Here is a 57,671-nt window from a genome sequence, read left to right on the forward strand (position 1 = left end):
TGCAATGAGTGCCGCTACCGCAGCAAATACCCAGGTTGTGGTAAGTATTCCCCTGGCGTCTCTCACCAGTTCAGATACAGGCACTACACCCACGAGAATCCATTTGGAAGTTCCCAGTGTATTATGAACCGCAAGCACACTTTGCTCTTTTCCGTCTGCTACCTGCTCCATAATTTGATTCCCTTCGATCCCTTCAAGCTTGGAAACGTAATCCAGCTTTGTCTTTCCTCCTGCCAAACTCTCATTGTTAGAGCCAACAAACTCACCCTTATCTGTCACAAGGCTAATCATACTGCCTGAGCCCAAATTAACACCTTTCAACTCGTCCTCCACCGCACTGGCCTTTAAATCCATAACCAGAACATAAGTCCCTCCCAACCCGGACATGCTGTTCATGGAGCGTGCCAGACGAAAGGTCTTGCTGCCATTGTCATTCACCTGCGTAGGTAGCCAAACCATTCCCTTGTTTTTCAAAATATCCTTAAACCATGCTTCCTGCCGTACATCCTTTTGTGTTCCGGTACCCATTGCAGCTAAACTGGTTTCTTCCGGGTACAGGTACAATGAATCAATCGCTTTATTTGTAAAAGCAATATTCGTTAATTTCTTGTTTACTTCGCCCATAGCAACAAAAGATGCAAAGGGATTTTTATCTTGCTTTACAGCCTTTTGCAACTGATCACTTAATTCAGTATCGAAAAATACCTGTGTCGATGTGTCTTGAAAGCGCTCTAAAATAATATCAAGCTTTTCCGAAGTTTGCTGAACTGTTTGTTGATACGCTGTAGCTGCATTTTGTTCAATCGTACTTTTAGCTTTGTAGTACGAGAGCATCCCCAGGCTGACCACGAATAACATAATGGCTGCAAAAAAGATCAGAAACAACTTCATTCCAACCGAACGGATCGGATTATAGTTTTTGACCAAATGCATAAAATCCTTACTGTATCTTTCAGGCTTAAGTAAACGCTTTAAATTGTATGTGCATTTACGTAAGGCCTTAGCTACCCAGGGAGTATCTTTCGAAGACATCACAACCGTCTCCTCCCCTTTATCCGTTGTTACTTTACTTCCTTTCAAGCCTTTCATTGGATCCGTTTTCTTAGGTTGCCTTTTTGCTGCATTTCTCTCTTTTTTCCGAAAACCCATTCCTCTCACCTACCACCATATAATTAGTTTCTTATTCCACGTCATCCTTTATGTATCTATTATCTATATAATCTCTATCGGAACTATTCGACAAGGAATGTAGCTTTCCTTTGAGTATCAACTAAATTTTGTGAAACTTTTTTCCTAGAAAACTATTCAAAAAAAAGCCTCTCCAACCGATAGGAGAGGCTTTTGAATCTTTTCACCTGTGACTTAAGGCTTATTTACTTCTTTTTACGCATCATATCAAAATACGATACAGGCTGATCTACCTTCATTTTGATTCGTTGAAGCGGATGACGTGCAGCATCTAATTCGTTGCCTTCCTCATCCCAGATCGTTCCGACCGTTTGCTTGAAAAACGTTCCGTTCGGCCCGAAAAATTCAATTTCATGCCCTGGTTTAAAATGGTTACGTTGTTGAATCGTTGCGATGCCACTTGCGGCATCGTAATCCATGACTAGTCCGGCAAAATCATAAGGGACTGCTTTTTCTTCCGGCTCATAAATATGATCCTCATGATCCGGTGTATCATAGAAGAATCCTGTATTTAACGGACGATTGGCTGCCTTGTTAATTTCTTCAATCCATTCTGGTTTGAGTACATAATTTTCCGGATCAGCCATATAAGAATCAATCGCTTGACGGTAGACATTCACGACCGTAGCTACATAGTGGATGGACTTCATACGTCCCTCCACTTTAAAGCTGTCTACACCCACATCAATCAGATCAGGAATATTTTCAATCATACACAGATCCTTGGAACCCATAGAAAAAGCATTATCGCTTTCTTCAAACAATGGAAGTTGGTTAACGCCAAGCTGGAACTGTTTTAGTACATTGTTATCCTGTGCCTCTTCCTCAGATATCCAAACCTCACCTGGACGGGCATCCTCAAACAAATCATATTTCCAGCGGCAAGACTGACAACATCCTCCACGATTAGAATCGCGGTCTGTAAAGTGATTGGATAACACGCAGCGACCGGAAAATGAAGAGCACATCGCACCATGGACAAAAGCTTCGATTTCGATGTCCACATGCTTTTTAATTTCTTCGATTTCCTCCAAGCTGGTTTCACGTCCAAGTACCACACGCGGCAGTCCCTCGTCTTTCCAGAACTTTACCGCTTGCCAATTCAGCGTGGACTGCTGTGTGCTCAAATGCACTTCCAATCCGGGAACTACCCGCAATGCCACGGATACAATGGCCGGATCAGCGACGATAACGGCATGAATTCCTACTTCATACAGATTGCGCAAGTATTCCTCAATTCCGGCAATATCTTCATTGTGAGCATAGATATTAGTCGCCACAAGCACCTTAGCACCGTACTTGTTGGCGAATTCCACACCTTCACGCATTTCTTCAAAACTGAAATTATCGGCGTTAGAACGCAGACCGTATTTTTGTCCACCAATATATACAGCATCTGCGCCATAGTGAACGGCAAACTTCAGCTTTTCTAGATTTCCGGCAGGAGCCAACAGCTCTGGCTTATCCAGACGATTCCGTTTACCTGTATATTTTCTCGTTTTGGTGATCGTTCCCATGACGTTCCCCCCTCTGTAAATTCATTTTGTAATTAATAAACCTGCTCTTTGTAGAAAAATCCGAAGGAGAGTTCCCGTTCAGGGTCTTGAAGACGGCGAACCTCATCCAGCCAGCTTTCATCATAAACATAAGCATCCGGGTCGGCTGTATAGCTGTCTATTGCTTTGCGATAAGCACGGACAACTGCCTCATTGTAAGCGGTGGGTTTCAACAAGCCCTCGATCTTAAAGCTGTGCACACCCGCCTCCATCAGAATTTGCAGGTCCTCCATGATACAAAAATCATCCGAACTCATAATATGTGTCCCGTTGATATCTTCGTAAATGGGGAACTTCTCTTCCTTCCGCTCTGCTTCAATCAGAAACAAGCCACGCCCTCTGCCGAGATCGCCTTCTACCGTGCGACCTTGGTGCAGCATATAGCTTTGAACAAGCTTACGCTTGGAGTGATAAATATTGGTCATTCCATGTACCTGAACCTGTGCTTCTATATTCAACTTTGGAATCATTTCCGTAATTTCATCCATACTGAGCTCACGAGCCAAGATGACACGTGATGCCCCTTTTTCGCCCCAATAGTTGGCGGTTGCGAAGTTGGTAGAAATCATCTCTCCGTTCCAGAAAAGTTTCAGATGAGGAGCATGTTCCTTCACCGCCATGAGCACTGCTGGATCGTTAAACTCAATGGCGTCTATGCCGCATTCAGCTATGGTTTGCACATACTTCGGAAGAAGTGGCAATAGCTCGTTCGTCATCAAATTCGTCATAGATACATATACCTGTGCGGCATGCTTCCGTGCTTCTTCCACAACCTCACGGATTTGGTCCGGTGTAAAATTTCCTGGCAACCGCATGCCAAAGCGGTCATCTCCAATCAGCAATGCATTAGCTCCAGCCTCCAGCATATGGCGGGCATCCTCCGGAGAGCTGGCAGTTGCCAGCAGTTCGGGTTTGTAAGCCATAGGCTCACCTCCTAATTTGTCTTACGGTTACTTACCTGAATGTTATGCAAATGATCTTTATACGTTTTGGCAAACAAATGTTTATGTGTTCCATCTTTTTTGGTCACATAAAATAAATAATCTGTAGATTTCGGCTGTAGAGCCGCCACTACTGATTTCAGACTGGGACTTGCAATCGGTCCTGGTGGAAGTCCTTGATGTATATACGTATTATAAGGACTTTCTACAGCCAAATCCTTGTAATACAGTCGTTCCTTTTGCTTGTCCAGCATATATTGAACTGTAGCATCAATTTCCAGCTTTTTATCCTGTTGAAGACGGTTATAAATAACGCCAGCTACGATAGGCCGCTCATCGTCTACAACCACCTCACGCTCTACCAGAGAGGCAACTGTCAGCAGCTGATGCAGTGTTTCACTGCGTTGCTGCAGCCCGGCATCCAGGTCAGAAATGGTATCCAGACGTTTTTGCGTCTGCTCCAGCATCGTCTGAATGATATCCTTGGTTGTGCTTCCCTTTTTCAGTTCATAAGTTTCCGGGAAAAGATAGCCTTCCAGCGCATAGCGAAGCCCCGCCTGCTTTGGTATGTCCCGTACCAGCGGGACGTCAAAAGCGGACGGATCGTTGGCTAGCTGCAAAAATTGCTGCCGGTCTGCCAGTCCTTCCTTTTGCAGCTTCTCAGCCATCTGTCTAATCGTAAAACCCTCCGGGATTGTAAAACGGATCATTTCCTCTTTGACTACGTCCCCAGCCGATAGCTTGGCAATCAGCTGATCAAAGGTTGCGCCAGGCTGCGCTTCATATTTTCCAGCCTGAAATGCGTTTCCTTGCTGTTTGAATTTTACATAAGCCTTAAACACGAGCGCATTACGTATAAGTCCCTTTTGCTCCAGCGTATCTGCAATAGCCGATGTTCCCGTACCCCTTACCACCGTAAAAGCAACGGGTTGTGTTTTCGGCTGAACAGGCTGCATGGCATTCCATATATAGAGGATTGCACCTCCCGCTATACAAACAAGCACGAGAAGCAACGTAAGCATCCTTGTCCTTCGCTTCACATCCACCCAACTCCTTCACAGCCAAAAAGGGCGGACTGGTCCGCCCTTTCAGGTTTGATCTGCTCGTTATCCAGACTTACAGCTCTTCCGGCAACGTACATTCGTCGTACAGCTCAGAAATATCTTCCCACTCATCATCATCTTCAATGGTGGTGATGGAGATTTCGCCGTCTGTGGATGAGCTTACATGATATAATTCATGTTCGCCAGCAGCAGCACCAGGTCTACGCAATACGGCGTACCGTTGCTCGCCTACCTTGAACTCTGCTTCCAACTCCATGCGTATTGCATGACCCTGTTCATCCTGCAACTCTACATCGCCGTCAAATGCTTCCTTCAAATCAGAGGTCCAGCTCAGGTCTTCACGTGAATAGCTCGTCATTTCCCGTCTTCCTCTTCTTCTTCCTCTACAAATGTATTAAAGGTCTCTTCGACGATTTCCCATTCGGCATCGTCTTGGATCACAAACAATTTAATATCATCGCCTTCTTCTTCGTAGCGGAAGGCGTACACATCGGACTCATCAGCTTCAGGGTCCACTGGCGCAACCATCATGTACTTTGCTTCGGAACCATCTACCTCAAACTTCATAATGACCTCGAACTCTTCCTCGTTGCCCTCGTCATCGGCAATATAAATAATTTCCGGCTCTTCTTCCATACCCAATTGATTTTCAGCCATTACGAAATCCCCCTCACCTTGTACTGTGTGCGTCCAAATAATTTTGCAAGATCAGGCTTGCGGCCAGTTTATCTACCACCTGCTTGCGTTTTTTGCGGCTGACGTCGGCCTCCAGAAGCGCACGCTCTGCCGAACGCGTCGTCAGCCGTTCATCCCAAAGGTGAACGGGTAAACCCAGTAACTCCTTGAGCCGGTTCGCAAACTCAATGCAAATCTCACCGCGTGGACCCACGGTTCCGTTCATATTTTTCGGCAAGCCTACAACAACCTCACCAATTTCATGTTCACGAACCAAATTTGCAATTTTACCGAACTCGCTGTCGTCACCGCGTCGTTCTATGACTACCAATCCTTGGGCGGTCCAGCCGAAGGCATCACTTACGGCGACCCCAATTCGGCGATCCCCGTAATCCAATCCCATTACTTTCATGCCTGTCTCCTAACGATGCTTAGCGAGATAGAAACGAACCAGCTCTTCAATCAATTCATCGCGTTCTTTTTTACGCACCAGGCTTCTAGCATTATTATGCCGCGGCACATAAGCCGGATCACCGGATAGCAAATACCCGACGATTTGATTGATCGGATTGTATTCTTTTTCTACCAACGCATCATATACGGTCAACAAAATCTCCTGAGCAGAAGCTTCCTTCTCATCCGCCTTGACATTAAATTTGACCGTTTTGTCCATGGAATCCATTGTTGACACCTCGCTTCCACAAAACATGTGTACATGTTTATGCCAGCTTATTCTTTTATATCATACCATAAGCAAAGCCCTTCAAGGAAATGTCTAAGTCCGTTTTTTTCCAAAAACCCGCAAAAATTATCGAACTTTATCCTTGTGAGGCTGCTGACACCAATTCATGCGCACGTTGAAGTGCTTCGTCCAGCTTGCTGGCATCCTTACCCCCGGCTTGCGCCATGTCAGGTCGTCCGCCGCCACCGCCGCCGCATACGGCCGCAATTTCTTTCACGAGCTTACCTGCATGAAGTCCCGTCTTGGTATGCTCAGCCGGGACAACAACGACAAAATTAACTTTGTCGTCCATTGCAGCGCCTAGCGCCAGCACAGCTGCAGGGAGCTTACTTTTCAGCTCATCAGCAATTGCACGCAGCGCATCCATGCTGGAGGCCTGCACGCGTGCAGCCAACAACTGCACTCCGCCAGCTTGCACGACTTGATCAGTCAGCTGACCCGCCTCAATAGCGCTCAACTTGCTTTGCAGTGATTCATTTTCACGACTGAGGTCTTTAATTTGTTGCTGCAAAGATTCGATGCGTTTTGGCACCTCGGACAGCTTGGATTTAACAAGCCCAGCCGACACCTTCAACAGCTCTAATTGACCTTCCATATACTCAAAACCAAAACGTCCGGTCACTGCTTCAATACGACGTACACCTGACCCGATGCCGCTCTCGCTGACAAGCTTGAACAAACCAATTTGCGAAGTATTGCTGACATGACATCCTCCGCACAGTTCGATACTGTAATCGCCAACCTTAACGACCCGTACGATATCACCATATTTCTCACCAAACAGTGCCATCGCTCCAAGAGCTTTGGCTTCGTCAATCGGTTTCAGTTCAATCGTCACATTCAGTTGGCTCCAGATGGCACGGTTAACCCGCAGTTCAATATCCGCCAGCTCTTCTGGAGTAATGCTACCAAAATGGGAGAAGTCAAAACGCAGACGCCCAGGTTCTACCAAGGAACCCGCCTGATTGACATGGTCACCCAGCACTTCTTTAAGCGCTTTGTGAAGCAAATGCGTAGCCGTATGGTTTTTCTCAATTTCTCCACGTGAAGCTTGATCTACTTCAGCTTTTACCGTATCGCCTACGTTCAGCTCACCAGCCTCTACAACGACTTGATGCACATGCTGACCTTGCGGCGCCTTGAACAGCCCTTCAACCTTCGCGGTTACCGTTCCGCCACGCAGTAAGCCATGGTCACTCACTTGCCCGCCGCTTTCGGCATAGAAAGGAGTCACATCCAGCACGACCTGACAGGACTGTCCTTCACTAACACTCTCCACCAGCATATCATCATATACAATTGCCACAATTTTGGACTCAGTTACGAGGTCATTATATCCAACAAAATCACTTTTAACCGCCAGATCAGACAAAGCTCCGCCCTGAATCTTCATGCTGGCATTATCTTGATGAGCATCGCGCGCACGTTGACGCTGTTCCTGCATCGCTTCATCAAAGCCTTCACGGTCTACTTTCAAGCCCTGCTCGTCCGCATAATCCTCTGTGAGGTCGAATGGGAACCCGTACGTATCATATAGCTTGAAAGCATCTGCTCCGCTAATGACGTTGCGGCCTTCGGCCTTTGCCTGAGCACTGATATCAGCCAAAATAGCTAATCCGTCTGTCAATGTTTCATGGAAACGCTCTTCTTCTGTTTTAATCACTTTGATGATGAAATCCCGCTTGTCCACGACCTCAGGGTAGTATACGCCCATGATATCCCCAACGGTTTCCACCAGTTCAAACATAAATGGACGATTCATGCCCAACATTTTTCCATAGCGAACAGCCCGGCGCAGCAAACGGCGAATGACGTAACCTCGTCCTTCATTAGAAGGAAGTACACCGTCACCAATCGCGAAAGTCACGGTACGAACATGGTCAGCAATGACCTTGAGAGCCACATCACTGTCCACATTGTCGTTATATTTAACTCCTGCCATGGCAGCCGTTTTCTGGATTAGTGGCTGGAAGATATCCGTATCGAAGTTGGAATCCACATTTTGCAAAATGGATGCAAAACGCTCCAAACCAGCTCCTGTATCTATATTTTTATTGGGAAGCGGCGTGTAGCTGCCATCTTTGTTATGGTTGAATTGTGAGAATACGAGGTTCCACACTTCCAGATAACGCTCATTTTCTCCCCCTGGATACATTTCAGGGTCCGTCATGTCGCTGCCGTAGGCTTCGCCACGATCATAAAAAATTTCCGTACAAGGTCCGCAAGGGCCTTCACCGATATCCCAGAAATTGTCTTCCAGTTTGATGATACGTTCAGCCGGAAGTCCAACTTTTTCATTCCACAGCTTGTACGCTTCTTCATCCTCAGGATATACCGTTACAGCCAGACGTTCTGGATCAAAGCCGATCCATTTCGGGTCTGTCAGAAACTCCCACGCCCATGTGATGACTTCTTCCTTGAAATAGTCGCCAATAGAAAAGTTCCCAAGCATTTCGAAAAACGTATGATGACGGCGCGTTTTACCGACATTTTCAATGTCGTTCGTCCGAATACATTTTTGCGAATTGGCGATACGTGGATTTTCTGGTTTTACGCGTCCGTCAAAATAAGGCTTAAGCGGCGCCATACCCGCATTAATCCATAGCAGGGAAGGATCTTTGTGTGGAACAAGCGGTGCGCTTGGTTCAATCACATGTCCCTTACTTTCAAAAAACTCCAGCCATTTGGAGCGGATTTCACTAGCTTTCATATAAGTAGCCTCCTAATTATGGTGTCACTGGTTTCTGGCACAGGCCATAAAAAATAGAAAAACGCCCCTGAACGGATCAGGGACGATTGTATCGCGGTACCACCCTGGTTATCGCCGTCCCCTCTGTACGAAATGCCACATGTGCAAGCGCACACCAACATCTGCTTAACGGACGATCGATCGCCTTGTTTTCACTGGTAACGGGAGCATCCCGGCGGGTTCAGCCCGCACTCCGAAATGAGCTTTCCCTACTGGATAAACACATTTAAACATACTCAATTCAGTATATCCGTGTCATTTAGCCGTGTCAACGCGATTTCAGACAGCATGCATCCGGGATATAGACGAAATTAGATTGTTTTTCGCTTCACGTAATATGCAAAAAAATGCTGAAGCCCTACCTTCAAAACAGCCATCACTGGAACTGCCAAGATCAAGCCAGCAATTCCCGCAATTTCCCCACCGACTAGCAGAGCGAAAATAATGGCTAGCGGATGCAGATGCAGCGTTCGTCCCACCACCTGAGGAGAGATTACATTACTTTCTAACACTTGAATACAGGCATTAACGACTACCACTAAAAGCACCATTTTTAAAGAAACCGTAGAAGCCATAATTACTGCCGGTGCAGCGCCCAAAAAGGGGCCCAAATATGGAACAATATTAAAAAGAGCCACAACTCCGGCCAGCAACAGCGCATAAGGCATGCCAATCAGCATATATCCAATATACGCCATTACGCCAATAATGACGCACACCAGCAATTGGCCCCTGACATAGTTGCCAAGCGCCTGATCAATTTCCTTAAGCACCGATACAATCGCCTTACGACGAGAACGCGGGAGATAAGAAACAATCGTCCGTTCAAACACGTCAAAATCCTTTAAAATATAAAAAATGAGAAAAGGTACGATGAACACATTAAACAACATGTTGATCATCCCACCGATGTTGTCCATAAAGGTAGAAATCCCAGTAGCCATCCGATTCTCCAGTTGGAAAAACCATTGATTCATCCCCGTACGCACCCCTTGGGGTAAAATACCGCTGTCCATATTCGTCATTAGTCCCTGTGCATGCATGGTCAGCTCTGGCAGATGCTCATTCAGCTCATCCAGTTGTTCAATGAACATCGGAATCAGATTCATCAGGATCACAATAAGACTGGCCAAAAACACAGCGTAAATAAGCAGTACAGCTACACTACGAGGCACCTTTCGACCGCCCAGCATACTCACTACAGGATTAAGTACATAGGAGATGATCATCGCTACCGCAAACGGAGCAATGATTGTTTTCAGAAATTCATACAAATGCAAAAACAAAGGTCTCAGCAGCCAGATAAAATATAGAATGACAAGTCCCAGCAGCGTCCATATGCCGTACCGGAACAGTCTACTTTTCGTTAATTGGTCCATTTTGTGCCCCCTTACCGGACTAGCCTCCTTTAAGTATATGCCTGTACCTCTAGTTTAATCCTTCCCGCCAGTCTAAGGTGTTCCATAAATAACCATTGTGAAAAATTGATGAAAATGGATGAAAACAATAAACAAAGTCATTCGATCTGACGATATAAGTACAAAGCACTATCCTAAGCTTTCACATTTCTGAAACATCGGGGGTCGTTACATGAACTTAAAAATGAAGCTTATTCTTCTTTTCACTTGCATTGTAATCGTTGCAGCCGGGCCTTTATCCGTCATTAGCATGACAAGCGTTAAAAATCAGGCCAATCATGATATCCAAGAGCTTATGAACAGCAAAGCTTCCGAAACCGTGAATCAGCTCAACGGATGGACAGGCGGCAAAGCTGAAATTATCGAAACATTAGCTGCGAGTCTGGAATCCAGTGATATTTCATCAGATGCCAAAATAGCATCTCTGAAAGCAGCTTTCCAAAACTATAAGGATCAAAATATTTCCAACATTTATGCAGGCTATGAGGATGGTTCTTACTGGGATGGATCTGGCTGGTTTGAAGCAAATTATGATCCTCGCGCTCGCCCGTGGTACAAGGATGCCAAAACCAAGGGAGAAATGTATTATTCATCACCTTACACTGACGCAGGCAGTAATGACTTCACCATTTCCATCGCTAAACCGCTCAAGGATGCGAACGGCTCTATCACCGGGGTAGTCAGCGAAGATATTATGCTCAACGATATGACAAGAATGATTCAAAGCATAAATCTGAACGGATTGGGCTACGCATTTCTGATTGACCAAAAGGGAGTCGTAATCGCGCATCCAGATAACAAGCTGGCTGGCAAAAACCTCAAGGAAACCCCCGAGTTAGGATCATCGACCGCGACCCTGCTCAGCGCAGCTTCGGGAAAAACAGACTATAGCTACAATGGCAGTGACCGTCAGCTTTATTTTAAAAAAATGCCTAGCACAGGCTGGATTGTAGGCCTGTCTATTTCCAAAGATATAGCTTTTCAGGAGTATTACTCCACTCGTAATCAGTTGATTATTACTGTTGCTATCATTTTAGTCGTTGCTATGCTGCTGGCGACCTGGGCGGCAAACAACTTTATCAAGCCGATTCGCAGACTCCAAGCTAATGTCAAACGGATAGCTGAAGGCGATATGACCGCCCGTGTGGATATTAAGGGTAAAGATGAAATTGCCAGCCTGGGGACAGATTTTAACCTCATGTCAGACAATCTCACTCACCTGTTGCGTAAGGTATCAGATACAGCTAGCGATGTCAGTTCCGCTTCCCATGATATGCATCAACACGCCAAAGATACGGGAACTATTGCCTCACAAATTTCCAGTGCAGTACAGGAGCTGGCTCAAGGAGCAAGCGACCAAGCTGAGGCCGTATATTCCGGTTCTGAAAAGCTGACACACATGACAGGCTCCATCAACCAGATTGGCGAAAGTGTCAAACGGACCCAAACTGCTGTATTCGAAACAGATTCTGCTGTACTGGCCGGATATGAAACGGCAGAGCGCCAAGCGAAACTGGCAGCCGAGTCCAGACAAACGACCACTGCGGCAGGAGAGGCGGTAGATTCACTCACGTTGAAAACTCAGGATATTGAGCGGCTGGCCGGAGCCATCCACGATATCGCCGCACAAACAAACCTGCTGGCCCTCAATGCATCCATCGAAGCGGCACGGGCCGGGGAACACGGACGGGGTTTTGCCGTCGTCGCGGGCGAAGTGAGAAAGCTAGCCGAACAAGCGGGCAATTCCAGTGACAATATCATGAGTAAGCTGGAAGAAATTAAAATTGCGGGAGTACAAAGCGCAGAGGAAATGAAGAAGGCTCTTGCTGTAACTGTAGAACAGGAGCATGCTGCCATTGCAACGAGACAGGCGTTTGAATCCATACGTGGCGCTTCTCAACACATGCTTGCCCAAATTGAAGACGTTTCTGCTGCAGCAGATCATCTCCGTGTGAATGCCGGACATATTTCCGATGTCATCTCCAGCGTTGTTGCTGTCTCTGAGCAAAGTGCAGCATCTACTGAGGAAGTAGCTTCTTCAGTACAAGAACAAGGTCATGCTATGAACAATATTGCCGACCTTTCTGCCAAACTTGATTCTCATGCAGATCTTCTATTGGAAGAGGTCAAACGCTTTAAATTGTAGAACTAGCCATCTTCGCAAAATAGGATATACAAAAGAGGGTGCCCCCAGGCCAAAAGGCCTTTCGGGACACCCTCTCCATTTTTTATTAAGCATGATCCAACCCACTAAGCTGTATTTTAAGCAATAGGTGGGAGATCACACCTCTTCATAAACAGCCTGTCCACTTTCCGAATCAAGCTTAGGAAGAAGCGTGAATTTGCGGCAAGTCCTGTTGTGCCATCTCATCTCCAAAGAATAAGTCGTCCAGCGAACTGAGCGTTCCATCCTCTTCCACTTGGTAGACAGACATTTTTTCACCATTCACTTGAAGTTCAATAAAGCATCCCCAGCAATAAAATTGATGGGAGCCAATTTTTCCGATATCTTTGGAATTACAATTCGGACATCTCAATAAACTCACCCTATCCATTAACAGAATATATGGCTTTTTCCAGACGCTGCTCGCTTAACGGGGGAACCATAACAGCATTTTCCCCGATGGACATATCTTCGGTGCAGGGCAGCCATTTCCGCCCTTCTATAATATCCGATACAAAACCATCGCTGATTTCCAAGCCTATTATGTTATTGCCCATTTCCTGGTCAAAATAAACATCCGAGATGTGCCCGAGCATAAGCCCTTCCTCTGTTAGCACGGATAAATCCTTCAGTTTACCGGGTCCAAGCAAGTACGTATGTTGTATATCATGGGCCTCTGTTTTACGGACGGCCTGCTGATTGCGAATCATGATCGCATCCTCACCATAGGCAACGATGTCATCCCAAGCCACCATTTTGACATGAGATGAAAAAAGACCTTTACCTTCTAGCTCAATCCCTGTAATTCGCCAATCAGCTGTCAACATAAAGTCATGTATTTTACCAATCTGCTTCCCGTCCTCGACATTGAAAACAGCAAGTCCGATCATGTCTTGAAGCTTCATATATCGGGTCCCTCCTCATTCTGCAATCCGAACGAAGGTGCGGTCCTTTTCCTACATGCCTGTCAGACCTTGCTTTTCGTTCATGCAATGAAATGGAAAACCGCCCCTCCCTTCTTACTAAAATGCGGAGAAATCCCTAGTTCCTAGTACGCAGCCGCTTCCATATGGTTTCAATTTTCTTGGCCGTGTATTCCATTTCTTCCGTAGTATTACCCAAACCGAAGCTAAACCGAATCGCTGAATTCAAAACATCTTCAGGAAGATCCATCGCCTGCAATACATGCGATAGCTCTAGAGACCCCGAAGTGCAGGCTGATCCACTGGCCGCTGCGATTCCTTCCATATCGAGATTCATCAGCATGGTCTCTGTACCAATGGCCGGAAAGCTAATATTTAGCACATTAGGCACAAAATATTCAGGATCACCGTTAATTATAAACTCATGGCTACCCAGAGAGCCTTCCAACGCTTTTAGCAACGTTTGGCGAAGAGCCATATCGTGTGCTCCTCGCTCCTCAATAGAAGCATTGGCAAGAGTTGCGGCTTTAGCCAGCCCAGCAATGCCGGCGATATTTTCTGTTCCGGCACGGCGCTTCTTCTCCTGAAGTCCCCCATGCATTAGCGGCTGAATGCGTGTACCCCGACGGATATACAATGCACCCACCCCTTGCGGTCCGTTAATCTTATGGCCAGACACACTAAGTAAGTCAATCGGGAGGTTCCCGCAGTCGATGGATATATGCCCGAAGGCTTGAACTGCATCTACATGAAATATAATTCCATGCTCTCTCGCAATCTGTCCTACTTCTTGAACCGGCTGAATGACGCCCACCTCATTGTTGGCATACATCATGCTGATCAAAAAAGTATCCGGGCGAATAGCTGCCTCAATATCCACAGGATTCACACGCCCAAAACCATTGACCGGGACATAGGTTACCTGGTATCCCGCTTTTTCCAGCTCATCGCAAGCATGAAGCACGGCGTGATGTTCAATCGCGGTTGTAATAATATGGCCGGAAGTACGACCATCTGCCGTAGCCGTCCCAAACAGGGCCAGATTATCACTCTCTGTCCCTCCGCTCGTAAATATAATTTCTTCAGGCTTGCAGCCCAAAGAGGCCGCAACGGCATCCCGCGCTGCGCTGACGGTGCGCTTGGCATCACGGCCAAAGGCATGAACGCTCGAAGCGTTGCCGAATTGACCGGTCATGATGTCCATCATAGTCTGCGCAACCTCAGGATGCATAGGAGTCGATGCGGCATGATCCAGATAAATTCTGTTCATGTTATCCACCTCAAATGTAGAACATGTAATTATCCAATTCATCATGTTCTTGGTATGTGATCAAGTCCTTAAGTGTTGTAGAATCCAGCACTTCAGCAATGCTGTCACGAATTCGCAGCCAGAGCTGGCGTTTAGCCGGATCGTCTTCTTCCGTAAAATCGACCGGAGAAATCGGACCTTCCAGCACACGAATGATGTCTCCTGCTGTTACGCCTGACGGTTCATTCGCCAAAATATAACCGCCGTAAGCACCACGGATACTTTTTACCAAACCTGCATTACGCAAAGGCGCAATGAGCTGTTCCAGATAATGCTCTGATAGCTGATTTTTTTCGGCAATACTTTTCAAAGAAGTTGGACCTTCGCCAAACCTGGCTGCAAGCTCCATCATAATGGTCAGACCGTAACGGCCTTTCGTTGATATTTTCAATTGTGGCACCTCGCTTATAGTAACAATTCCGTTAAACACGCGGAATAATTGGAGTTGTAAACCTCTCTATTCCGATCCTAACCCTCAGCTTATGTTAACATATTAGGGCAGGTAAAGGGAAACATTACGGTAACAATCTTAAAAAAAGTTGCTTTCGAGCGATTAGGAACAGATTTAGCCCGTTTTATGTAGCTTTCTTGCATCGTTCGCCGTGTCATTTGTTCGTCCAAACATCGTAACTTATTATCGTTTATGTTACAATAGGTGGGTTCTACAACAATATTGAAAGAATTGGGTGATGACCATGGCTAAAGCCAATCATGAAACCCGTGTCGTCGTCGGCATGTCCGGTGGCGTCGACTCATCCGTTACCGCGCTGCTGCTAAAGGAGCAGGGCTATGACGTAATCGGCATCTTCATGAAAAATTGGGATGACACGGATGAATTTGGCCGTTGTACGGCTGAAGAGGATGCGGAGGATGTGCGCCGCGTCTGTGAACAGATCGACATTCCTTACTATACAGTCAATTTTGAAAAAGAATACTTCGATAAAGTATTCTCCTATTTTCTTGATGAATATAAAGCTGGACGCACACCCAATCCGGATGTCATGTGCAACCGTGAAATTAAATTCGGCGAGTTTCTGAACAAAGCGCTGGATTTGGGAGCAGATTATGTTGCTACTGGACATTATGCACGGGTTGTGGAAGAAGACGGCCGCTTTACTTTGCTGAGAGGTGTGGATAGCAACAAGGATCAGACTTATTTCCTGAATGCATTAAGCCAAGCACAGTTGTCGCGCACCATGTTCCCGATCGGCCATCTGCCGAAACCAGAAGTACGCAGAATTGCAGAAGCTGCGGGACTTTATACAGCCAAGAAAAAAGACAGCACAGGTGTATGTTTTATCGGCGAACGCAATTTCAAGGAGTTTCTGAGTGGGTATCTGCCTGCAAAAGGTGGAGATATGGTGGATATCGCTACGGGTGAAGTCAAAGGACGTCACGATGGTCTGATGTACTATACACTGGGCCAAAGACAAGGCTTGGGCATTGGCGGCTCAGGTTCAGGCGAACCATGGTTCGTAGCAGATAAAGATTTGGAGAAGAATATCCTGTATGTGGTACAAGGTGATCGTCACCACAGCCTGTATTCTACCAGCCTGATTGCCACGGATGTAAACTGGATTGAAGGCGCAGATGCACGTCCATCCGGCGAATTCCGCTGCACAGCCAAGTTCCGCTACCGCCAGCCTGATCAGCAAGTAACTTTACAATGGCTTCCGGATGGAACCGTGCATGTCGTATTCGATATACATCAAAAGGCCATTACCCCTGGACAAGCTGTTGTATTTTATGACGGGGAACGTTGTCTGGGTGGCGGAACCATTGATAAGGTTGAAAAACTTCAGCCTGAAACAGTTTAAATGAATGACTATTTTGCATTGATATAGCAGGAATTAAAAAAGTCGTCTCTCCAGATTTATGGAGGGCGACTTTTTTTATAAAAGATGTTTTTAGTTTATAACTTGTAAAGAATTCATAATCTGCTCTTTATGATGTCTGTCATGCTGGACAAACATCTCTTGTAAAAAGGTTTCCAAAGTGTACAGACTATTAGGAACTGGACGCATAAAATCCGATTCTGATACCATTTGGAGTTTGGCAATCATTTGCTTACGCTGAGCAATAGCTTCATTTAGCAAATCATGTGGTTTCATAGTTCTACCGAACGCTACAGATGAATCATTGAATGTATGTACATCAGGATGCTCCTTGAGCATGACTTGTCCCTTATCGATAATCTGTATAAGCGCCTTAGTGAAGTTATTATCCCAGCCCATAATATGACTGACCACATCTTGAATCGACCATTTACCTGCTATAGGTTCACAAGTTAACTCATCTGAGTACAGCAAGAAATGCAATCCATCCTTCTAAATCTTCAGAAATCTTAGCTATCGTCGCCAAGTGAATTCCTCCTATTGGATAGGATTAGCATGGATACTTAAGTACTACCAACACTTCTTTTTAACTTCATGCAAATAGTAGCTTCATTAAATACAACAATCAATAGCTTTTTTATTTTCATCATTTATTTTCCATTATCAAGTAGAACTCCTCATACAAAAAAAAGCCCAACTTTGGACTTCTAAAATAAACACTAACTTACTCCCTCTGTAATTCTTTCAACTATTCCTTTATCAAAATCGTCGAGTTCAGACATTAACAGCTCGTACTGTTTTATAGATTCAGAAGTGTTCAATACTCGAAGTACAGCAATACTATAGTGTCCAAGCGTATCAATACCAAAAAGCTTATTTACCTTAGGGTCTCTGAACTGGCTAATATGTTTCAATTTTTCAATTATTTTCTCATTGCATAGTTTCTTTTTAGCGATCTGACTCATTGCATTCAACTGTACCTGATTATGCTGGATATCCAAACATTCCACCAATTGATCGTCGCCTATTTTCCCCTCTCGTATTTCCTTTGATAAAGTAAGTAGCTTCATTTTGTTATCTCCCATCAATCTAGTTTAACTGGCCCATAATTCTCTAAAAGATACTGCCGTTCATCCCTGTAATTGTTCCAAAGGTGTTCTGCAAGGTCCTTATTTCCAATCCTCTCTGCTTCTTTTATCTCGACCATATAGGCTCTAAGTTCCATGATAATCCTATTTTTGAATTCATATGTTACATCCAAACTAGGAAAACCCTTAGCTTTATCATCAAGAAAATGTTGATACTCATGCCGCAGTGCACTAATTGAAGCATCCTCATATATATTCAATTGCCCAGGCTTTCCTGATCCTTTGGGTGCATACGCCATAATATCTCTATCTAGAATTCTAACTTCAACCCCGGCTCCTTGCGTATTCTTAATAATGGTACTCCACTCTTCTGGATGAGAAAGTCGTCCAGGACCATATATATCCCTAAATGGATCAGCATCATTCTTACCTAACATCGTATCAGATAATCGATTCGAAGCCCCTTTAACTTCAAGACTAGCCCCAGATTTCACCTCATTTCATTGACGAGCCCAATCCAATCTTAGGCTTAATTACTGAACTGACTCCCCCAAAGATTCCCGCTGTACCGATCATGTTAGCCCAATGTTCCTTTGACCATGCATTTGTAGGAAACATTGCTTCTCTGATTGTTCCATGTACACCAAAAGTCCAGAAGTTAAAAAAATCATTCCCTGAATCAAACTGCTTGGATGCACGCTCTGCATATCCTTGATACAAACCTTTCGGAATTCCAAACGTCCAATAGTCTAAAAATCCGCCTACAGAGTCATAGCGTTTTTCGTACCTGTCCTCCGCAGCAGACAAAAAATCGTCACCAAGTTCTACCAAACTATCTGCTGATTTTTCCAAAGCATTTCTAGTATCTGGAGCAGGGGGAGCACATGAATTAGGTGGAGGTGGTAAGCAGCTTGAATCAATATTACCTGCTTCCAGCAAATCAGCTAACCTGAATTTATCCGCATGACGACGCAATTCTTTTGCAACAGAATCTGTCAGTGCAACAAAGCCATTCATATTCTTCTGAGATGTTTGGAAACTATAATAGAATTGCTCTTTGGTCACTCCATCCCAGAATCGTTCCATAGATGAAATTTGTTGAATTAAAATGCTGTTCATTTGGGTCACTTTTTGCTGTGCAAGTTCAAATTGCTTGGAGATAGTCATAAGCTGCTCAGGTGTTACTTTAATAGTTGTCATATTATACCTCTGTTGAGAGTTCGTCATGACATAATAACACTCTTAAACTTTATGGAGAACCATCTTAATTCCTAATTGTTATAAGAAAGATTAACCTTACTTCCTATGTCTAAAGACTTAAAACTTAACTTTTTAATTGTTGAACCTGAAGAAAATTTCGTGACCAGAGGCATCCCCAGTAGAAAAACCGCTAATAAAGACCATACATACGAGATTTTTGATAACGTCCCCATTTGGGTATATGATGTAGACAAGATCAACTTCAATTGAAAAGGAGCGTGCCTTTATGTCTGATTCATTAGGAATGCTGACACCGGGTAAAAAAGTTTCTTTGAAAGAATGGGACCCCAAGGATACGAAGAATATCAAAAACAAAGAAGAAATCCGACAGGAAACAGATCAATTGAAGGAACGCTTCGCGGAATTACAAAGCAAATTATTTACAGAGAAAAAACAAGCCGTTTTGTTTGTATTTCAGGGTATGGATTGCAGCGGAAAAGATGGCGTGATCAAGCAGGTGTTTTCTAATCTTAACCCTGCGGGAGTGACTGTACACAGCTTTAAATCACCTACGACGGAGGAATTAAGCCATGATTTCTTGTGGCGCGCCCATAGCGTAACTCCAGGACGCGGATATATTGCAGCGTTCAACCGTTCTTACTACGAAGATGTGCTGATCACACGTGTCCACGGGCAGGTATCCGATAAACAGGCCAAACGGAATATAAAGCATATCAAGCATTTTGAACAGTTGTTGCTGGATAGTGGTGTAAAGGTGGTTAAAATCTTTTTACATATTTCGAAGCAATTCCAGTTGGAAAAGCTGATTGACCGGATTGAGAAGCCTCGCAAAAACTGGAAGCTTGATCCGAGTGATTTGCAGGAACGAAAATTTTGGAAGCAATATACCCAATACTATGAGGAAGTACTAGAGCTAAGTGCAACCAAGCAAGCTCCATGGTATGTTGTTCCTTCAGACAATCGTTGGTATAGAGATTATACTGTACTGCGGATTGCTGTCCAAACGCTAGAGGAAATGAAGCTATCTGACCCTGATCCACGACCTGAACTCAAAGCACTTTTACCTGAATTATACAAAGAACGAGATAAAAAATAGTTAAATAGGCACAGCACTAAGCTTCCACCCTCCTATTTACGGCTGATAACGCCTTAATTTTGGGTTTGGAAGCTTTTATTGTGTGCTCACATGTCATTTTGAAAATTTATAAGATATAACTGACCCTGTACCCGATAGCTGCAGCTATAACTCCTACTATTACAGAAGACAATACATATACAGCCATACGTCGGTATTTTTTATGTTCCATCAGTTGAATAGATTCATAGCCGAATGTGGAAAAGGTGGTGTAGCCGCCACAAAAACCTGTTCCCAGCAGCATCCAGAGTACAGGCGACAGATTGTGTTGCGTAAACTCGCCATACAGCCACCCTAACAGTAATGAACCGCTGATATTAATGATCCAGGTCCCCCACGGGAATACAGTACCCAACCTTTTTCCGGCCCACATGCCAAGCCCGTATCTTGCTATTGTACCCACCATTCCGCCTGCCGCCGCCCACCAGATCATAAGCGTCCCCCCTTGGGGGCAGTCTGCGTCATTTTTGTGCCTAGACGGATACCTGCCCACGTTAAAAGTAAGCCTACGCCTACGCTCAGCAGCAGATACAACACAGCCGTCAGCATGCGATCGTGAACCGTGAGGCGTACAGCATCCACTGCAAAGGTGGAAAAGGTGGTAAATCCCCCTGTAAAGCCTGTTCCGATGGCAAGTCGCAAATGTGGTTTGATCCGCCACGATCGCAAGGTTACCGTAAAGAACCAGCCTAGGAACAGACAGCCGAGCCAATTCATTAGCAGCACGCCAAGCGGAAAATCCGCCCCAGCCGCAGGCAACAGTAATTGCAGGCTGTAGCGAGCAGAGGTTCCGATCGCTCCACCCGCGGCGACGAATAGTACGTCTTTCATTTTTTATCCCCTTCTTCGCTCTTACCGGATCATGGTGTACATGACAACAAATCGTACACATTCCGTATATTAAAGTCACCCATATTATTAAGATTGTGAATCCCGCCAACGCTGATTTTGCCTGATTTTAGACTCATTTCCCTGCTCAGTGGCCTGGTAAAAGGTCTGATCTGCTATCGAATTGGGCAAATATTGCTGCCTTACATAGTGATTCGGAAAATTATGCGGATATTGATAGCCAACATGGCCGAGTTTTTCCGAGCCTTTGTAGTGTGCATCGCGCAGATGCAGCGGCACCTCGGCCGATTTCATATCGTCCATGGCCGACATGGCCCGTGAAATCGCCGTGTATACGGCATTCGACTTGGGACTTTCCACAGCGAATAAAATGGCCTGGGCAATGTTCAGTTTGGCCTCAGGCCAACCGTTATTGCGGTAGGCTTCAAGCGCACTCACTGCTTGGACCATCGCCTGCGGGTTCGCCAGGCCAATGTCCTCGCTGCTTGCTGCGATAAGGCGGCGAATAAAGGTCATCGGGTCCATACCGAGCTTCTCTACGGCATACAGGAACCAGAATAGCGCCGCGTCGCTGGAACCGCGAATGCTTTTGTGAAAGGCAGACAGCACGTCATACTGTGTAGACTCGTCTGCCTTGACAATCGGGCGGCGGATGGATTCCTCTGCCACTTCCAGCGTCACATGAATTGTGCCATCTGCTAGTGGAGGTGTCGTGAGCGCCGCTAGTTCCAGCGCGTTCAAAGCACGGCGGATATCGCCATTCGCCATGGACGCGATGTGATCCAGTGCAGCTTCGTCTACCTGAAGCTGCATATAGCCGAGCCCCTTGTCCGCATCGCTCAAGGCGCGGCGCATAGCGGCCAGCGAATGCTCCTGGGTTAGCGCTTCAAGCTGGAACAGTGTAGAACGGCTCATTAAAGCGCCGTTGACGTAATGAAAAGGGTTTTCCGTCGTGGCGCCAATAAACACGATCGTCCCCTTTTCCACCGCAGGCAGCAATGCATCCTGGCGTGAACTGTTAAATCGATGTACCTCGTCAAGAAACAGAATGGTCTTTTTGCCATACATCGATTTATTCGTCTGTGCACGGTCAATGACTTCTCTTACATCCTTCACAGAGGCTTCTACTGCATTTAGACGGACGAAATCGCCTTGTGTGTGTTGAGAAATGATATGTGCCAGTGTCGTTTTACCGCAGCCCGGTGGCCCGTAGAGCAATATAGAAGAAACCTGATCAGCCTCTATAGCTCTTCGCAGCAGCTTACCCGGACCTACAACATGCTCCTGTCCAATATATTCATCCAGCGAAGTCGGACGCAGGCGGTCTGCAAGCAACCGATTGTTTGGCGTTGATTCCTGGGAATATGAAAATAAGTCCATTTCATTCACTTCCTTATCATTTATGAACGAACACTTTCTTTTTTCATTGAAAACAAGTTCGCCCATACAGCTAAAAGACATGAAAATTCAATTTATCTACTGCATTAAAACGATGATAAACCGCCTCTTATTCTACCATATCGGTTAACAAGTTGCAGATAGCCTGGTCACGGTATAACTGTAGCCCTACACGTGATTCAACTAAAAAGAAAGAACAGCCTGGGACGAAAAATGAATTTCGTGGCTGTTCTTTGGTTGGCATGACATACAGCGTTCTAATTACTCCGTTTGCGCCTGTACGTAACTTGGAAGTGGACCGTCATGCAATAACCACAGCTCATGCAGCGCACGCGTACATCCTACATATAACAGCTTGGCATCCCATGTCCGTTCTCCATAATGATCCTGGTCGGCATCGGCCACAATAACTGCATCAAATTCCAGACCTTTGGACAGATATACAGGCAGCACAGACAAGCCGCCTTCATATTGCTTTTTACCACCGTCAATCAAATGGACATCCAATCCCGCACTTGTGAAAACCTCATGCAGCTCTACAGCTTCTTTTAAGGTACGTGTCAGCACAGAAACAGTACGATACTCCTTGGAGGAAAGCTCTTTTAAAGCGGTGAGCAAACTCTCCTCACGTACAGAGGAGTCGTAAGACACGGTACGCACCGGATCGCCGCTACGAAATACCGGAACCGCTGTAATGCCGCCACGTACTCCCTGCTCCAAAATTGTATTTGCAAATTCTATAATTTCCAAAGTTGATCTATAACTCCGTGTAAGTGCAAAATACCCCGTTTGTTCAGGTGCAAAAAGAGAACTCATTTCCTCCCATGCATGTACACCACGATATTCATGAATCCCCTGCGATAAATCGCCCAGTATCGTAAAGGAATGCCCTTTTACGAACAAATCCAGCAAGGCGATATGAAAAGGTGAAAAATCCTGCGCTTCATCAATGACTACATGGTCAAAACGTTGAGATGATTCTACCTCATGAATCAGCACGTGAAGATATACTAACGCAGTTAGATCCTCTTCACGAATGATCTGACTTCGCAGGTCCGACTGTGTGGCCTTAAAGATGGAAGCCGGCAAAGAAGCCTTCATTTCCGCAGCGGCCTCTGCGGGTAACCCTTTAGCTGCCTGAAAAAGCTGCTTGTAGAGCGTCAGTGCGTCGTATTGGGGCCATTTTTTGGCATACGCCTTTTCCCGAGATCCGGCTTTTTTCTTCCGTTCCTTGAGCGCAGCCGCCGAAGGTGACTTTTTCAGTTCCATTTCAATCCAGCGATGGACTCTTGCCAGCACACGCTCCTTCCGCTTCGCGAGCGGATAGGGCTTATATTCCTCATTGAACCAATTCAAAATCTCAGTTCGGGGAAGCACCGCACCATCCCAAGGGGAAAAGTCGCCCTCAGGCACTGAGATAGGCTCCAGTCGTTCCACAAAATCCTGAAGCAGCTTCATAAAATGAACCGACCCCTTAAATCTACCCGGCGCCTCATCCATAGATTCCGTTCTTAAGCCGCCACTTTCAAACCAATAAGATAACGTTTCGGTAGGATCTGCCAAAGGTAAATCCAGCCCCAGTAAACCTAGCGCCCAATCTGCAAATGTACTTTGCTGAATATTTCCGACCCCCAGCTCTGGAAGTACATCTGAAATATAATCGAGAAACATATGGTTGGGTGCGAAAATAACCATTTTGTCTGCCGATACCTGATCCTTGTATTGATATAGCAAAAATGCGAGTCGATGGAGCGCTACGGTCGTCTTGCCACTACCCGCTACCCCCTGAATAACGAGGGCTGTATTTTTAGCCGCGCGGATGATCTGATCTTGCTCCGCTTGAATGGTAGATACGATATCCCGTAAACGGTTATCCTTGTTCTCTCCCAAACGATAAACGAGAAACTCATCGGAAACGGCAGGCTCGTCACTTTCACGATTGTACGTATCCGCTACCCGTTCCAGGATCCTTTTACGAATGACAACGTTACGTTTCAGATACACCAAGCCTTCGACAGTTCCCTCAGGAGCTTCATAAGACGCCGTTTCTTCACCACCTGTAAACGAATAAAACAAGCTAGCAATCGGTGCACGCCAATCAATCACCAGCGGATACGCTGACGTTTCTTCACGCTCCACACCGATTTTACCGATATAAAGCGGCTTCCGCTGCCCTCTACCGCGCTCGTCAAAATCCATACGCCCAAAGTAAGGCTCTTGCGAGCTTTTGGCCAAAGCCTGGCGTTTTTCCTCCCGTGCCGATTCCAGTACTTGCTCTGTAAAGTCATGCCCGGTGTAAACCGGTGTATTGCGAAGCCGTTCCAATCTCCGATCAATTTCCTCCATAGCAAGCGACAGCCTATGCTGTTCTTCTTGATAGGCACTTTGAAACTTATTCTCCATTTCAGTTACCTCCTAAGAATATCAAGTCTCGATTTCTGCATCTTATCCCTTGCTCCGACACAAAAAAAGGAAAGTAAGCGTAACACATTTGACCACAAAAATCCAACCTTATTTCCTAATGCGCCCATTTCCCTGCCCTTTCACAAAGTATGGAGCTTTTCTCCCATCTCCACAAACTGCTTTTGAGCCAGCTCGCGGTACACCTGATGCGTCTCTAATAACTCGGTATGGGTCCCTGCACCAGTTACATTGCCCTTGTCCAACACAATAATTTGATCGGAGTGGACCACTGTAGACAATCGGTGTGCAATGACAATTGTCGTACGTCCTTCCATCAAGTTCGCTAAGGCCTTCTGCACCTCATGCTCGGATGAGCTGTCCAGGCTAGAAGTAGCCTCATCCAGCATGAGGATGTCAGGGCTGCGAAGAAGCGCACGTGCAATGGCGATCCGTTGACGCTGCCCGCCGGAGAGCTTCATTCCCCGCTCCCCTACCTCCGTATCATAGCCTTGAGGTAGATCCATAATAAATGTATCCGCATACGCCATCATGGCAGCTCGTCTCACTTCTTCCAAATCAGCTTCGCGCCCTAAACCATACGTTATATTATCTTTGACCGTTCCGGTCATCATTGAGCTTTCCTGTGATACATAACCAATTTTGGAGCGCCAGGAGGAAAGTGTATATGAAGATATCGATTCGTCTCCGTAACGAATTTCCCCTGTATCTGGCACATAAAAGCGTTCCAACAATGAAAACAAGGTGGACTTCCCACTTCCGCTCGGCCCCACGAATGCTGTCGTCCGGTTAGCCGGTATGACCAGGTTTGCATGATGAAGAACCTCCTCACCTTCGGTATAGGAAAAAGCAACATCACGAAATACAATGTCTCTGCTCTCTTTTGCCGCTTCCTGTTTCAATTCAAGTGGTTCCTCTTCATGATCTAAAATAGTCTGAATCCGTTCAGTGGCCCCAACCACCTTTTGCAGACGTGAATACAAGGTCGTGAATTGGGCCATCGGCGTAATCACCTGAAATAGTAGCAAAATAAAAGCCACCAAATCCCCTGCGGTCAGTACACCCGATGCGACGCGAACACCGCCAACACCCAATATAATAACCAGCACCGCAGTTAGCAAAAAGGTAGAAATAGGACCCACAAGGGCCAATATACGTGACTCCTGCAACCCGAAGCGGAACATACGGTAAATGCGATCCTCCCCGGCCTGTGCCTCTCTGCTTTCCGTTCCGTAGGCCTTAACCAGCCTGATTTCGCCGATAACCTGACTCAGTACTGAGGTCAGATCTGCCATCTCATCCTGCTGTTTTTTGGAGATACGATACATTTTTCTGCCTACCGGAAATAAAATCAGGGCTGTTAGCGGAACAATGGTCATAATAATGAGCGTCATCACCCAATCCAGATAAAATAACAACGCAATACCACCAATAATTGCAATTACATTAGAGATCAGATTAACTAGATACTCGGTAATTAAGTTCATAATCAGGCTTGTATCATTGGTAACTCGACTCATCGTATCTCCTGACCGATTTCGATCAAAGTAAGGGATAGGTAGAGATAAGATTTTATGCCATAAACGTTTGCGCAAATTAGCCACAATCTTATGCCCGGCATAGTTCAACATATAAATCGAAACCGCCGAAGCTACCGCTTGAAGCACAAAAGCGCCAAGCAGACCAATAATGACCATACGGTTCAGTGAAGAAAAGGTTAAGCCATCAATTAACCCTTTGGTCATCATCGGTACGATTAAACCAGCAATCGTCTGAATCAGGGTCAGAATCAGGGCAATGATCAGAATGGCCTTGGGCGGATGTGCACTCGCAATCAGTTTGATAAACCGACCCATACCAGCCTTATCCGGCCTTTTCCCCGGCTTTTCCTTCGTCCGATCCTCCTGCTCATCTTGTCGCCCATGATGTTCTTTTTCCATAAACCATCAACCTCGCTTCCTGTCTGACCATTTCTTGTTCAAACAACAACACCCGCGCTCTGCGCGGGTATGAACAGTACAACCTATCTTCGAGTTTACTACACCAGAGAATGAAGCACAAAGTTAGCCACAAACAGTACAGAAATGATATATAATGCGACAGGCACTTCCTTGCCCCGTCCTGCTGCCAGCTTGGCTACGGGGTATGCAATAAAACCAAATGCCATCCCATCTACAATACTGTAAGTAAAGGGCATCATCACCATGATCAGAAACGCAGGAAACGATTCGGTAAAATCACTGAAATCCATCTCTCGCACATTTTGCACCATTAGGCCCCCGATAATGATTAATACAGGCGCAATGGCACTGTCAGGAATATAAGCCAACAATGGAATAAAGAAAAATGTGGCTCCGAATAAAATTGCTGTTACCAGCGGTGTCATTCCCGAACGTCCCCCTGCGGCAATACCAGCTGTAGACTCCGCAGCGGCTACCGCGGGACTGCTGCCCAGAATACCAGCAAAAATATTGGTCACAGCTAACACACGCAAGCTATTCTTAAAAGAATCCGGTCTTCCAATCATGTTGGTCTGTGCAGTAATCATTCCAACATTCTCGAACAGCACAATCAGTAACAGCAAAAAAACAGCGATCCAGAAGGCTACCGAGACGATGCCTGAAAAAGAAAGTTCTCCAAACAATTGCCCGTACTGTCGTACTGTTTCAGAGGTTCGCACCGTGCTTGCCGGCTCTACAGCCCCCAGTACGTATGCAAGCCCAGTTCCTGCTAAAATGCTGATCAGCAAACCTCCCTGAACGTTACGCACAAATAATACAATAGCGAGCAGTAACGTTACACAGGCTGTAATCACCTTAGGATCATTAAAATGACCAATAGCCACAAAAGTCGTTTGATGTGCAATCACGATCCCGCTTTTTTGCAAGCCGATAAAGGTTAAAAACAAACCAATGCCCACCGTAATTCCATGTTGCAAATTGTGGGGAATCGCCTGGCTTATCAGCTTGTACAATGATGTAAATGCCACAATGGCGAATATCACCCCTGTGACGGCAACTACCATCAACGCTTCCTGCCAGCTCAGCTTCATGGAATGTACGAGCGTGTAAGTGAAAAAGGCGTTAATCCCCATCCCTGGTACAACGACCATGGGAGACTTTCCGCCAAAAGCCATCAGTAGACAGCCGATCATCGATGTCAGCAGCGTCCCGAGCATTGCCCCTTGAAGAGGAATGCCCGCATCTGCCAAGATAGTTGCATTAACCATAATAATGTATACAACGGAAAAATAAGAAATGGCACCCGCGGCTAATTCCTTTTTCCAATGATGCTCGGGCTTGAAACCGAGACTTCTGGACCATAGCCCATCCTTCATACCAAAACCCTCCAGCAAGTTGTTCAATCTGTTTGCAGTAAGCTGCGTTTTTTCAAAACAAAAAGAGCTGTAGCCTACTGTGACACCAAGAAGTGGTGCACAGAACTACAGGTCTTAAAAGTGAATACATACTACTGTAATCTATAAATGTACTGTCATGCTACTTTTTCAGCTTACACACCAGCGCGCTCTAACAAATCCTTCACAGCCACACTTACCATGATCAAGCCTGCTACCGGAGGTACAAAAGCATTGCTTGCAGGCGGCTGTTTCGCCTTCCGGATTTCAGGTGCGTTGGCAGGTACAATTTTTTTGGTAATTTCTTCGCGCGGCTTCATTGGCTCCTCATCAGAGAATACAACCTTGACGCCTTTGGTAATGCCTTCCTTGCGCAGCTTGGTGCGGATGACACGGGCAATCGGGTCCATTCTTGTCTTGGAAATATCAGCTACTTGAAAACGACTTGGATCCATTTTATTCGCAGCGCCCATACTGGAGATCATCGGAATTCCACGCTTCAAGCATTCTTTAATCAAATGAACTTTGTAAATAATCGTATCTGAAGCATCCAGCACATAATCTAGATCGTACTTAAATAGCTCCTCATATGTTTCTTCTGTATAGAACATGTTCAGTGCAATTGCTTCACATTCAGGATTAATCAGCTTCACACGCTCTACCATCAGATCAGCCTTTTTTTGACCTACTGTTGTCGTCAGCGCATGAATTTGGCGATTAATATTGGTAATATCTACGACATCCTTATCAATCAAAATAATGCGTCCAACACCCGTTCGGGCCAGCGCTTCCACTGCAATCGAACCGACACCGCCGATACCCAATACAGCTACCGTGCTATTTTTCATAACCTCCAGACCTTCCGTCCCGATGGCCAGTTCCGTGCGTGAAAATTGATGCAGCATATGGTAATCCTCCCTCACTGGTTTAAACTCTATGCTGGAACTCCAGCATACAAACCACGAACCCATTATCCATAAAAGGGTAACGGGTTCACGGCATTCTATAATCTATTTACATACCAACAGATGGCAATTTGCAAAATCCAACGTTTGTCTTAAGCTTTAGGCGCAACAGGCTTCGGAGCAAGACGAATATGAAGCTGATCCAATTGAGCTTGATCCACTTCGGCTGGTGCATCCATAAGCAGGTCTGTCGCGCTGGCTGTTTTCGGGAATGCAATGGTTTCACGCAGATTTGTACGACCTGCAAGCAGCATGACAAGACGGTCAAAACCGAAGGCAATACCACCATGTGGAGGCGTACCATATTCGAATGCATCCAGCAAGTAACCGAATTTATCCTTCACTTCTTCAGGCGGCAGGTTGAGTGCTTTGAACATTTTCTCCTGAATTTCACGTTTGAAAATACGCATCGAGCCACCACCCACTTCGTAGCCGTTCAGCACGATGTCGTAAGCCTGAGCACGAACTTGACCTGGATCTGTGTCCAAGAGGGCCAGGTCTTCTTCCTTCGGACGAGTGAACGGATGGTGCTCCGCTACATAACGTTTTTGTTCTTCATCATAGCCCAGAAGCGGGAAGTCTACGACCCAGGCAAATTTGAATTTCTTATCGTCGATGAGCCCCAAATGACGGCCAATTTTCAGACGAAGCGCGCCCAAAACATCAGCAACTACTTTTTTATTATCCGCAGAGAACAGCAACAGATCGCCTTCTTCGGCTCCCGTACGTTCTTTCAAGGCTTCGATTTCTTCTGGTGTGAAGAATTTAACGATAGGCCCCTTGAATTCGCCTTCTTTCACTTGGATCCAAGCCAAGCCCTTGGCTCCATAACGCGCTGCGAAAGGACCCAGGTCATCAATGTCCTTACGGCTCCACGTGCCACATCCTTTGGCATTAAGGACTTTAACTTCGCCACCCTTTTCAATGACGGAAGCAAATACTTTCACTCCACTGGTTGCCACGATATCATTAACATTTACCAGCTCAAGACCAAAACGCAGGTCAGGCTTGTCAGAACCATACTTGTCCATTGCCTCTGCATGTGTAATTCGTTGGAACGGTGTTTCCAGTTCTACCCCAACTGTTTCTTTGAACAATTTCACCATCAGACGCTCCATCATAGGCAGCAAGTCATCCTGTTGCATGAAGGAAGTCTCAATGTCGATCTGCGTAAATTCAGGCTGGCGGTCAGCACGCAAATCTTCATCACGGAAACAACGTGCAACTTGGTAGTAGCGCTCCAGGCCGCCCACCATCAGCAATTGCTTGTACAATTGTGGCGATTGCGGCAAGGCAAAAAATTCGCCTTCATGCACTCGGCTAGGCACCAGATAGTCACGTGCGCCCTCTGGGGAGCTTTTCGTCAAAATCGGTGTTTCCACTTCAATGAAATCTTCACCGTCCAGGAAGTCGCGGAATACTTTTGCTGCTTTGGAACGCAGTTTCAAAGTCTGATGCATTTCCGGACGACGCAGGTCCAGATAACGGTATTTCAAACGCAGCGACTCGTCAACTTCTACGCCATCTTCAATGAAGAACGGAGGTGTTTTGGATGCATTCAATACTTCGATTTCTGTGACACGCACTTCAATTTCACCTGTAGGCAAGTTCGAATTGATCGTTTCTGCATCACGTTTAACAACGGTACCAGTAACCTCTAGCACATATTCACTGCGAACACGGTCCGCAATTTGCAGTGCGTCACCGGAATAGGCCGGATTAAACACGATTTGTACAATTCCGCTACGGTCACGCAGGTCTATAAAAAGTACGCCCCCTAAGTCACGACGGGTCTGTACCCAACCGTTCAATGTAACTGTTTCTCCGATATGCGCATGAGTCAATGCGCCGCATTGATGACTCCTTTTCATAATACACACTCCTGTTAGGTTTAGTAGTTAATGCTATATGGACAGCCAGAGGGAAACTCCCCCTGACTGATGTTACTCATGTTATTTATCCTAATTCTTCCACCAACTGATCCAACTTAACGGTACGCTGCTCGCCGGTTTCCATGTTTTTCAGTGCAATTTCACCTTTAACCAGCTCATCGTCACCCAAAATCGCTGTATATCTTGCTTTAAAACGATCTGCTGATTTCATCTGCGCCTTCATTTTACGCCCCAGATAATCTCGCTCTGCGGAAAATCCAGCTTGACGCAACTTGAACAGTTGTTTGGTCACTTCCGTTTCTGCCGCCTCACCCAACGCCACCATATAGATATCCAATGGCTTGGCTTCGTTCAATTTGACACCCTGATGCTCCAAAATCAGCTGAATTCGCTCAAGCCCAATACCAAAACCAATGCCCGGCTGATCCGGTCCGCCCAGATCTCCAACCAATCCGTTGTATCGGCCTCCTCCGCCAATCGTGTCAATAGCACCAATTCCTTCGGCTTTGAACTCGAATGCTGTCAGCGTATAATAATCCAGCCCCCGTACCAAACGCGGGTTCACTGTATATTCCACGCCCATCGCATCCAAATTTTGCTTCACTTTCTCAAAGTGAGTGCTGGATTCCTCATCCAAACTATCCAAAATCGAAGGTGCCCCGCCAAATTTGTCTTGATCGTCTTTACTATCCAGCACTCGCAATGGATTACGCTCGATACGCGCTTGGCTCTCCTTGGTCAACGTATCCTTAATCGGCATCAGGAAGTCCACCAAATGCTGTCGATAAGCTGCACGGCTGGCAGCATTACCAACCGAGTTAATTTCTACCTGTACTCCTTTTAAGCCCAGCTCTCGGCAGAATTGATACCCGAAAGCAATAACTTCTGCATCCAGCGCCGGGTCCATCGCCCCGAATGCTTCAATGCCAAATTGATGAAACTGGCGCTGACGCCCAGCCTGTGGACGCTCATACCGGAACATTGGGCCAATGTAATACAGTTTGGTCACATCCGGTTCACCATACAGTTTGTTCTCCACATAAGAGCGGACAACCCCTGCTGTTCCTTCTGGACGCAAAGTCATGCTGCGCTTTCCTTTATCCTCAAAAGTGTACATTTCCTTTTCCACCACATCGGTCGTTTCACCCACACCCCGAACGAACAAATTCGTTTGTTCAAACATCGGTGTACGGATCTCACGATAATTAAAGCGGCGGCTAATTTCGCGGGCTTTTTCCTCGACCACTTGCCATTTTTCTACACTGCCTGGCAGCAAATCCTGTGTTCCCGTCGGTTTTTGAAAGGCCATTTACGTATCCCCCCGTCATTGTATTTCTTATTTGTGCGCTCTCTACTTACTCCACTTTCAATATAAAACAAAAAATCCCTCGTCCCTGTTATTATTAACAGGGACGAGGGATTGTCGTTTACAAATCACCCGTGGTACCACCCACATTCCGGAGTTTACCCAGACCACTAGCATAAAAATGACTCAGTGTCCGTCAGCATTGCACTGACTCCGCTCATACGAATAACGCCCGTAACGCGCAGTACGGCTATTATGCAGGATGGTCTGCTGTGTTGGCATATGCATGCATTACTCAGCAAAGATTCCTCATTGTTCGCCGCCTGTTCTCGGGGAGGTCATTCGTCCGCTCATCAAGGGAATTTTTACAGCCTGGAAATTCCTCTCTGCGCTTGTGGGTTCGGAGTACTTGGTCCCGTCATCAAATCATTTTTCATTATTTTATGATTTTAATGAACTGCTTCGACAAAGTCAAGACATTCCCTCTAGAATCAGACAAATATTAAGTCTTATAAAAAGAAAATAACCTGCGGAAACGGTCCGCAGGTCTAAAAGATATATCAAAAGGGGGTCATGCTGTTATTATAAACAACGAATATTAAGGAATGATGTTTCGAATATTACAATTGTATTACAGCCACTCTAGTGTGACTAATTTCCTCGTGTATCGACAATCTTGTGACACTCGCTCCCTTTTTAATCCAGCTGCGCCACATATGCACGATTGGAACGGAGCTTATAAATGAGCTCATCATAATCGGCATCATTTACCTTGGCGGACAATACATACCGTAATTCATCATGATCACCGTTAATATACACATCTGTCGCACGGAGCAAACCTCCGTCATGATTCGTTGTTCCGCTCCGATCCTCATTCAGATCCCTTTGGGCTGCGCCATAGTTAACCTCGTCATTCTTTGCATCTGGTAGAATATTTTCGCCATAAGCCCCTGCGGCTGGAATTACCGCACCAGCAGAGCCTCCTGTGCTCACAGAGCCAGTATTGTTATAGGGGACCAACGGAATTAAAACCCTCGTCTCGCGACCGAGCGCCTCATCCAGAGCACCTACTTCCAAATGTTCAGTTCTATAAGCCTGAAGCGAAGCTCTGGCGCCCTCAGCTTCATCTTCCGTGCGAAAATAAGCCTGAATCTGTTTAGCCATATCAAATCCTCCTCGTATAGGAATTGTACTGGCATAAATTTACGGAAGCATTCACGGTTAAATTACAATGCCTTTAACAACTCACGCACAAAGGCTGGCTCATCCTTAGGGGTCCGAGACGTAATAAAGTTACCGTCCACGACCGCCTCTCGATCCTCGAAATGAGCACCTGCGTTAATCAAGTCATCTTTCAATGGAGGATAAGCTGTAATCGTCCGACCTTGTAGCAAATCGGCACTAGCCAAAATCTGCGGCCCGTGGCAGATAGCGCCAATCGTTTTTTTGGACTCATTCATTTCAGTTACAAACTTCAGAACATTTGCATCCAAACGCAGATTTTCCGGAGATGATCCACCAGGAATAACAACTGCATCATAGTCACTTGATTTCACATCTGCAATGGCTTTTTCAATAGTGTAGCTTGCTTTTCCTTGCTTACCGTTCACTTTTTCACCTTGCTTCAGTCCAATAATATCTGCCTCATGTCCAGCCTTTTTCAGTTCATCATAGGGGACCTTCATTTCAGAATCCTCAAATTGGTCAGCCAACAAAAATGCAATTTTACTCATTATCGTTCAGATCTCCTTTCCGGTTATCCTCAGAGCGAGTTTAAAGTTAGGGTTGTTTGTCTATCACGCTTTGTTATTACCCGTTCGATCTGTGTTTATAACAATTTTCAGCAGTGAAAAAGAAAAAGGAGCCATTGGCTCCTCCCTGATTTACTGCTACATAATTATTTTAGATCTCTTTATAACCGCTTTAGGCAACACGTCGTTAATGCTGCATTTACCAATGAATTCCCATTGTTACCTTCGTGGCAGGGCACCGCGTCCTGGCTTGTCCATAGCTGTAGCAACATGCTGTAATAACGCATCTGCATTACGGGTAAGGCTGATTGCCTCTCGCATACTCCCAGGATAAAGCAACACCGCGCTTCGATATCCGTCCATTTTTGGGGTCTGACGCATAGTTTCGTCTCTCCTGTCACCCTTAAGGCTTTCCAGATGGCTACTCACCAACCGGGATGACATTAGAGTCCCTCTAAACGGCTATTTTATTCTCTTCTGCTCAAGTTCTCAGATCATACCAAGAATGGATACCTAAGAACGCTCGCTATCCAAAATCAACGTCACTGGACCCCAGTTGGTCAAGGAAACATCCATCATAGCTCCAAAAATTCCGGTCTCGACCTCCAGGCCCTTGGCTCGAAGCTGACTGTTGAAGAAATCATACAGTTTCTCCGCTTCCTCAGGTTTGGCCGCTCCCATAAAGTTGGGCCTTCTTCCTTTACGGCAGTCACCATACAGCGTAAATTGGGAGACAGACAGAATGGCCCCGCCGACATCCAGAACACTGTCGTTCATTTTGCCTTCAGCATCTTCAAATATACGCAATCCCGCTGTTTTATCCGCCAAATAAACGGCATCGGCTGCCGTATCTCCCTGACCAATACCAACCAGCAGCATTAATCCAGTTCCGATTTTGCCGACCACCTTTTGATTCACCGTTACCTGAGCGTCTTTACAGCGCTGAATAATGATCTTCATCGCCTATCCGCTACTCCTTTACTTTTCCCCTTAAAAGTTGCTCACAGCCGTATCACGGCTTTTACAGCCATCTATGAGCCTTGTGCCCAAGATGTATTACAAAGGCTATACAAACCTGTGTGTACACCTAACAAATTTATTGCATAATCCGATGCACGGTGTATACATCCTTCACCCGTTTGATCCGTTCGACAACAGAATGCAAATGATCCGTGTTACGAATAAGAATTGTAATGTGAATCATTGCCATTTTATTTTTATCTGTACGTCCTGTCACGGCCGAGAAGCTAGTTTTGTTCTCAGAAATGGCCTGGAGCACCTCGTTCAGCAAACCATTGCGGTCATGTCCTGTAATCTCAATATCGACGCTATAATTGACCTCAGCTGCTTCTTCCCACTCAACTTCAATCACGCGCGCCTGATCTTCGCCCACACCCGAAGGAATATTCGGGCAATCGGTACGGTGCACAGATACACCGCGCCCGCGTGTTACGTAGCCGATGATGTCATCACCCGGTACGGGATTACAACATCGTGCAAAGCGAACGAGCAAATTGTCGACGCCTCTGACGCTGACACCGTTGGTCGGTGTTTTTTTCCGTTCGCCCTGCGGTTTGTACTCCTTGACCTCGGTCGTCAGTTCAATTAGCCGTGCCTCTTCTTGTTCCTTGCGCAGCTTCTCTGTCAGACGTGTACAAACCTGCGCTGCGGTTATACCGCCAAAGCCAATCGCAGACAGCATATCTTCAGAATCATTAAAAGAGAACTTTTGTGCCACATCCTGAAGTTTGTCCTCGCTCATCCACACGGATGGCTCAATATCACGCTTTCTTAGCTCACGTTCCAGGCTTTCGCGGCCTTTTTCTACATTTTCCTCACGCTTTTCTTTCTTGAACCATTGCTTGATTTTACTGCGCGCGTGAGAGGACTGAGCAATTTTAAGCCAGTCCTGACTAGGTCCATAAGAGTGCTTGGACGTCATAATTTCCACGATATCGCCAGTTTTTAGACGATAATCCAAAGGAACAATTCTTCCATTAACCTTAGAGCCAATCGTTCGATTTCCAACTTCGGTATGGATACGGAAAGCAAAGTCCAGCGGAACCGATCCAGCCGGCAACTCAATGACTTCTCCCTTAGGTGTAAAGACAAACACAAGGTCTGAGAAAAAGTCCATTTTGAGTGATTCCACAAATTCCGAAGCATCCTTCGCCTCGTTTTGCAACTCCAGAATTTCTCGGAAAAAGGTGATTTTGTCCTCAAAGTTTGTGTTATTTGCCCCGTTGTTTTCTTTATAGGCCCAGTGGGCGGCAATCCCGAATTCAGCAGTGCGATGCATATCCACTGTGCGAATTTGTACTTCTGTAGGCTCTCCATTAGGACCTACTACGGTCGTATGGAGGGACTGATACATATTAGCCTTAGGCATGGCGATATAATCCTTAAACCGCCCTGGCATCGGTTTCCACAACGTATGGATAATCCCCAGTGTGGCATAACAATCTTTAATGTTATCCACAATAATTCGAATTGCTAGCAAATCGTATATTTCATTGAATTGCTTGTTTTTCGTCGTCATCTTTTTAAACACACTGTAAATATGTTTAGGACGTCCAGACAAATCAGCCTGAATACCCATCTCTTCAAGCTTCTCTCTGATACGCTGTATGACATTATCAATAAATTGCTCGCGCTCTGCCCGCTTCTTATGCATCAAATTAGCGATGCGGTAATACTGCTGAGGATTCAGATAGCGCAAAGCAATGTCTTCCATTTCCCATTTAATCGCTGAAATACCCAATCGGTTTGCAACCGGACAGAAAATTTCCAACGTTTCATAAGCGATTCGACGCTGGCTTTCTTCCGATTGATATTTCAGAGTACGCATGTTGTGCAGACGATCTGCCAGCTTAATGACGATGACACGAATGTCCTGCGCCATGGCAATAAACATTTTTCGATAATTTTCGTTCTGCTGTTCTTCCTTGGAACGGAACTGGATACGCTCCAGCTTCGTCAGACCATCAACAAGCATCGCACATGTATCGCCAAAATGCTCGCGAATCTGCGCCAAAGACACCGTCGTATCCTCCACAACGTCATGTAAAAGAGCGGCGATAATGGAGATGGTATCCATCTGCATATTAACGACGATATCAGCAACCGCAAGCGGATGCAGAATATAAGGTTCACCGGACTTACGAGTCTGGCCGGAATGGGCCTGCTCGGCAAAATCATAGGCGTCCCTGATGCGGATAAGATCTGCTTCTCTGGTATAGGCCCCGGCCTTTTTAAGTAATTGCTCTATCCCCATTCTGCTCTATTCCGTGTCCTTTCTATGCAAAATGGAACCCGCCGATCAATGTCGCGCAAAGGTTCCCTTTTAAAAGTGATTTCCTACAATTATGACGCTTAGCACGCCACACGTCAACTATTACAGGTTTGGCACTGTCGCATTATTTTGTCACACATGGATAAGTAAAATCAGAATTGTTGTCGAAATGAAACGAATTATATTGAAAAAATTACGAAAAGTAATTAATGTATATAAGAATAATTGAAAGAACTAAGGAGTGAACTGCGTTGCAACGCGAAATTCAAGTTAATGAAAAGCTTCCAGCAGGACCTGGGATCCTGCTCAGCGTACAGCATTTGTTTGCCATGTTTGGCAGCACCGTGCTGGTGCCCAATATTTTCGGCGTCGATCCCGGCATGATTTTGCTCATGAACGGTATCGGAACATTGTTGTACATATGGATCTGCCGTGGCAAAATTCCTGCCTATCTCGGCTCCAGCTTCGCTTTTATCGCTCCCGTCAGTCTTGTGCTTAAAAGTAATCCTGGCAGCAGTGGCTATGCAATGGCCCTGGGTGCTTTCATCGCTACAGGTATTATTTTCTGTCTCGTCGCACTGGTAATCAAGTATGCCGGGACACGTTGGCTGGATATCGTTTTTCCACCGGCTGTCATGGGATCAATCGTAGCCTTAATTGGTCTGGAACTAGTTCCGGTTGCTGCAGGCATGGCAGGCATTATTAATGCCGATCCTACTAAAGCCTGGACGCCAGATCCCAAAACGATCACCCTTTCCCTCGTTACGCTCGGTGTTACTGTTCTGGGTGCGGTGTTGTTTCGCGGGTTTGCCAAAATCATTCATATTCTAATCGGTATCGTGGTGGGCTATGTGCTTGCTTATTTCATGGGCATGGTCAATACACAGGCTATTGCGGACGCTCCTTTGTTTGCCCATCCCGCAATTACCACTCCAACCTTTAATGCCTCGGCTATGCTAACGATTCTTCCAGTTGCTCTGGTCGTCATTGTAGAGCACATTGGTCACTTGCTCGTGACTAGCAACATCGTCGGACGTGAGCTGTCCAAAGATCCTGGTCTCCATCGCTCTCTGCTGGGTAACGGGATTTCTACTGTCATTTCCGGTTTTGTAGGTTCTACACCTAATACGACTTATGGTGAAAATATCGGTGTTATGGCATTAACTAAAGTGTACTCTGTATGGGTTATTGGCGGAGCGGCTGTTATTGCCATCCTGTTGTCTTTCTCGGGTACGTTCTCAGCGATTGTTTCTAATATTCCATCTCCAGTTATGGGTGGCGTATCCTTACTATTATTCGGTGTGATCGCTGCCTCTGGTCTTAGAATCTTCGTTGAGCAAAAAGTTGATTTCGCCAAGCCAACCAACATGCTGCTCGCTACTATCGTGCTTGTTGTGGGAATCAGTGGTACTACGCTCACTTGGGGTGCTGTCACCTTGAAAGGTATGGCATTGGCGACAATCATCGGTATTATCCTGAGTTTGTTCTTCAAGCTGGTTGATGTGCTCGGCTGGTCGAACGATAAAACGCAGGAACCTTTAACTGAAAAAACACCAGATTGATATCTGTTTTTCAATTTTAAAACGCCGCTCCATGTTAGTTATGGATCAACACGCTCAGACTTCTAGACAAGCGTGTAAGTATCCTCTTACATGGAACGGCGTCTTTTTATGCACGGCTTTTATTTTAAAAGAAGATATCACACACGAAAACGGGATACGACCTGATTAAGCGTATCAGAGACACCTGTAAGCGACTTGGCGGAGCTGTCCAGACCTTCCAGATCCTTTAACTGCCGTTCAGAGCGTTCCGAGGCTTGCCCTGCACGTACAGCTGAAGCTTTTGCAATGTCTGCAAGATAACCAATAGAAGCTGCAACTTCTTCTGAGCCTGCCGACATTTCTTCAGAGGCAGATGAAACCTCCTGCACCTCTATTGCCACCTGCTGAATATCCTGATTCATCGCTATAAAACGTTCTTCCACCTCACGTAAAATAGATACTCCTTCATCCATTTCCAGAGTCCCCTGTTGCATTCCTTCCAAAGCTAATTTGGTTTCTTCCTGCATGGTTCGGATTCGACTCGTAATTTGCTCAGCAGACTCGCTTACGTTAACAGCCAGCTTGCCGATTTCAGAAGCCACCACAGCGAACCCTCGGCCATGCTCCCCAGCACGTGCGGCTTCAATGGAAGCATTCAACGACAACAACTTGGTCTGCCCACTAATTTCCTGAATCATTCCAATAATACTGCCAATTTGGGCGGACCGCTCATTTAACGAGCTTACTACTCTGCCTGCCTCATCCATAGACATTTTCGCTTTATGCATTCCTTGGCTGACCACGTTCAACCGTTCATTCCCTTGTTGTGCTTTATGTTCAATCTCAGTGGTAGCCTCGGATACATGCTGTATAGATTCAGCAATACGCTGTATGCCAACAGCCATTTCTTCCATCGCAGTCGCACTTTCCGCTGCTGCGGTCAACTGAAGCTCGGCTCCTTCCTTCACCTGTGCCAGTTCTCCTGCATTATGCTGCGCATCTTTAGTAGCTCCAGAAATCTCTTGGGATATTTTTGAAGATACGCCTGAGATCACATCTGACTCTTCGCTCAAGCGCAATGCCATTCCTCTGGTTGCAACAATCACCTTATTGATCCCATCAGCCATTTGGCCAAACTCATCTTTACGATGATGGGGTAGTTCAACGGTATAATCCCCAAGAGCCATACGGTTGGTCATCTGTCTAATTTTTTTAATCTCTTTGATCATACCTGAATTATTAATCAATAACGCTCCCATAATTAGCAAAATGCCTATAACACTAACAATTAGTAACAGTTTAAGCATTTCATTCGCAGAGCGATTCAAATCTGATTCTGGCAGTAATACGCCGATTTTCCATCCGGTTTGTGGTAGCGTTTCATACATTACCCGATAATTCTCTTGATCAATAGCTACGGAGACTTGTCCAGATGTACCTTTTTGAATAGCTTGTGCTGCTTCCGCATTTATCGTATTTGTTAACGACTCGCCTGATTTTAAGGACGGGAGACCGGATGACAGAATAGCTCCGTTCTTATCCATCAAGATCGCACTACCTTGAGTACCAAACTTCATTTTTTCAATATACGTTTGGATATTCGTCATGTTTAGGTCGCCTGTAATGACACCTAACAGTTTTCCCTCTCTGTTATAAAATGCTTTCCCCGCAGTAATCATATTGATTTTCAGCTTGCTATCGTAAAATGGCTCTGTGAAATTTATATCTTTACCACGTTCCACGGCTTCTGTATACCAAGGCTGCGTTAAATAGTCATATTGTGGATCGTCATATTCAGTCGATTGCTTGACTAGCTCGCCATCTCTATGCACATATATTGAACGGTATGTCACTCCTGGATCATACGCATCTTTAGCAAAATAAATCCCTAACCCGTAAGTCATATCATTTAATGTCAGCTCTTGTTCAAAGAGTCGTCCATAATCTTCAATGTTCATTTCTGTTCCCACTTGTTCCGCACTCTTAGTCAGCATCGAAACAAGTAAAGCATGACGATCTACGTTAGCTGCAATATCTGCTTTAACCCTCGACAAGGAATGAGCAGCATTTTGGCTTATTTCCGTATCCAGCTTCTGTTTGGCAAAAAAATAAGACAAAAAACTGATTAAAATCAGTGTTATAAGTACTAGCGGAACCAAGGTAGAAAATGTTCGTGCTTGTAAACTCTTAAATTGAAATATACCCAATATATATCCACCTCTATTTCTTTTTTAATCTTTATCGACATTTATTTTATTTTTTTATAACTTTTTTCCAATAAAAACCGTGGTAATTCGTGACAATAAGGAAATTCAATATAATTACTGCTAATCAAAATAGTCCGATGGAGCAACTCTTTAGAGAAAAGAGATGTTCCATCGGACTATTTAGGCAAATCATCATACATAAATATTTCCCGGGAAACCCCGGTTTCGAAATACTTAATACTTAATTAAGGTGAATACGTCTACGTCAGGCAGCTTTGCCCGTCCGTTGAGATCGGACAGCTCGATAAGAAAAGCAGCCCCTGCCACATTGCCACCAAGTTGGCGTACCAAGTTAACGGATGTAGCGATGGTTCCACCTGTAGCAAGCAGATCATCAGCAATCAGAACATTTTGCCCCGGCTCAATCGCATCCTTATGCATAGCCAGAGTATCCTTACCATATTCCAAACCGTATGCTTCCTCAATGGTTTCTCCAGGCAACTTACCACTCTTACGGATGGGAATAAAACCAACACCAAGCGCATAAGCCAGAGGTGCACCGACAACGAATCCACGTGCTTCCGGACCTGCAATCAAATCAATTTTTAAATCAGATACCAGTTCCTTCATATCGTTGATTGCCTTACGATACAGTTCACCATTTTTCATTAGGGTCGTAATGTCCTTAAAACTAATCCCTGGTTGTGGAAAATCGGAAATCACCCGAATATATTCTTTGTAGTCCAACTTAGTTCCTCCTACTGTAAACTTCTAATTAGTATATACATTTTACAAAACTGCAAGGTAGTATCTCAAGACGCACCCTTCATAAGCGACATGATCCAACTCGTCATCTGGGTGGTGTCTGCATCCAATAAGTACCGCTCCATCTCAGCCATATTATACAATTCCTGATAGCGCGGAGAAGCAGTTAAATCCCGCTTGGGCGGATTGGATACAAACCGAAATTGACCATCTGTACGCGTCAAAAACTCAAGATCCTCGAAGATATCCAGTACTTTGGATAACATGCGTACTGAACAGGAGCACTGCCGGCTAAGAGCAGGTAGCATTGCCTTTTCGTCAATTAGCTGTGTTCCCATTCGGGAAAGCACAATGTAAATACGCTTAAACAGCTCCCTATCGGGGCTTACGAGCCGGCCGCCACGCTCACTGATCGAATGAAGAAGAAATACATTCTCCACATTCTCAAAGGTAGACCATAAGGCATGAAACTGCTCGGGTGTATCTGGCGGCTCCAGTACGAATAGCGACTTCACAAAGTGCTGTGTATCTTTTTGACCCTCACTGGGAGTAACGCTGCCATCTTTATCGTATAGCCATAAGGATTCAGCGCTCACGGAGCTCGATGGCCGAAGCATGGATGACGGATGGATCAACACCGCAACATTATTCTTTCTTTCCTCTAAGCTTGGATGGAAGATCCTCAGCCCTCGCTCCAGTTCGGCAAGAGGGTCCGATACTCCACGATAATCAAATATTTGCGGAGCCTGTACACGAATATCCTGCATCATCAGTTGGAGTGAACGTTTACCGTTCCACTCGTTAATTGATAATTCGCCCAACAGATCTATGTCCGTTTGCTGCTGCAAAAAATCAGCCAAATCGCCACGTCGGAAGGCAATCGCATCCAGCGATAAACCGTTCTGCTCCAGCAATAGCTTCACATGGTTTTTCTCACGTCCCATTTTCCGAGCTTCACGTAATTGAAGTCCCTGTAATACGAATCGTGGAGAAGGATTTCCCATCCCAAAAGGCTGGAGCAATTCCAGTTCTTCAACCACTTGTAAAGATATCTCATCCAGACGGCAGACCATATCGGCCTCAGCTATAGGGATAAAATCTTCCGGTGTCAGAATGGAACCTGCATAGCGGTTTAGCCGCTCTTCGAATAATTCCAGATGGTCACGGGACAGCGTCATCCCCGCTGCCGAAGGATGTCCACCAAAATGCTCCATAAGCTCATGACAATCTGTAAGAGCACTATAAATATCCAATGCAGGAATAGAACGAGCAGAGCCTTTGCACATGCCTGTCTCCGTATCTATGCCCAGAATAATGGTCGGACGATAATAACGATCCAATAGCTTGGATGCCACAATTCCGACGACACCAACATTCCAGCCCTCACCAGCCAGAACAATAACAGATGGAAGCTTGTCTCCATTTAGTTTGGATGCTAATTGCTGCTCGGCTTGCTCCACAATGCGTTCGACCACTTGTTGACGCTCACGATTGAGCAGATCCAGTGCATGCGCAAGTTGATCTGCTTCCTCCTCTTTTTCTGTCGTCAGCAGAGAAACCGCTCGACCCGCATGATCTAGACGCCCGCTCGCATTAATCCGCGGAGCCAATGCAAATGCGATGTTGACCGAAGTCACTGTGGATATCTCCACGCCCGCTACATGAAGCAACGCTCGAATCCCTGGAAATGCGGAGTTTCTCATGGATTGAATCCCTCTACGTACTATCGTCCGATTCTCACCATGTAGTGGCATCAAATCAGCTACCGTACCAATAGCAGCGATTTCGAACCATTCCTCGGGTACTTCACTCAACAGCGCCTGAGCTAGCTTCAGGGCAACACCAACGCCTGCAAGACCTTTAAATGGGTAGGGACAATCCGGTAGCTTCGGATTGATCAAAGTATAAGCCTCGGGAAGCACAGCAGGCGGTTCATGATGGTCAGTCACAATCACATCGATCCCTAAGGAAGTCGCATAAGCAATTTGCTCTACTGCACTAATTCCCGTATCCACTGTAATGACCAGCGTAACTCCCTGCTGATGTGCCCAGTCCAGAGCATGATTGTGCAGACCATATCCCTCATTGGAACGATGGGGGATATAAATATCATAAGATGCCTTCAGAAAACGCATAAGCTGAATCATCAATGATGTACTGGATACGCCGTCCGCATCATAATCGCCATAGATTAATATATGCTCGCCGCGCTCCAGAGCCTGGCGAATTCTCGGCACGGCCTCTTTCATGCCAAGAAGCAGAAATGGGTCGTGTACATCGTCCACACTTCCGTACAAAAAGCGGTTTGCTTCCCCGGCCGTAGTGACGCCCCGGTTCACTAAAAGCCGGGACAACAATGGTGAAATCCCCAGCTCTTCTGTTAACGGCTGAGCCGCTTCCAGGTTAACCTCCGGGGTCTTCCATCTGTACTGCGAATGAAGCAATCCTATTCACCTTTCTTTCATAGTCGGCCTGCCTTATTGAAGCAAGGACGACGCATCATTATCAGGCAGTTCATGATTGGATTTATAAGGATACCCGGCTTGGTAAGAAATGAACTGCATTTGTACATGAGTCACCTGTGGAAAACGGGCTAACAGTAAATTTTTGGCTCGATCGGCAATTTCCTGCGCTTCCTGCACCGTAATCCGCGGGTTAACACTTATCGTTACATCCACTGTTATGAAATGGCCCGTTTCCTGAGCATGTAAGTGTTCAACCGTTACAATACCATATACTCGTTGAATCGTCTCCATAAAGCGCTGGGAGTCTTCCTCCCGCAAGGGCTGTGCAGGTGCCTGATAAGCGGTATTCATCACCATCAGATATCCTTTACGCAGCACCAGACAGGCTACCAGCAAAGCTGCAGTTGGATCAAGATACAATAATGCAGGCCATTCCATTGCTTCGCCAGTCATTGCACCGATCATACCGATCAATGCAATCAGCGATGCATACAGCGAGTACCGTTCATGGTTAGCGTACCGATCTGCTTCCGCTTTATGGCCATGTTTAATCGAATAGCGATATTGAAACTGAAATAACGCTTCTCTCAACACCAGGGCAATTAACACGGTAATTAAAGCATACAGACCGGGAGCCTGCGGTTCCGAACTGCTTAATGAACGAACGGCAGAAATACCTAGCTGAAGTCCGCTCATCAGCACTAAAATAGCCAGCACCACAGATATGACCGTCCGAACTTTTTCACCGTTCCGCAATCGCGCCAGCATTCCGTGATCTGTACCACCCTTGGAAAACAGCATCTCCTGCAAACGGGAAGCACTATCCGCAGCCGTGTGCAGTGCATCCCCCATCAACGCCTTGCTGTTTGCCGCATAACCGACGGTTCCCTTTAGAACAGCCAGCGCGAGATTACCTACAATCCCGCTCAACGCCGCAGTTTCTAATGATCGGCTGCGTTCGCTATTCACAACGTTTCCCCCTCAATCCTGAACTAACCATTTCCCGATAAAGCTCCAATCCAATATAACCGAATTCTTAAAACTAAACCTTTTACAATCAGGTGTTTCACTATTAGTCCCAGCATAGGGTAAATCTTAAAACCTTAGAAAACCGCGCCCAAGCAGACGCGGCTTTCTCTTTAATTTATACTACTGGTATTTGCGTAACTTAAGACTTTGCAGTTTTGGCTGCTCCACCAGCTGTCGGGGTCTTTTGTTTCCCCTTCAAAGCTACCCACAGCGGGCTGGCAATGAAGATGGAAGAGTAAGCACCGAACAGCAAACCGATCACCATCGCAAGCGAGAACATCCGAATGGATTCGCCGCCGAAAATGAATAGGCAGACAGAGGCAATAAACACTGTAAACACCGTTGCGAGTGAACGCGTCATTGTCTGTGCAATACTGTGATCGACTACTTGCTCCAAATCAGCTCTGGACTTTTTCTTTGCAAATCGCAGGTTTTCCCGAATACGGTCAAAAATAACGACGGTATCGTTAATGGAGAAACCGACAATCGTCAGAATGGCCGTAATAAAGGTCAAATCGACCTCAAGTCGGAAAATCGAGAAAATACTGATGACAAGAAACGCATCATGCAGCAACGAAACAATTGCAGCAACCGCAAAACGCCATTCAAACCGGATCGAAATGTAGATAGCAATGGCCACAGAGGCTAGCAAAACCGCCCAAATTGCATTTCGCTCCAGCTCTTGCGCCATTTCCGTATCCACCGTATTGACCTCAAATGATGCCTTTGGATCAAGCTCTTTGTTAAAAGAGGTTTTGAAATCATTCACTTGCTGATCCGTCAACACTTGTGAAAAACGAATGCCGAAGCGCTCTTTACCTGGTGTGTAATCGACTTCTTTGCCGATTCCCTTCTCGTCCAATAAACTTTGGATTTGCTCCTGTGTTACGACTTTAGTCAAATTGACATCCACATTGGAACCGGAACGAAAGTCAACTCCGTAATTCAAACCGAATATCGACAAGCTCAAAATACCAAGCAATGTGACAATAATCGAGAATGTATAAAACCACTTGCTCATCTTGACATATTTGTAGTCCCAATTAAAGCGCACTGATATCACTCTCCTTCACACCAAAATACTTGGCCTTCTTCACAGCATCCGCTTTAACTAGCAGATTGAGCAAGAAGCGCGAGAAGAAGATATTCGTCAAAATACTGACGACAATATCAACGATGAGCACGAGAGCGAATCCTCGAACGGAGCCTGTACCCAGGCCAAACATGACGGCTGCCGCTATAATTGTCGTAATATTGGCATCCATAACAGTACGGAACGAGGCCTTACTGCCTGCAATGACAGAGGAGCGAATCGTTTTGCCTGACTTGATTTCTTCTTTAATCCGTTCATACGTTATGATATTGGCATCGACTGCCATCCCGATCCCAAGCACGAATGCAGCAATACCTGGAAGTGTAAGCACGAAGCCGCCCAAATAGAAGATCGCAAGCACCAGCCAGGTATGAACGATGAGACAGAAGCTAGCTATCAGTCCCGGGACACGGAACATTGCAATCATAAAGATCAGAATGATGACCGAGCCGATCAAACCAGCACGGATCGTCTGATCCAGTGACAGTTGACCCAGTGTAGCTCCTACACTCTGAGAATATTTTTCCGTCAATTTAAGCGGAAGAGCACCCAGGTTGATCGTATCTGCTAGCTTGTTCGCTTCATCACGTGTGTAGCTACCTGTAATCGAAGCACTGCCATCCGTCAATTCACTACGGACTGTAGGTGCAGACAGCAATTCATCATCCAGGAAAATAGCCAACTCTTTATTCATAAGTCGCTTTGTGATTTCTGCAAATTTGGCTTTGTCTTTTACTTTAATACTAATCTCAGGTTGATTCAGTTGGTCATAGCCTACAACAGCGCCATTCTCCACAAAATCATTACCACGGAGCTCAATTTTGCTGTATTGACCCGGCTTTTTAGCATCTGCTGCCGTTGCACTACGGAAGGTTAACTCTGCGGGCTTTTTCAGCATGGAGCGGACTTCTGCCTCATTAGAGACACCAGCAAGCCGCACGCGAATACGATTAGTGCCCTCCGTTGTTACTTCCGGCTCAGTCGTACCAAGCGCATTAATCCGTCTCTCCAGACTTTGTGCTGTTTGTATCAGAGACTGGCTGGTTACACGTTGCCCGGCTTCCAAAGGCTGGGCTTCATATAAAATTTCAAAGCCTCCCTTTAAATCGAGGCCTAGTTTTAAACTTTTTAGTAGGCCCGGGCTTGTCCCGACCATAACACCAGTAGTTATGAGCACGACCACGATGAAACTTAGAATTCTCTTCATTCCGTCCCATGTTCCCCTTTCATTCTCAATATTCCTATTATAGCTACCCCTCAAAAAGCAGTCAATTTGAACGCAAAAAAAGACCCCCTTCTATTCGAAAGTGGAGCCCCGTAATGCGGACATCGTCAAATAGTTCATAAAGCTCGTCGCTTTAAGGGAAAGTATATCGTTAACGAGCTTGTGCAGCGGAGGAATACCCTCCTTTTCATATTTATGGCTGACGCAATTCCACACGTCCTTACTGGTGACATGTTCATAGCCTACGAGAATCAGCTCGTCTGCCTTACTTTGACAGAGTATCTCAATTGCGTCATCCCAATCCTGCTCATCCAGCTCTTCCATACCCACGATGGTCGTTCCTCCTCCCAGCGACTATCGGTTCCGCAGATCAGCAAATAGCGGGGTTATTGACTGCTTTATAGAACATTTCTGTCCTGATCTTGGAAAACCCTTCTTTTCGTCGAAAAATAGCCGTAAATCAACAATATATGCATTCATTTCGCTCGTCAATAGCAGAATTCACCACTCTCCCTCTTGTAGTCTGGATCACCTTGTTTCTAAACTGAAAAGCTTGTCATGAACATGGACAGGTCCAGCATATCTTCTAAGGAAACACATAGACGCAGAATTTCACTTTGGGGAAGAGGGAGTTGCGATTGAAAAAGCAGACATTCATTCATGGAGCAATTATTTTATTGGCAGCGGGAATCATCAATCGGCTACTGGGTTTTATTCCCCGAATCGCACTCCCGCGTATCATAGGCCCCGAAGGAGTCGGCTTGTACCAGCAGGGGTATCCCTTTTTTATTGTACTAGTGACTCTTATTACTGGGGGCATCCCTCTTGCGGTAGCCAAGCTTGTAGCTGAAGCTGAAACAGCGGGGCAACCCGAGATGTCACGGCGTATTTTGCACACTAGCTTGCGCTTCACCATTACACTCAGCCTGATCGCCATGGCAATCTGTCTTGTGTTTGCACCTTGGATCACAAGCCATCTCCTGACCGACAGCCGTGTGTATTATACATTCGTAAGTATGAGCCCAATGATTGTCATTGTTGCTGTTTCCTCAGCTTATAGGGGCTATTTTCAAGGAAAACAAAATATGATTCCTTCCGCAAGTTCCTCCATTGCGGAAACCGTCATGCGCATTTTTTGCGTCATTTGGTTTGCTTACTTGTTACTTCCTCATGGTGTAGCCTACGCTGCTGCAGGTGCCATGCTTGGTGCTTTGGCGGGTGAATTCATTGGCATGGTTGTGCTGCTGTGGCAATATGCCTGGAACCAGCGAAAAGATCACATTCTTCAACCAAAGGCCCCTTTACCCCCAAAGGTTCATACCGACCAATCATCCGTTTTGTCACGTCTTATGTCGATATCTGTTCCCGTTACTGCTGGAAGGCTTGTCGGTTCCTTATCTTATTTGCTCGAATCTATCTTATGCATGCGTAGCCTCGCCGTAGCAGGCATTGCAACTGGCGTGGCAACCGCACAATATGGGGCCATGCAAGGCATGGTTATTCCTGTGTTGTTACTACCAGGGGCCCTTACCAGTTCGCTGGCTGTTTCACTCGTGCCTTCGTTATCCGAAGCAGCAGCGAAAGGGCATATTACTGCCATTCACAAACGTTTGCATCAATCGCTTCGACTTGCTTTAGTCGCAGGAGCCCCATTTGCCGTAATTATGTATGTATTAGCAGAGCCGCTGTGTCTGCTGCTCTACAATAATGGCGATATTGCGGGCATGCTTAAACTCATGGCTCCCTTTGCACTTTTTATGTACATTCAGGCCCCTCTTCAGGCAGCACTTCAGGCGTTAGACCGTCCTGGAAGTGCCTTATTGAACACCTTTATCGGAGCCATTATCAAAATTGTACTGATTGTATGGCTTGCTTCTCAGCCTCAGTACGGTATCTACGGAGCTGTCATTGCCATCTGTATTAACAGTGCTATCGTTACCCTCCTACATGGCTTCAGTGTCAGCAGACTGCTTCGCTTTCGTGTACGTTTACTTGACTTCTGGAAAACCGGGATGGGCATGATCATTATGGCGGCAGCGGTATTATATACCTACAGACATTTAACGATTTTCGATCAAATGTGGCTCCAATTTATGTTTGCCGCAGGCTTGGGAATTATTCTCTACCTTTTCCTGATGACCTTGATCAAAATGATCGACTGGGACAACCTCACACGCATTCCAATATTGAGAAGATGGTTTAAAGCATAAAAAAAGCTAATCCAAAGATTCTCCATAGGCCGGTGGTGTAATATACACATCCCCTCTATGGTTGACCGAGCATAAGAAAACATCCTTAAAATCTTTGTGACCCTTCGCTTGAATCTGATTTTTAAGCCAAAAACGGTTCATATCCATCCGTTCCAAATTTCGATCCAGCACCTTGCCGTCCATAATTAATGGAATCGGTAGTCCCTCATATCTAAACTTTCCACCGATTTGTGGAGAAGGGTGGACTTTATTTTCCTGTTGTTCTTTGCTTATCAAATCATTTTTGTTTTGTTCCTGCTTTATTTTTTCATGTTTAGCGCCATCGTAAAAATCCTTGTCAATCACCGTAAGTTTACCTGTTGTTTCCAAAATGACATATTCAACCTCATCCAAACTTTCTATATTTTGTTCACGAAGTTGTAACAGCAAGTCATCTAAGTTGTAACGTTGCTTCGCCATTTCGTCCTTGTTTAGTTGTCCATTTGAGTACAATACACTGGGCCTACCATCAAATAGTAAGCGCAGACGCCGACTTTTCAGACTGAAATAGGAAATTCCGATTTGCAAAATTAACAGCACTCCTAAAGGAATCAACCCTTCATAAAGTGGACGTTTTATATCCTCCAGGCTGAATACAGCAATTTCCGCAATCATAATGGATATGACGAGATCGAAAACAGACAATTTTCCGATCTCCCTTTTACCCATCAAGCGCATCACCAGATATACAATAAAATACATGAGCAGCGTCCGAAAAATATGAGCAAAAATATCGTGACTCAATAGGTTCGCCTCCTCTCCTGTACTTGCGACAAGACATTAGTCGTTCATTGTACACGTATTCTGACCGTTCCTCACTTGGCTCATACAAAAAACAAAAGGCTAAATTATTGAAATAAAGAGAAAGACTGCTTACGACTTGGTACTAACCCGGGAAGCTTGGCCATAGAATGATAATAGTTCAAACCTTGGTACAGGAGGAATTATCCATGGAGCTCATTCGCCGCTGGTGTTCGTTTCGTCTGGCCCATCCCATTTTATCCGGCTTATTTTATGCCTTTGCATGGATGCTGTTTGGCGCATTGATTCTTTCAATACTCTTGTGGATGACACAGATGCAAGAACAGGACTTATCATTGTATACGTACATCGTCCACGCATTCGCCATGCTATCTGGTGGCTTCGTCGCCGGTAAAAGATCCACGAACAAAGGCTGGTATCAAGGCGGTATTACAGGCATTCTGTATGGACTAATCGTTCTTCTGGTCGGTTTTTTGGCATTGGATGCAGGCATGAATGGTAAAGACCTGCTGCACTTAGGAATCGCGTTTGTTATAGGAGCAGGTGGCGGGATGTTTGGCATTAACTTTAGTAAGTAAGTCAACATGTATGTAACACAAAAAAAACCGAGCCTCCTCAAAGGCTCGGTTTTTGCATAACAACATTTTACGATTTAGAAACAACTTCCTCAGATGCAGTGTCTTTTGCAATCGCATTACTAATTGCACTGCGGTCAAAGGTCAGCTTCGTCACATCGTTCACACGCAAAACAACCACATCGTCCGTAATCTCCACAATTGTACCGTGAAGTCCTCCGATTGTAATTACTTTATCTCCTTTTTTCAAAGCTTGAAGCATCGATTGACGCTGCTTTTGTTTTTTCTGATTCGGACGAATCAGCAAGAAATAGAAGATTACAAACATCAGAGCCAGTGGCCAGATCATTTGAAAAAGTCCGCCAGCTCCACCTGGTGCAGCCGCAGCTGTAGCAAAATGAAACACATTAAATCCCCCTTTCGTATACTCTCCCCTAAAACTTAAAAGCCTTTATCATTATCATGAAGACCGTACTGCTCAAAAAATTCATCGCGGAAATCAAGCAGCCTGTCATCCATAATCGCTTGTCTGACATTACGCATCAATTGTATTAAGAAATGCAAGTTATGATACGTTGTCAGTCGGAGCCCGAAGGTTTCATCTGCTTTAATTAAATGTCGCAAGTAAGCACGTGAATAATTGCGACAAGTGTAGCAATCACAAGCCGGATCAAGCGGGCCAAAATCACTTGCATAATTCGCATTCCGAACAACAAGACGTCCTTGACTTGTCATCGTTGTTCCGTTGCGAGCAATTCGGGTTGGAAGTACACAATCGAACATATCCACACCACGAATGGAGCCTTCAATCAAAGCATCCGGCGAACCAACGCCCATCAGATAACGTGGTTTGTTAGTAGGAAGCAGAGGAACCGTGTAATCGAGCACTTCATACATCAAATGCTTAGGTTCACCTACACTCAGTCCACCAATAGCATACCCCGGGAAATCCATGGAAGTCAAATCTGCCGCACTTTGCTTACGCAGATCTTCATGCATGCCTCCTTGTACAATGGCGAACAGCCCTTGATCATGTGGACGCGCATGTGCCTCCAAACAACGCTCAGCCCAACGGCTGGTGCGCTCCAGTGACTTTTTCACGTATTCATACTCAGCCGGAAACGGTGGACATTCATCGAAGGCCATCATAATATCCGAGCCAAGCGAGTTTTGGACTTCCATCGCCACTTCCGGAGAAAGAAACTTCTTATCTCCATTTAGATGAGAGCGGAAATGAACACCTTCCTCTGAAATCTTACGCATTTCACTTAAGGAAAACACTTGGAATCCGCCGCTGTCTGTTAAAATAGGGCGATCCCAATTCATAAACTTGTGCAGTCCGCCCGCTTCTCGGATAATATCATGACCAGGACGAAGAAACAGATGGTACGTATTACTCAAAATAATATGAGCATCCATCGCTTTCAGTTCCTCAGGGCTCATCGTTTTAACAGTTGCTTGAGTTCCCACGGGCATAAAGGTTGGAGTCTCAATAACTCCGTGAGGCGTGTGTACACGCCCAAGACGTGCTCCTGATTGCTTGCAGGTCTTAATATGTTCGTATCTTATTGCTGGTGCCATATTTTCTCTACCATCCTTAATTAATAAATGAACATAGCGTCCCCGAAGCTAAAGAACCGATATTTTTGGTCAATCGCCTCCTGGTAAGCATGCATAATATTCTTTCTGCCAGCCAGTGCGCTGACCAGCATAACCAAGGTGGACTTAGGCAAATGAAAATTCGTAATCATTGCATCCACCACACGGAATTCATAGCCTGGATAAATAAAAATCTGTGTCCATCCACTGCTGGCCTGTAGTACACCATCTACGAAGTTACTGCCCACCGTCTCCAGCGTTCGGCAACTGGTTGTTCCCACTGCCACGACTCTTCCGCCGCGCGCCTTGGTTGCATTGAGTACATCCGCCGTTTCCTGTGACAATGAATAGTATTCTTCATGCATGACATGCTCTTCAATCGTATCCACCGACATCGGTCTGAACGTCCCTAAACCGACATGAAGTGTGATAAAGGCAACCGTAACGCCCTTCTCTTTAATCCGGTCCAGTAATTCTTCGGTAAAATGTAACCCTGCCGTTGGAGCCGCAGCAGAACCTTCGTGCCGAGCATAAACGGTTTGATACCGCTCACGATCATCCAGCTGTTCCTTAATATACGGAGGAAGCGGCATCTGCCCTAAGCGATCCAGGATCTCCTGAAAAATACCATCATATGAAAATGAAAGTACCCTTCCGCCCATATCTCCTTCTTCCTCAATAACTGCCTTCAGCTCATCACCGAAAACAATAACAGCTCCCTTTTTCAGCTTTTTGCCGGGTTTCACCAATGCTTCCCATCGGTCTCCCTCCAGTTGTTTAAGCAGCAAAACCTCGGCCTTAGCCCCGGTGTCTTGCTTGATGCCAAACAAACGTGCAGGAATTACTCTGGTATCATTCAGAACCAGCGTATCCCCTGGCTGAAGATACTGCACAATATCCGAAAAGGTATGATGTCCCACTTCACCGTTGTTTTTGTTTAGCGTCAGTAATCTAGAAGCGGTCCGCTCAAGCAAAGGCGTCTGTGCAATTAATGTTTCAGGTAGTTCAAAATCGTAATCGTTTACGTTCATATATTGGTCAGTCCTTAACTATATCCACATTTTTGTAATAGTGTTGCAAAATTTTCTTGTAATCATACCCCTGCTCTGCCAATCCATTGGCCCCCCATTGTGATAAGCCCAAACCATGACCATTCCCTTTACCTGTAAAAATAAAGCTTTGCGTTTTGTCGATGACTCGTGCATGGCGATCTTCATTCATGACGACCACCCCGTTACCACTTAAAGTGCTGCTGCCAGATGCCGACAGAATTTGGGTACCTTGTGTGCCGCTTACATGAGTAGTAGCTTCGTCAGCGCCTAATACAGTATAACTGCCGGTACTCGCAATATCAAACAGTGTGCTTGGTAGTCCCCCCATCGCTGAGCGATACATGTCCGGATACTTCACTTTTAGAGGAGTTCCATCTGCTTCAACCTCCAACACTCGACCTGACGGACCCCGTTTGGTAACATCAAGGTGATTAACAGAGGACGGTACTGTGCCAGTTATTTTCCCTTGCAAGGACTTAGCAATCTGAGCTGCTGTAAAGGGCCCTCTAACCCATGCATAGTCTCCGGATTGAGGCACCTTTTCCAGAACAATCATCTCTTCACCCGGCTGCGCCTTTGCTACGGGTGTAACCGTTGATTGGATTTGAGGAATAGGACGCACATTTGTATTTTCCGCAGTGACGGTGATTTTGTCTAACCCCGCTTCTGTGACTCCCTCCAGCTCCTTAGCGTTATCCTCGCGGATATAACCTGTCTTGCCATTGGAGAGAAGTACATGATACCACTCCTGTGCTCCTTTTTGTGCCGAGGTATCTCCCGAGCTGTCCACGCTCGCAAACGCTTCACCACCACTATTCCACACTTCGGAAGCATCTGCTGTAACACCACCCGCATTAGAGGAGAATACAGCTTCGACCACTTTGCCGCCACTCTTAATAACTTCACCAGCTGTTGCATCTACAGCCTCGTTGACATTTGCATGTTCTGAGCTCTTACCATTGTAAGCTTGGCTTAGCGTGCCATCTACCACATTGCCGATCTGAAACCGATTGCCTTGGGCAAGCGCATAACTGCGAGCCGCTACCGCTTGAGCCTTAAGCGCTTCAGCTGGCCATGAGGAATAGACTTCTGCTCCAACTACGGAATACAAATACTGCTCCAAAGGGACTTCATTCACAAGCGCCAGCTGTCCTGACGTTATGCCAATCTCCATGTCGCCGCGATATGTTCGCTGTGACCTTTCGACCACTTGGATTCCATTATTACCGCCGTTGACAATTATCTTGCTATTATTAGAGCCACTTAGCATGTAATGAGGCATCACCTGTGAGCCTGTCGTTACTCCTGCTTCCTGTCTTAGGATAAGACCAGTTTGAGTAGTGTTCACTTTGGAAAGGGTGAGTCTAGGCTGCTTGCTCTCCAGCTCTGTTTTCAAGGCCGACAGCTTACTGTCATTACTTTCTTCTCCAACCCATACAGCATACTGGCCTCTTGATTGAATTACAGTAAAAGCATCAAAACCTGCGGCAGCAATTGTCGTGCGAACGAGATTAGCCTCCTGCTCGCTTCCGTAGCTTCCCGTCGACCAATGTTTGTTTCCCTTAACTTCGGCCTGTGCTCCGGTTGCTGAGGAAATCCGCTGCACAGCAGCCTGTGCCGACTGTTCACTAGCATATAATCCCGCATACACTTGATAGACAGAGCCACCGTTTTTTGAACCAATAAAAACAGTAGGTTTATCATTAGTCTTTTGCAGAGCTTGAGCCGCTTTTATCGCAGCCGCTTCATTTCCTTCAAGCACCTTCACTCGATAGCTGTCTACACTAAAACGAGCCGTACTGTCTGGCAGTCCCATCCAAGCCTGAAAGCTGCCCCCACTGTTCTGTCCGACACTCAGGCTCCCTGATGATTTCAAAGTTACAGCGGGAACTGTCGCTTTATATTTGCTGCCTAGATCCGCAAAGATCACTACACGAATATCCTCTTGGGAGGCAGCAGCCTGAACAGCTGAAGGCCAAGGTATGCAAGCTGTAGCTAATACCATAAAGAAAGCTGCTCGTTTGAGCCGGCCTGTCCACGCTCCGAAATTTTTATTTCGGTTCAATGTATCTCCACTCATTTCTAGCTCCCCCAATTCTAGCTGACTAGCACTTATATTACATGATTTATCGGGATCTCGACCCACGTCTATCCCTTTAAATACATCGGCGGAATAAACTAAAATTTGAACCCGCTTGAATCGGACTTATACACTTCTTAGCTCAATTCATCTGTCTAATCCACTTCATATCCTCATACTTACGAATAACACTCAATGATTTTTAAAAGTGCACTATAATTTCCTAGTCACCGTGGGTCTGTTGGCATGGGAATTCCAAGGTGAGCATATGCCGCCGGAGTCACCGTTCGTCCGCGAGGTGTTCTTTGTAAAAGGCCAATTTGTAACAAATAAGGCTCGTACACATCTTCAATCGTCTGGCTCTCTTCACCAATGGTCGCAGCAATGGTGTCCAATCCTACAGGTCCGCCCCGGAATGAATGAATCATAGCCTTAAGCATTTTATGGTCAATTTCATCCAGCCCAAGTGGATCTATTTGAAGTCTCTTTAGTGCCTCTGCAGCCAACTCTGAATGAATAATACCGTCTCCGGCAACTTGGGCAAAATCACGTACCCTTTTTAACAGTCGGTTGGCAATCCGCGGTGTCCCCCGTGAACGCAATGCGATTTCCTCCGCCGCATCCCCAACAATCTCGATTTCCATAATATCCGCATTCCTAGACACGATGTAAGCCAGCTCGTCTGTCGTATAAAACTCTAATCGACTAATAACGCCAAATCGGTCACGCAATGGCGCAGAGAGCAACCCAGCGCGTGTAGTAGCACCTATAAGAGTAAAGGGCGGTAAATCCAAACGAACTGAACGTGCACTTGGGCCTTTGCCAATCATAATGTCCAGTGCAAAATCTTCCATCGCCGGATACATGACTTCTTCCACTGTACGGTGAAGGCGATGAATTTCATCAATGAACAAAACATCACCCTCTTGAAGGTTGGTCAGCAATGCTGCCAAATCTCCCGGTCTTTCAATTGCAGGACCTGAAGTTGTACGTAAATTAACCCCTAACTCATTGGCGATAATGTTAGCCAAAGTGGTTTTACCCAATCCGGGCGGTCCGTACAACAATACATGGTCCAACGCTTCTTTACGCATCTTGGCCGCTTCAATATATACTTTCAGATTTTCCTTGACCTGATTTTGCCCGATATATTCATTTAGATAACGGGGGCGAAGGCTTAACTCCGCCGTCTGGTCTTCCATCATCAAATTGGCGGAAATAATCCGGTCATCCACAATCCATCGCTCCTCTTTTTACCAGATTTCTATTCACGGACAACAGCGTCCTATCCGGCAAACAACAGTTGCAAAGCCCGTTTCATCAAAATGTCGGCAGAATCATCAGGTTTCGCATCTTTCTTCATTTTGCTCCATACCTTATCTAACTCAGCATCCGTGTAACCGAGTGCTTTAAGCGCTTCACGCGCCTCACTCCAGTACGAACCTTGGCCTTCTTCTACAGCAGGCTCCGCAAACAATCCGGTAGCCATTCCTAACGCCCCAATACCGTCCAGCTTGTCTTTTAAATCTAGAATCATACGTTGTGCCGTCTTTTTACCGATCCCCGGTAATTTGGTGAGAAATGTGATATTCTCCTGATAAATCGCCGTCACCACATGCGCAGGCGTACCGCCTCCCAAAATACCAAGAGCCACCCGTGGTCCAATACCAGACACATCGATCAATTTACGGAATAATTGCTGCTCCTCACGGGTTGCAAACCCAAACAGTAAAATAGCATCTTCCCTTACATGATGGTGAGTGTAAATAACCACCGGTCCTTCCGTTTT

Annotated in this window: 51 protein-coding genes and 1 pseudogene (2 of these 52 cut by a window edge); 6 read left to right on the plus strand and 46 right to left on the minus strand. The window is 45.8% G+C overall.

Annotation, left to right across the window (positions count from 1 at the left end; translation table 11 throughout):
• From PPM_RS19825 to PPM_RS19870, 10 genes are all read right to left on the minus strand, one after another.
• A protein-coding gene (locus tag PPM_RS19825; RefSeq protein ID WP_013372601.1) for a methyl-accepting chemotaxis protein crosses the window boundary here: on the minus strand, positions 1 to 1,149 show its 5' portion. The gene continues 1,101 nt to the left of window position 1, outside the view; 1,149 of the gene's 2,250 nt are visible here — the first part of the coding sequence; its start codon is at positions 1,147 to 1,149; its stop codon lies off the left edge, out of view.
• A 224-nt stretch (positions 1,150 to 1,373) separates the two neighbouring features.
• Positions 1,374 to 2,705 (minus strand): peptidase U32 family protein, encoded by a 1,332-nt coding sequence (locus tag PPM_RS19830; protein WP_016324647.1) that lies wholly within the window; start codon positions 2,703 to 2,705, stop codon positions 1,374 to 1,376.
• A 32-nt stretch (positions 2,706 to 2,737) separates the two neighbouring features.
• Positions 2,738 to 3,667, minus strand: coding sequence for a peptidase U32 family protein (locus tag PPM_RS19835; protein WP_013372603.1), 930 nt, complete (start codon positions 3,665 to 3,667; stop codon positions 2,738 to 2,740).
• An 11-nt stretch (positions 3,668 to 3,678) separates the two neighbouring features.
• On the minus strand, positions 3,679 to 4,707 hold the full coding sequence (gene mltG, locus PPM_RS19840) for an endolytic transglycosylase MltG (RefSeq protein ID WP_013372604.1): 1,029 nt from the start codon (positions 4,705 to 4,707) through the stop codon (positions 3,679 to 3,681).
• 94 nt (positions 4,708 to 4,801) lie between these two features.
• Positions 4,802 to 5,107, minus strand: coding sequence for a DUF1292 domain-containing protein (locus PPM_RS19845; protein WP_013372605.1), 306 nt, complete (start codon positions 5,105 to 5,107; stop codon positions 4,802 to 4,804).
• The gene (locus PPM_RS19850; protein ID WP_013372606.1) at positions 5,104 to 5,406 is read right to left on the minus strand and encodes a DUF1292 domain-containing protein; all 303 of its coding nucleotides are present in this window, start codon (positions 5,404 to 5,406) and stop codon (positions 5,104 to 5,106) included. The genes PPM_RS19845 and PPM_RS19850 overlap by 4 nt, the downstream gene beginning before the upstream one ends.
• A 13-nt stretch (positions 5,407 to 5,419) precedes the next feature.
• Entirely contained in the window at positions 5,420 to 5,836 is a 417-nt protein-coding gene (ruvX, locus tag PPM_RS19855; protein ID WP_013372607.1) for a Holliday junction resolvase RuvX, read from the minus strand.
• Positions 5,837 to 5,845: 9 nt separating this feature from the next.
• The gene (locus tag PPM_RS19860) at positions 5,846 to 6,106 is read right to left on the minus strand and encodes an IreB family regulatory phosphoprotein (RefSeq protein ID WP_007431624.1); all 261 of its coding nucleotides are present in this window, start codon (positions 6,104 to 6,106) and stop codon (positions 5,846 to 5,848) included.
• 136 nt (positions 6,107 to 6,242) lie between these two features.
• Entirely contained in the window at positions 6,243 to 8,876 is a 2,634-nt protein-coding gene (gene alaS, locus PPM_RS19865; protein ID WP_013372608.1) for an alanine--tRNA ligase, read from the minus strand.
• Between the two features lie 350 nt (positions 8,877 to 9,226).
• Complete coding sequence (locus tag PPM_RS19870; protein ID WP_013372609.1) at positions 9,227 to 10,294, minus strand: AI-2E family transporter; 1,068 nt, start codon at positions 10,292 to 10,294, stop codon at positions 9,227 to 9,229.
• A gap of 211 nt (positions 10,295 to 10,505) precedes the next feature.
• Here PPM_RS19870 and PPM_RS19875 point away from each other — a divergent pair, with 211 nt between their 5' ends.
• Positions 10,506 to 12,479: a methyl-accepting chemotaxis protein gene (locus tag PPM_RS19875; protein ID WP_013372610.1), complete on the plus strand. Its 1,974-nt coding sequence runs from the start codon at positions 10,506 to 10,508 to the stop codon at positions 12,477 to 12,479.
• Between the two features lie 178 nt (positions 12,480 to 12,657).
• Here the strand turns inward: PPM_RS19875 and PPM_RS19880 are convergent, their stop codons facing one another.
• The 4 genes from PPM_RS19880 to cymR all read right to left on the minus strand — a co-directional run bounded on the left by PPM_RS19880 (position 12,658) and on the right by cymR (position 15,120).
• Positions 12,658 to 12,870 (minus strand): hypothetical protein, encoded by a 213-nt coding sequence (locus PPM_RS19880; RefSeq protein WP_013311529.1) that lies wholly within the window; start codon positions 12,868 to 12,870, stop codon positions 12,658 to 12,660.
• Between the two features lie 10 nt (positions 12,871 to 12,880).
• Complete coding sequence (locus PPM_RS19885) at positions 12,881 to 13,402, minus strand: PRC-barrel domain-containing protein (protein WP_016324648.1); 522 nt, start codon at positions 13,400 to 13,402, stop codon at positions 12,881 to 12,883.
• A 136-nt stretch (positions 13,403 to 13,538) separates the two neighbouring features.
• On the minus strand, positions 13,539 to 14,690 hold the full coding sequence (locus PPM_RS19890; RefSeq protein ID WP_013372612.1) for a cysteine desulfurase family protein: 1,152 nt from the start codon (positions 14,688 to 14,690) through the stop codon (positions 13,539 to 13,541).
• 10 nt (positions 14,691 to 14,700) lie between these two features.
• On the minus strand, positions 14,701 to 15,120 hold the full coding sequence (gene cymR / locus PPM_RS19895) for a cysteine metabolism transcriptional regulator CymR (RefSeq protein WP_013372613.1): 420 nt from the start codon (positions 15,118 to 15,120) through the stop codon (positions 14,701 to 14,703).
• Between the two features lie 304 nt (positions 15,121 to 15,424).
• Between cymR and mnmA the strand changes: the two genes are divergently transcribed.
• A complete protein-coding gene (gene mnmA / locus PPM_RS19900; RefSeq protein WP_013372614.1) occupies positions 15,425 to 16,546 on the plus strand; it encodes a tRNA 2-thiouridine(34) synthase MnmA in 1,122 nt (373 codons plus the stop codon).
• Positions 16,547 to 16,636: 90 nt separating this feature from the next.
• On the opposite strand, the gene PPM_RS19905 is transcribed toward mnmA, so the two are convergent.
• The 4 genes and pseudogenes from PPM_RS19905 to PPM_RS19920 form a co-directional block, all read right to left on the minus strand.
• Entirely contained in the window at positions 16,637 to 17,038 is a 402-nt protein-coding gene (locus PPM_RS19905; RefSeq protein ID WP_013372615.1) for a DinB family protein, read from the minus strand.
• 245 nt (positions 17,039 to 17,283) lie between these two features.
• A complete protein-coding gene (locus tag PPM_RS19910; RefSeq protein WP_013372616.1) occupies positions 17,284 to 17,634 on the minus strand; it encodes a hypothetical protein in 351 nt (116 codons plus the stop codon).
• 14 nt (positions 17,635 to 17,648) lie between these two features.
• Positions 17,649 to 18,146, minus strand: a complete 498-nt coding sequence (locus PPM_RS19915) for a hypothetical protein (protein ID WP_013372617.1) — start codon at positions 18,144 to 18,146, stop codon at positions 17,649 to 17,651.
• A gap of 4 nt (positions 18,147 to 18,150) precedes the next feature.
• A pseudogene (locus PPM_RS19920) lies at positions 18,151 to 18,852 on the minus strand (WXG100 family type VII secretion target); the annotation flags it as partial.
• A gap of 286 nt (positions 18,853 to 19,138) precedes the next feature.
• Here PPM_RS19920 and PPM_RS19925 point away from each other — a divergent pair.
• The gene (locus tag PPM_RS19925) at positions 19,139 to 19,969 is read left to right on the plus strand and encodes a PPK2 family polyphosphate kinase (protein WP_013372619.1); all 831 of its coding nucleotides are present in this window, start codon (positions 19,139 to 19,141) and stop codon (positions 19,967 to 19,969) included.
• Positions 19,970 to 20,075: 106 nt separating this feature from the next.
• Here the strand turns inward: PPM_RS19925 and crcB (PPM_RS19930) are convergent, their stop codons facing one another.
• From crcB (PPM_RS19930) to PPM_RS19990, 14 genes are all read right to left on the minus strand, one after another.
• Complete coding sequence (gene crcB / locus PPM_RS19930; protein ID WP_013372620.1) at positions 20,076 to 20,441, minus strand: fluoride efflux transporter CrcB; 366 nt, start codon at positions 20,439 to 20,441, stop codon at positions 20,076 to 20,078.
• Positions 20,438 to 20,839 (minus strand): fluoride efflux transporter CrcB, encoded by a 402-nt coding sequence (gene crcB, locus PPM_RS19935; RefSeq protein WP_013372621.1) that lies wholly within the window; start codon positions 20,837 to 20,839, stop codon positions 20,438 to 20,440. Before crcB (PPM_RS19935) ends, crcB (PPM_RS19930) begins: the two co-directional genes overlap by 4 nt.
• Positions 20,840 to 20,926: 87 nt before the next feature.
• Complete coding sequence (locus PPM_RS19940; protein WP_013372622.1) at positions 20,927 to 22,237, minus strand: replication-associated recombination protein A; 1,311 nt, start codon at positions 22,235 to 22,237, stop codon at positions 20,927 to 20,929.
• Positions 22,238 to 22,516: 279 nt separating this feature from the next.
• Entirely contained in the window at positions 22,517 to 24,658 is a 2,142-nt protein-coding gene (locus tag PPM_RS19945) for a HelD family protein (RefSeq protein ID WP_013372623.1), read from the minus strand.
• Positions 24,659 to 24,798: 140 nt separating this feature from the next.
• Entirely contained in the window at positions 24,799 to 26,616 is a 1,818-nt protein-coding gene (locus tag PPM_RS19950; RefSeq protein WP_013372624.1) for an ABC transporter ATP-binding protein, read from the minus strand.
• Between the two features lie 98 nt (positions 26,617 to 26,714).
• Positions 26,715 to 28,013, minus strand: a complete 1,299-nt coding sequence (locus PPM_RS19955; RefSeq protein ID WP_013372625.1) for an NCS2 family permease — start codon at positions 28,011 to 28,013, stop codon at positions 26,715 to 26,717.
• Between the two features lie 173 nt (positions 28,014 to 28,186).
• Positions 28,187 to 28,936 (minus strand): tRNA threonylcarbamoyladenosine dehydratase, encoded by a 750-nt coding sequence (locus PPM_RS19960; protein ID WP_013372626.1) that lies wholly within the window; start codon positions 28,934 to 28,936, stop codon positions 28,187 to 28,189.
• A gap of 152 nt (positions 28,937 to 29,088) precedes the next feature.
• On the minus strand, positions 29,089 to 30,867 hold the full coding sequence (aspS, locus tag PPM_RS19965; RefSeq protein ID WP_013372627.1) for an aspartate--tRNA ligase: 1,779 nt from the start codon (positions 30,865 to 30,867) through the stop codon (positions 29,089 to 29,091).
• An 85-nt stretch (positions 30,868 to 30,952) separates the two neighbouring features.
• Positions 30,953 to 32,197 (minus strand): histidine--tRNA ligase, encoded by a 1,245-nt coding sequence (gene hisS / locus PPM_RS19970; protein ID WP_013372628.1) that lies wholly within the window; start codon positions 32,195 to 32,197, stop codon positions 30,953 to 30,955.
• Positions 32,198 to 32,890: 693 nt separating this feature from the next.
• Positions 32,891 to 33,361: a hypothetical protein gene (locus tag PPM_RS19975; protein WP_013372629.1), complete on the minus strand. Its 471-nt coding sequence runs from the start codon at positions 33,359 to 33,361 to the stop codon at positions 32,891 to 32,893.
• A gap of 62 nt (positions 33,362 to 33,423) precedes the next feature.
• Positions 33,424 to 33,930 carry a type 1 glutamine amidotransferase domain-containing protein gene (locus tag PPM_RS19980; RefSeq protein WP_013372630.1) on the minus strand — a complete coding sequence of 169 codons (507 nt, stop codon included), beginning with the start codon at positions 33,928 to 33,930 and terminating at the stop codon, positions 33,424 to 33,426.
• A 237-nt stretch (positions 33,931 to 34,167) separates the two neighbouring features.
• Positions 34,168 to 34,329: a hypothetical protein gene (locus PPM_RS29695; protein ID WP_013372632.1), complete on the minus strand. Its 162-nt coding sequence runs from the start codon at positions 34,327 to 34,329 to the stop codon at positions 34,168 to 34,170.
• 132 nt (positions 34,330 to 34,461) lie between these two features.
• Positions 34,462 to 34,908 carry a D-aminoacyl-tRNA deacylase gene (dtd, locus tag PPM_RS19985; protein ID WP_013372633.1) on the minus strand — a complete coding sequence of 149 codons (447 nt, stop codon included), beginning with the start codon at positions 34,906 to 34,908 and terminating at the stop codon, positions 34,462 to 34,464.
• A 136-nt stretch (positions 34,909 to 35,044) separates the two neighbouring features.
• Positions 35,045 to 37,222 (minus strand): RelA/SpoT family protein, encoded by a 2,178-nt coding sequence (locus PPM_RS19990; RefSeq protein WP_013372634.1) that lies wholly within the window; start codon positions 37,220 to 37,222, stop codon positions 35,045 to 35,047.
• A gap of 269 nt (positions 37,223 to 37,491) precedes the next feature.
• Between PPM_RS19990 and uraA the strand changes: the two genes are divergently transcribed.
• Positions 37,492 to 38,802, plus strand: a complete 1,311-nt coding sequence (gene uraA, locus PPM_RS19995) for a uracil permease (RefSeq protein WP_013372635.1) — start codon at positions 37,492 to 37,494, stop codon at positions 38,800 to 38,802.
• Between the two features lie 137 nt (positions 38,803 to 38,939).
• On the opposite strand, the gene PPM_RS20000 is transcribed toward uraA, so the two are convergent.
• From PPM_RS20000 to PPM_RS20030, 7 genes are all read right to left on the minus strand, one after another.
• Positions 38,940 to 40,988, minus strand: coding sequence for a methyl-accepting chemotaxis protein (locus PPM_RS20000; RefSeq protein ID WP_013372636.1), 2,049 nt, complete (start codon positions 40,986 to 40,988; stop codon positions 38,940 to 38,942).
• Between the two features lie 234 nt (positions 40,989 to 41,222).
• Positions 41,223 to 41,735: an adenine phosphoribosyltransferase gene (locus PPM_RS20005; protein ID WP_013372637.1), complete on the minus strand. Its 513-nt coding sequence runs from the start codon at positions 41,733 to 41,735 to the stop codon at positions 41,223 to 41,225.
• Between the two features lie 65 nt (positions 41,736 to 41,800).
• Entirely contained in the window at positions 41,801 to 44,197 is a 2,397-nt protein-coding gene (recJ, locus tag PPM_RS20010) for a single-stranded-DNA-specific exonuclease RecJ (protein ID WP_013372638.1), read from the minus strand.
• Between the two features lie 33 nt (positions 44,198 to 44,230).
• Positions 44,231 to 45,187, minus strand: a complete 957-nt coding sequence (locus PPM_RS20015) for a cation diffusion facilitator family transporter (RefSeq protein WP_013372639.1) — start codon at positions 45,185 to 45,187, stop codon at positions 44,231 to 44,233.
• Positions 45,188 to 45,386: 199 nt separating this feature from the next.
• Positions 45,387 to 46,301: a protein translocase subunit SecF gene (secF, locus tag PPM_RS20020; RefSeq protein WP_013372640.1), complete on the minus strand. Its 915-nt coding sequence runs from the start codon at positions 46,299 to 46,301 to the stop codon at positions 45,387 to 45,389.
• On the minus strand, positions 46,291 to 47,547 hold the full coding sequence (gene secD / locus PPM_RS20025; protein ID WP_013372641.1) for a protein translocase subunit SecD: 1,257 nt from the start codon (positions 47,545 to 47,547) through the stop codon (positions 46,291 to 46,293). The genes secF and secD overlap by 11 nt, the downstream gene beginning before the upstream one ends.
• Before the next feature lie 90 nt (positions 47,548 to 47,637).
• Complete coding sequence (locus PPM_RS20030) at positions 47,638 to 47,895, minus strand: post-transcriptional regulator (protein ID WP_013372642.1); 258 nt, start codon at positions 47,893 to 47,895, stop codon at positions 47,638 to 47,640.
• Between the two features lie 308 nt (positions 47,896 to 48,203).
• On the opposite strand from PPM_RS20030, the gene spoVB reads away from it, so the two are divergent.
• Entirely contained in the window at positions 48,204 to 49,775 is a 1,572-nt protein-coding gene (gene spoVB / locus PPM_RS20035) for a stage V sporulation protein B (RefSeq protein WP_013372643.1), read from the plus strand.
• A gap of 6 nt (positions 49,776 to 49,781) precedes the next feature.
• Here the strand turns inward: spoVB and PPM_RS20040 are convergent, their stop codons facing one another.
• Positions 49,782 to 50,558, minus strand: coding sequence for a DUF421 domain-containing protein (locus tag PPM_RS20040; RefSeq protein WP_013372644.1), 777 nt, complete (start codon positions 50,556 to 50,558; stop codon positions 49,782 to 49,784).
• Between the two features lie 206 nt (positions 50,559 to 50,764).
• Between PPM_RS20040 and PPM_RS20045 the strand changes: the two genes are divergently transcribed.
• On the plus strand, positions 50,765 to 51,154 hold the full coding sequence (locus PPM_RS20045) for a TIGR04086 family membrane protein (protein WP_013372645.1): 390 nt from the start codon (positions 50,765 to 50,767) through the stop codon (positions 51,152 to 51,154).
• Positions 51,155 to 51,221: 67 nt separating this feature from the next.
• Here PPM_RS20045 and yajC read toward each other — a convergent pair whose 3' ends face one another.
• From yajC to ruvA, 6 genes are all read right to left on the minus strand, one after another.
• Positions 51,222 to 51,557 carry a preprotein translocase subunit YajC gene (gene yajC, locus PPM_RS20050; RefSeq protein ID WP_013372646.1) on the minus strand — a complete coding sequence of 112 codons (336 nt, stop codon included), beginning with the start codon at positions 51,555 to 51,557 and terminating at the stop codon, positions 51,222 to 51,224.
• A gap of 35 nt (positions 51,558 to 51,592) precedes the next feature.
• Positions 51,593 to 52,732, minus strand: a complete 1,140-nt coding sequence (gene tgt / locus PPM_RS20055) for a tRNA guanosine(34) transglycosylase Tgt (protein ID WP_013372647.1) — start codon at positions 52,730 to 52,732, stop codon at positions 51,593 to 51,595.
• 20 nt (positions 52,733 to 52,752) lie between these two features.
• Complete coding sequence (gene queA / locus PPM_RS20060) at positions 52,753 to 53,781, minus strand: tRNA preQ1(34) S-adenosylmethionine ribosyltransferase-isomerase QueA (RefSeq protein ID WP_013372648.1); 1,029 nt, start codon at positions 53,779 to 53,781, stop codon at positions 52,753 to 52,755.
• 7 nt (positions 53,782 to 53,788) lie between these two features.
• On the minus strand, positions 53,789 to 55,882 hold the full coding sequence (locus PPM_RS20065; RefSeq protein ID WP_013372649.1) for a SpoIID/LytB domain-containing protein: 2,094 nt from the start codon (positions 55,880 to 55,882) through the stop codon (positions 53,789 to 53,791).
• 227 nt (positions 55,883 to 56,109) lie between these two features.
• The gene (ruvB, locus tag PPM_RS20070; RefSeq protein WP_013372650.1) at positions 56,110 to 57,117 is read right to left on the minus strand and encodes a Holliday junction branch migration DNA helicase RuvB; all 1,008 of its coding nucleotides are present in this window, start codon (positions 57,115 to 57,117) and stop codon (positions 56,110 to 56,112) included.
• A 50-nt stretch (positions 57,118 to 57,167) separates the two neighbouring features.
• Positions 57,168 to 57,671 carry the 3' portion of a Holliday junction branch migration protein RuvA gene (gene ruvA, locus PPM_RS20075; protein ID WP_013372651.1) on the minus strand. Its footprint extends 111 nt past the window's final position, so the window shows 504 of its 615 coding nt (coding positions 112–615); its start codon lies off the right edge, out of view; it ends in the stop codon at positions 57,168 to 57,170.

Origin of the sequence: Paenibacillus polymyxa M1, assembly GCF_000237325.1 — a bacterium.
In the GTDB taxonomy this organism is placed as follows: Bacteria; Bacillota; Bacilli; order Paenibacillales; family Paenibacillaceae; genus Paenibacillus; species Paenibacillus polymyxa_C.

Bases quoted from the DNA above. Each gene is read 5' to 3' on its own strand.
- mnmA (WP_013372614.1), top strand. From the start codon at position 15,425: ATGGCTAAAGCCAATCATGAAACCCGTGTCGTCGTCGGCATGTCCGGT.
- PPM_RS29695 (WP_013372632.1), bottom strand. From the start codon at position 34,329: ATGCGTCAGACCCCAAAAATGGACGGATATCGAAGCGCGGTGTTGCTT.
- PPM_RS19845 (WP_013372605.1), bottom strand. From the start codon at position 5,107: ATGACGAGCTATTCACGTGAAGACCTGAGCTGGACCTCTGATTTGAAG.
- PPM_RS19850 (WP_013372606.1), bottom strand. From the start codon at position 5,406: ATGGCTGAAAATCAATTGGGTATGGAAGAAGAGCCGGAAATTATTTAT.
- queA (WP_013372648.1), bottom strand. From the start codon at position 53,781: ATGAACGTAAACGATTACGATTTTGAACTACCTGAAACATTAATTGCA.
- PPM_RS19875 (WP_013372610.1), top strand. From the start codon at position 10,506: ATGAACTTAAAAATGAAGCTTATTCTTCTTTTCACTTGCATTGTAATC.
- PPM_RS19990 (WP_013372634.1), bottom strand. From the start codon at position 37,222: ATGGGGATAGAGCAATTACTTAAAAAGGCCGGGGCCTATACCAGAGAA.
- PPM_RS20045 (WP_013372645.1), top strand. From the start codon at position 50,765: ATGGAGCTCATTCGCCGCTGGTGTTCGTTTCGTCTGGCCCATCCCATT.
- PPM_RS19890 (WP_013372612.1), bottom strand. From the start codon at position 14,690: ATGAACAGAATTTATCTGGATCATGCCGCATCGACTCCTATGCATCCT.
- PPM_RS19835 (WP_013372603.1), bottom strand. From the start codon at position 3,667: ATGGCTTACAAACCCGAACTGCTGGCAACTGCCAGCTCTCCGGAGGAT.
- crcB (WP_013372621.1), bottom strand. From the start codon at position 20,839: ATGAAAGACGTACTATTCGTCGCCGCGGGTGGAGCGATCGGAACCTCT.
- secD (WP_013372641.1), bottom strand. From the start codon at position 47,547: ATGAAGAGAATTCTAAGTTTCATCGTGGTCGTGCTCATAACTACTGGT.
- PPM_RS19925 (WP_013372619.1), top strand. From the start codon at position 19,139: ATGTCTGATTCATTAGGAATGCTGACACCGGGTAAAAAAGTTTCTTTG.
- mltG (WP_013372604.1), bottom strand. From the start codon at position 4,707: ATGCTTACGTTGCTTCTCGTGCTTGTTTGTATAGCGGGAGGTGCAATC.
- PPM_RS19940 (WP_013372622.1), bottom strand. From the start codon at position 22,237: ATGGACTTATTTTCATATTCCCAGGAATCAACGCCAAACAATCGGTTG.
- crcB (WP_013372620.1), bottom strand. From the start codon at position 20,441: ATGATCTGGTGGGCGGCGGCAGGCGGAATGGTGGGTACAATAGCAAGA.
- PPM_RS19955 (WP_013372625.1), bottom strand. From the start codon at position 28,013: ATGAAGGATGGGCTATGGTCCAGAAGTCTCGGTTTCAAGCCCGAGCAT.
- PPM_RS19950 (WP_013372624.1), bottom strand. From the start codon at position 26,616: ATGGAAAAAGAACATCATGGGCGACAAGATGAGCAGGAGGATCGGACG.
- alaS (WP_013372608.1), bottom strand. From the start codon at position 8,876: ATGAAAGCTAGTGAAATCCGCTCCAAATGGCTGGAGTTTTTTGAAAGT.
- PPM_RS19885 (WP_016324648.1), bottom strand. From the start codon at position 13,402: ATGAAGCTTCAAGACATGATCGGACTTGCTGTTTTCAATGTCGAGGAC.
- PPM_RS19960 (WP_013372626.1), bottom strand. From the start codon at position 28,936: ATGCTGCATCAATTTTCACGCACGGAACTGGCCATCGGGACGGAAGGT.
- PPM_RS19910 (WP_013372616.1), bottom strand. From the start codon at position 17,634: ATGAAGCTACTTACTTTATCAAAGGAAATACGAGAGGGGAAAATAGGC.
- ruvX (WP_013372607.1), bottom strand. From the start codon at position 5,836: ATGAAAGTAATGGGATTGGATTACGGGGATCGCCGAATTGGGGTCGCC.
- PPM_RS19860 (WP_007431624.1), bottom strand. From the start codon at position 6,106: ATGGATTCCATGGACAAAACGGTCAAATTTAATGTCAAGGCGGATGAG.
- tgt (WP_013372647.1), bottom strand. From the start codon at position 52,732: ATGGCACCAGCAATAAGATACGAACATATTAAGACCTGCAAGCAATCA.
- aspS (WP_013372627.1), bottom strand. From the start codon at position 30,867: ATGAAAAGGAGTCATCAATGCGGCGCATTGACTCATGCGCATATCGGA.
- PPM_RS19830 (WP_016324647.1), bottom strand. From the start codon at position 2,705: ATGGGAACGATCACCAAAACGAGAAAATATACAGGTAAACGGAATCGT.
- PPM_RS19980 (WP_013372630.1), bottom strand. From the start codon at position 33,930: ATGAGTAAAATTGCATTTTTGTTGGCTGACCAATTTGAGGATTCTGAA.
- dtd (WP_013372633.1), bottom strand. From the start codon at position 34,908: ATGAAGATCATTATTCAGCGCTGTAAAGACGCTCAGGTAACGGTGAAT.
- PPM_RS19870 (WP_013372609.1), bottom strand. From the start codon at position 10,294: ATGGACCAATTAACGAAAAGTAGACTGTTCCGGTACGGCATATGGACG.
- PPM_RS19975 (WP_013372629.1), bottom strand. From the start codon at position 33,361: ATGGCTAAACAGATTCAGGCTTATTTTCGCACGGAAGATGAAGCTGAG.
- PPM_RS20065 (WP_013372649.1), bottom strand. From the start codon at position 55,882: ATGAGTGGAGATACATTGAACCGAAATAAAAATTTCGGAGCGTGGACA.
- PPM_RS19945 (WP_013372623.1), bottom strand. From the start codon at position 24,658: ATGGAGAATAAGTTTCAAAGTGCCTATCAAGAAGAACAGCATAGGCTG.
- hisS (WP_013372628.1), bottom strand. From the start codon at position 32,197: ATGGCCTTTCAAAAACCGACGGGAACACAGGATTTGCTGCCAGGCAGT.